The organism is Candidatus Zixiibacteriota bacterium, assembly GCA_040756055.1.
Lineage (GTDB): Bacteria > Zixibacteria > MSB-5A5 > GN15 > FEB-12.
The window spans coordinates 230686-288356 of sequence record JBFLZR010000004.1 but is presented as its reverse complement, the minus strand read 5'-3'; the positions used below and the strand labels follow the sequence as shown (position 1 = coordinate 288356).

General features: G+C 53.1%; 58 protein-coding genes and 1 pseudogene (1 of these 59 running past the window's edge). 51 read left to right on the top strand and 8 right to left on the bottom strand.

The genetic code is table 11. The annotated features are described in order from the left end of the window. A protein-coding gene (locus AB1483_09530; protein MEW6412698.1) for a C25 family cysteine peptidase crosses the window boundary here: on the bottom strand, window positions 1–986 show its 5' end (the start). Its footprint begins 1042 nt before the window's first position; 986 of the gene's 2028 nt are visible here — the first part of the coding sequence; its start codon is at window positions 984–986; its stop codon lies off the left edge, out of view. Between the two features lie 432 nt (window positions 987–1418). Here AB1483_09530 and AB1483_09525 point away from each other — a divergent pair, with 432 nt between their 5' ends. From AB1483_09525 to AB1483_09485, 9 genes are all read left to right on the top strand, one after another. Next, window positions 1419–2219: a hypothetical protein gene (locus tag AB1483_09525; GenBank protein MEW6412697.1), complete on the top strand. Its 801-nt coding sequence runs from the start codon at window positions 1419–1421 to the stop codon at window positions 2217–2219. Window positions 2220–2337: 118 nt separating this feature from the next. Next, window positions 2338–3504 (top strand): PDZ domain-containing protein, encoded by a 1167-nt coding sequence (locus AB1483_09520; GenBank protein ID MEW6412696.1) that lies wholly within the window; start codon window positions 2338–2340, stop codon window positions 3502–3504. A 112-nt stretch (window positions 3505–3616) separates the two neighbouring features. Continuing rightward, the gene (hprK, locus tag AB1483_09515) at window positions 3617–4588 is read left to right on the top strand and encodes an HPr(Ser) kinase/phosphatase (protein ID MEW6412695.1); all 972 of its coding nucleotides are present in this window, start codon (window positions 3617–3619) and stop codon (window positions 4586–4588) included. A 144-nt stretch (window positions 4589–4732) separates the two neighbouring features. Further along, window positions 4733–6472: a peptidylprolyl isomerase gene (locus AB1483_09510; protein MEW6412694.1), complete on the top strand. Its 1740-nt coding sequence runs from the start codon at window positions 4733–4735 to the stop codon at window positions 6470–6472. Window positions 6473–6482: 10 nt separating this feature from the next. Beyond that, window positions 6483–7781 carry a peptidylprolyl isomerase gene (locus AB1483_09505; GenBank protein ID MEW6412693.1) on the top strand — a complete coding sequence of 433 codons (1299 nt, stop codon included), beginning with the start codon at window positions 6483–6485 and terminating at the stop codon, window positions 7779–7781. A 5-nt stretch (window positions 7782–7786) separates the two neighbouring features. After that, on the top strand, window positions 7787–8035 hold the full coding sequence (locus AB1483_09500) for a S4 domain-containing protein (protein ID MEW6412692.1): 249 nt from the start codon (window positions 7787–7789) through the stop codon (window positions 8033–8035). A 136-nt stretch (window positions 8036–8171) separates the two neighbouring features. Then, complete coding sequence (locus tag AB1483_09495; protein ID MEW6412691.1) at window positions 8172–9662, top strand: magnesium chelatase; 1491 nt, start codon at window positions 8172–8174, stop codon at window positions 9660–9662. Next, window positions 9659–10753, top strand: coding sequence for a VWA domain-containing protein (locus tag AB1483_09490; GenBank protein MEW6412690.1), 1095 nt, complete (start codon window positions 9659–9661; stop codon window positions 10751–10753). Before AB1483_09495 ends, AB1483_09490 begins: the two co-directional genes overlap by 4 nt. Window positions 10754–10866: 113 nt before the next feature. Further along, window positions 10867–11076 (top strand): hypothetical protein, encoded by a 210-nt coding sequence (locus AB1483_09485; protein MEW6412689.1) that lies wholly within the window; start codon window positions 10867–10869, stop codon window positions 11074–11076. 10 nt (window positions 11077–11086) lie between these two features. On the opposite strand, the gene AB1483_09480 is transcribed toward AB1483_09485, so the two are convergent. The 3 genes from AB1483_09480 to AB1483_09470 are packed head-to-tail and all read right to left on the bottom strand — an operon-like array spanning window position 11087 to window position 12968. Then, on the bottom strand, window positions 11087–11539 hold the full coding sequence (locus AB1483_09480; GenBank protein ID MEW6412688.1) for an arsenate reductase ArsC: 453 nt from the start codon (window positions 11537–11539) through the stop codon (window positions 11087–11089). Further along, a complete protein-coding gene (arsB, locus tag AB1483_09475; GenBank protein MEW6412687.1) occupies window positions 11536–12615 on the bottom strand; it encodes an ACR3 family arsenite efflux transporter in 1080 nt (359 codons plus the stop codon). The genes AB1483_09480 and arsB overlap by 4 nt, the downstream gene beginning before the upstream one ends. Beyond that, entirely contained in the window at window positions 12612–12968 is a 357-nt protein-coding gene (locus AB1483_09470) for a metalloregulator ArsR/SmtB family transcription factor (GenBank protein MEW6412686.1), read from the bottom strand. Before AB1483_09470 ends, arsB begins: the two co-directional genes overlap by 4 nt. A 257-nt stretch (window positions 12969–13225) precedes the next feature. Here AB1483_09470 and AB1483_09465 point away from each other — a divergent pair, with 257 nt between their 5' ends. After that, window positions 13226–13804 carry a cation transporter gene (locus AB1483_09465; protein ID MEW6412685.1) on the top strand — a complete coding sequence of 193 codons (579 nt, stop codon included), beginning with the start codon at window positions 13226–13228 and terminating at the stop codon, window positions 13802–13804. 134 nt (window positions 13805–13938) lie between these two features. Further along, window positions 13939–14901, top strand: coding sequence for a hypothetical protein (locus AB1483_09460; protein MEW6412684.1), 963 nt, complete (start codon window positions 13939–13941; stop codon window positions 14899–14901). 27 nt (window positions 14902–14928) lie between these two features. On the opposite strand, the gene AB1483_09455 is transcribed toward AB1483_09460, so the two are convergent. Beyond that, the gene (locus AB1483_09455) at window positions 14929–15555 is read right to left on the bottom strand and encodes a DUF3365 domain-containing protein (GenBank protein MEW6412683.1); all 627 of its coding nucleotides are present in this window, start codon (window positions 15553–15555) and stop codon (window positions 14929–14931) included. 93 nt (window positions 15556–15648) lie between these two features. Beyond that, on the bottom strand, window positions 15649–18258 hold the full coding sequence (locus AB1483_09450; protein MEW6412682.1) for a patatin-like phospholipase family protein: 2610 nt from the start codon (window positions 18256–18258) through the stop codon (window positions 15649–15651). Between the two features lie 64 nt (window positions 18259–18322). Here AB1483_09450 and AB1483_09445 point away from each other — a divergent pair, with 64 nt between their 5' ends. The 7 genes from AB1483_09445 (at window position 18323) to AB1483_09415 (ending at window position 27373) form a co-directional block, all read left to right on the top strand. Further along, a complete protein-coding gene (locus tag AB1483_09445) occupies window positions 18323–19120 on the top strand; it encodes an RNA methyltransferase (protein ID MEW6412681.1) in 798 nt (265 codons plus the stop codon). Further along, window positions 19117–20175 (top strand): hypothetical protein, encoded by a 1059-nt coding sequence (locus AB1483_09440; protein ID MEW6412680.1) that lies wholly within the window; start codon window positions 19117–19119, stop codon window positions 20173–20175. Before AB1483_09445 ends, AB1483_09440 begins: the two co-directional genes overlap by 4 nt. Window positions 20176–20178: 3 nt before the next feature. Beyond that, entirely contained in the window at window positions 20179–22602 is a 2424-nt protein-coding gene (gene sppA, locus AB1483_09435; protein ID MEW6412679.1) for a signal peptide peptidase SppA, read from the top strand. A gap of 108 nt (window positions 22603–22710) precedes the next feature. Then, window positions 22711–24150, top strand: a complete 1440-nt coding sequence (locus tag AB1483_09430) for an aldehyde dehydrogenase family protein (protein MEW6412678.1) — start codon at window positions 22711–22713, stop codon at window positions 24148–24150. 156 nt (window positions 24151–24306) lie between these two features. Continuing rightward, window positions 24307–24510 (top strand): DUF2892 domain-containing protein, encoded by a 204-nt coding sequence (locus AB1483_09425; protein MEW6412677.1) that lies wholly within the window; start codon window positions 24307–24309, stop codon window positions 24508–24510. A gap of 390 nt (window positions 24511–24900) precedes the next feature. Further along, entirely contained in the window at window positions 24901–26850 is a 1950-nt protein-coding gene (locus AB1483_09420) for an FG-GAP-like repeat-containing protein (protein ID MEW6412676.1), read from the top strand. 133 nt (window positions 26851–26983) lie between these two features. Continuing rightward, on the top strand, window positions 26984–27373 hold the full coding sequence (locus tag AB1483_09415) for a RidA family protein (GenBank protein ID MEW6412675.1): 390 nt from the start codon (window positions 26984–26986) through the stop codon (window positions 27371–27373). A gap of 9 nt (window positions 27374–27382) precedes the next feature. On the opposite strand, the gene AB1483_09410 is transcribed toward AB1483_09415, so the two are convergent. Both AB1483_09410 and AB1483_09405 read right to left on the bottom strand, forming a co-directional pair. Further along, window positions 27383–27850: a DUF433 domain-containing protein gene (locus AB1483_09410; protein MEW6412674.1), complete on the bottom strand. Its 468-nt coding sequence runs from the start codon at window positions 27848–27850 to the stop codon at window positions 27383–27385. A gap of 14 nt (window positions 27851–27864) precedes the next feature. Continuing rightward, on the bottom strand, window positions 27865–28248 hold the full coding sequence (locus tag AB1483_09405; protein MEW6412673.1) for a DUF433 domain-containing protein: 384 nt from the start codon (window positions 28246–28248) through the stop codon (window positions 27865–27867). Window positions 28249–28385: 137 nt separating this feature from the next. Between AB1483_09405 and AB1483_09400 the strand changes: the two genes are divergently transcribed. The 33 genes and pseudogenes from AB1483_09400 (at window position 28386) to AB1483_09240 (ending at window position 57628) form a co-directional block, all read left to right on the top strand. Beyond that, complete coding sequence (locus AB1483_09400) at window positions 28386–29234, top strand: deoxyribonuclease IV (protein MEW6412672.1); 849 nt, start codon at window positions 28386–28388, stop codon at window positions 29232–29234. A gap of 296 nt (window positions 29235–29530) precedes the next feature. Further along, the gene (locus AB1483_09395; protein MEW6412671.1) at window positions 29531–30607 is read left to right on the top strand and encodes a methyltransferase domain-containing protein; all 1077 of its coding nucleotides are present in this window, start codon (window positions 29531–29533) and stop codon (window positions 30605–30607) included. Then, window positions 30604–31449 (top strand): GNAT family N-acetyltransferase, encoded by an 846-nt coding sequence (locus AB1483_09390; GenBank protein ID MEW6412670.1) that lies wholly within the window; start codon window positions 30604–30606, stop codon window positions 31447–31449. The genes AB1483_09395 and AB1483_09390 overlap by 4 nt, the downstream gene beginning before the upstream one ends. Window positions 31450–31538: 89 nt before the next feature. Next, complete coding sequence (gene mtaB / locus AB1483_09385; protein ID MEW6412669.1) at window positions 31539–32837, top strand: tRNA (N(6)-L-threonylcarbamoyladenosine(37)-C(2))-methylthiotransferase MtaB; 1299 nt, start codon at window positions 31539–31541, stop codon at window positions 32835–32837. Between the two features lie 241 nt (window positions 32838–33078). Continuing rightward, window positions 33079–33843, top strand: a complete 765-nt coding sequence (locus AB1483_09380; protein ID MEW6412668.1) for a hypothetical protein — start codon at window positions 33079–33081, stop codon at window positions 33841–33843. Further along, complete coding sequence (locus AB1483_09375; protein ID MEW6412667.1) at window positions 33844–35334, top strand: flagellar hook-length control protein FliK; 1491 nt, start codon at window positions 33844–33846, stop codon at window positions 35332–35334. Between the two features lie 12 nt (window positions 35335–35346). Next, on the top strand, window positions 35347–36054 hold the full coding sequence (locus AB1483_09370) for a flagellar hook capping FlgD N-terminal domain-containing protein (protein MEW6412666.1): 708 nt from the start codon (window positions 35347–35349) through the stop codon (window positions 36052–36054). A gap of 25 nt (window positions 36055–36079) precedes the next feature. Beyond that, window positions 36080–36484, top strand: a complete 405-nt coding sequence (locus AB1483_09365; protein ID MEW6412665.1) for a TIGR02530 family flagellar biosynthesis protein — start codon at window positions 36080–36082, stop codon at window positions 36482–36484. Between the two features lie 103 nt (window positions 36485–36587). Next, window positions 36588–38522 (top strand): flagellar hook-basal body complex protein, encoded by a 1935-nt coding sequence (locus AB1483_09360; protein MEW6412664.1) that lies wholly within the window; start codon window positions 36588–36590, stop codon window positions 38520–38522. Between the two features lie 7 nt (window positions 38523–38529). Further along, window positions 38530–38754, top strand: a complete 225-nt coding sequence (locus AB1483_09355) for a flagellar FlbD family protein (GenBank protein MEW6412663.1) — start codon at window positions 38530–38532, stop codon at window positions 38752–38754. Window positions 38755–38756: 2 nt separating this feature from the next. After that, window positions 38757–39317 (top strand): flagellar basal body-associated FliL family protein, encoded by a 561-nt coding sequence (locus tag AB1483_09350; protein MEW6412662.1) that lies wholly within the window; start codon window positions 38757–38759, stop codon window positions 39315–39317. A gap of 13 nt (window positions 39318–39330) precedes the next feature. After that, a complete protein-coding gene (fliM, locus tag AB1483_09345) occupies window positions 39331–40329 on the top strand; it encodes a flagellar motor switch protein FliM (protein MEW6412661.1) in 999 nt (332 codons plus the stop codon). 291 nt (window positions 40330–40620) lie between these two features. Further along, a pseudogene (gene fliN / locus AB1483_09340) lies at window positions 40621–40884 on the top strand (flagellar motor switch protein FliN). After that, on the top strand, window positions 40877–41461 hold the full coding sequence (locus AB1483_09335; protein MEW6412660.1) for a flagellar biosynthetic protein FliO: 585 nt from the start codon (window positions 40877–40879) through the stop codon (window positions 41459–41461). Before fliN ends, AB1483_09335 begins: the two are co-directional and overlap by 8 nt. An 87-nt stretch (window positions 41462–41548) precedes the next feature. Next, window positions 41549–42301 carry a flagellar type III secretion system pore protein FliP gene (fliP, locus tag AB1483_09330; GenBank protein MEW6412659.1) on the top strand — a complete coding sequence of 251 codons (753 nt, stop codon included), beginning with the start codon at window positions 41549–41551 and terminating at the stop codon, window positions 42299–42301. A 14-nt stretch (window positions 42302–42315) separates the two neighbouring features. Continuing rightward, window positions 42316–42585 (top strand): flagellar biosynthesis protein FliQ, encoded by a 270-nt coding sequence (gene fliQ / locus AB1483_09325; GenBank protein MEW6412658.1) that lies wholly within the window; start codon window positions 42316–42318, stop codon window positions 42583–42585. 212 nt (window positions 42586–42797) lie between these two features. Further along, on the top strand, window positions 42798–43589 hold the full coding sequence (fliR, locus tag AB1483_09320; protein MEW6412657.1) for a flagellar biosynthetic protein FliR: 792 nt from the start codon (window positions 42798–42800) through the stop codon (window positions 43587–43589). 6 nt (window positions 43590–43595) lie between these two features. After that, window positions 43596–44666, top strand: coding sequence for a flagellar biosynthesis protein FlhB (flhB, locus tag AB1483_09315; GenBank protein MEW6412656.1), 1071 nt, complete (start codon window positions 43596–43598; stop codon window positions 44664–44666). A gap of 1 nt (window position 44667) precedes the next feature. Continuing rightward, on the top strand, window positions 44668–46755 hold the full coding sequence (gene flhA, locus AB1483_09310) for a flagellar biosynthesis protein FlhA (GenBank protein ID MEW6412655.1): 2088 nt from the start codon (window positions 44668–44670) through the stop codon (window positions 46753–46755). After that, window positions 46745–47881, top strand: coding sequence for a hypothetical protein (locus AB1483_09305; protein ID MEW6412654.1), 1137 nt, complete (start codon window positions 46745–46747; stop codon window positions 47879–47881). Before flhA ends, AB1483_09305 begins: the two co-directional genes overlap by 11 nt. Continuing rightward, a complete protein-coding gene (locus AB1483_09300) occupies window positions 47874–48752 on the top strand; it encodes an AAA family ATPase (protein MEW6412653.1) in 879 nt (292 codons plus the stop codon). The genes AB1483_09305 and AB1483_09300 overlap by 8 nt, the downstream gene beginning before the upstream one ends. A 7-nt stretch (window positions 48753–48759) precedes the next feature. Further along, window positions 48760–49632 (top strand): FliA/WhiG family RNA polymerase sigma factor, encoded by an 873-nt coding sequence (locus AB1483_09295; protein MEW6412652.1) that lies wholly within the window; start codon window positions 48760–48762, stop codon window positions 49630–49632. A gap of 33 nt (window positions 49633–49665) precedes the next feature. Next, window positions 49666–49980: a hypothetical protein gene (locus AB1483_09290; protein ID MEW6412651.1), complete on the top strand. Its 315-nt coding sequence runs from the start codon at window positions 49666–49668 to the stop codon at window positions 49978–49980. 17 nt (window positions 49981–49997) lie between these two features. Next, window positions 49998–50417, top strand: a complete 420-nt coding sequence (locus AB1483_09285; protein ID MEW6412650.1) for a hypothetical protein — start codon at window positions 49998–50000, stop codon at window positions 50415–50417. 18 nt (window positions 50418–50435) lie between these two features. After that, the gene (locus tag AB1483_09280) at window positions 50436–51620 is read left to right on the top strand and encodes a DUF2225 domain-containing protein (GenBank protein ID MEW6412649.1); all 1185 of its coding nucleotides are present in this window, start codon (window positions 50436–50438) and stop codon (window positions 51618–51620) included. Between the two features lie 15 nt (window positions 51621–51635). Next, window positions 51636–52373, top strand: coding sequence for a flagellar brake domain-containing protein (locus AB1483_09275; GenBank protein MEW6412648.1), 738 nt, complete (start codon window positions 51636–51638; stop codon window positions 52371–52373). After that, a complete protein-coding gene (locus AB1483_09270; protein MEW6412647.1) occupies window positions 52370–53128 on the top strand; it encodes a hypothetical protein in 759 nt (252 codons plus the stop codon). Before AB1483_09275 ends, AB1483_09270 begins: the two co-directional genes overlap by 4 nt. Window positions 53129–53145: 17 nt before the next feature. After that, window positions 53146–53658: a PilZ domain-containing protein gene (locus AB1483_09265; GenBank protein MEW6412646.1), complete on the top strand. Its 513-nt coding sequence runs from the start codon at window positions 53146–53148 to the stop codon at window positions 53656–53658. 11 nt (window positions 53659–53669) lie between these two features. Then, a complete protein-coding gene (locus AB1483_09260) occupies window positions 53670–54275 on the top strand; it encodes a hypothetical protein (GenBank protein MEW6412645.1) in 606 nt (201 codons plus the stop codon). Window positions 54276–54286: 11 nt separating this feature from the next. Continuing rightward, on the top strand, window positions 54287–55156 hold the full coding sequence (locus AB1483_09255) for a GAF domain-containing protein (protein ID MEW6412644.1): 870 nt from the start codon (window positions 54287–54289) through the stop codon (window positions 55154–55156). Then, complete coding sequence (locus tag AB1483_09250) at window positions 55149–56915, top strand: histidine kinase dimerization/phospho-acceptor domain-containing protein (GenBank protein MEW6412643.1); 1767 nt, start codon at window positions 55149–55151, stop codon at window positions 56913–56915. The genes AB1483_09255 and AB1483_09250 overlap by 8 nt, the downstream gene beginning before the upstream one ends. Before the next feature lies 1 nt (window position 56916). Then, window positions 56917–57291, top strand: a complete 375-nt coding sequence (locus AB1483_09245; protein ID MEW6412642.1) for a response regulator — start codon at window positions 56917–56919, stop codon at window positions 57289–57291. After that, entirely contained in the window at window positions 57272–57628 is a 357-nt protein-coding gene (locus tag AB1483_09240; GenBank protein ID MEW6412641.1) for a hypothetical protein, read from the top strand. The genes AB1483_09245 and AB1483_09240 overlap by 20 nt, the downstream gene beginning before the upstream one ends. The last annotated feature ends 43 nt before the right edge of the window (window positions 57629–57671 follow it).

The window sequence follows — 57671 nt, the reverse complement described above, 5'->3', positions numbered from 1 at the left end:
TCGGCTTCCACGATGTGGCTGGGTACATCGGCATGGTCACCAACCAGCAGAACATAGCGGATTCCGTTGGTGGCGTATTCGTTGGCGATGTAGGCCTTGATCAAAGCATCGTTGGCGCCAATGGATGAAATCGGGACCATCGTCGTGGCCAGACCGTTAGAGTTTTTCCAATTTACGAAAGGTGCCATGTTGTCCATGAAGGCATCGTTGGCAATGATCAGGTAGTCGTAAACCCCATCGGTTTCAGGCTCGGTCGTGTAGGCATCGTTAACCTCAAGGTTCATCTGGCCGTAATTCAGAACCGTTGAGCCATACATTCTATCGTAATTTGTCGCGATTGGTCTGCGAAGGGGGGCCTTGACGTTTTTATCGCTGATACCGGTATAATCCAGTCTGACCGTAATTTCCGACCGAACGTTGAGCTCTCCCGTTGCCGGATTGAAGGCCAGAGGATTGACCTTGAGGCTGACAACCCTCAGGTCGCGCCAGATACCGGGATCGCCGACGCTTGCCATCGCGCCCGGATAAAACGCGTTCTGCCGGTAAAATGCTTCATCAATATCAAACCGCACTCTTTTCTCGCCTTCCAGAAGTGGCGTCTGAAAAGGATGAACTTTGTAGCCGGGAAGCGTTGTCTCTTTGTAATCGACAATGCTGACCGAAACATTGGCGTTGCCGGGAATGCCCACGAGTTCGGATATTACAGGAAGTTCCGGTTTACTGATGTCAACCGTGGTGGCGTATCCGGGGAATTGCAGCTTCTGGTAAGTAACGCCGTTTTCAGTAATGTCCTCCGAAAAGAAACCGCTTATAGTAAACTTGATGACGGTTTCGTTTTGGTTTGACTGAAGGACTTCGGCGGAAGGGGTTTCTATGAGTGAATTGCCCTCAAGCGAAATCCAGTTCGCTTCACCATAAACAGTTACCACAGAGCCGAATACCAAGAGTGTCAGCAGTTGCGCCACTGACATTAAGGTGCGGTTCATACATCCTCCAATGCTTACTAAAGGTGGTTTGTTCGAAATTGCGCACCGACACAACCGCCGGTACGGCCTTCTCCTGGGTGTTCGTGAGGGTCGTAATCAACAATATATGCACAGCGATATTCCGTCTGAAATGATATGAATATCTGCGAGGGACGACTTTAATATAACAGAATTGCTCGCCGTGTCAACCGTCAAAAGGCTGTTGCCCGAGGCTGCATGTTTATTAGCCCTGTAAAATCTGTGCCCTTGACCGGTCCGTGCCGGTAACGTCCGGCCGCGATTGCAAATGCGGACTTGCTCCCCTGAGTGCTTTTTTGGCAACAAGCTAATTTGTTGCTTTTCTTGCGCTGGCAAAAGTATTACATTACCGACCACGTTGTAAGGGATTGGCACGGTACAAGGATGTTCAGTCAAATCGCAAAAATATCGTTAATGGTTACAAGCCTGGCGCTGTCACTATGCCTGATGACCGCAAATCCGGCGATGGCCCAGATTGACTCAACTACCGTTCACTATTACGTCGGCAAAGCCGTCAGAGCGCACCCCGACGGAGCCGTCGGCGCGGCATCGTTTCACGGGTCGCTGCAGTACCAGTTCGTGACCAAACCACCGAATGTCCCTGTCGTGGATATTCAGAAATTCAACGCTTCGCTGGGTTGGGTGGCTCACCCCAGCGTCAACTTCATGGGAAGCTTTCGCGGTATATCCGAAGACAGCTCCCGCTATGGGCTCGCTTTTGGCCTGAGGCTCTATACTGTCAATCCGGAACGCAAGGACAAGGCGCACAATCCCGATGGCCCTGTGGGCGGGCCGGTTCTCACCGCGTCGGGTGGAATCAGATATTCCGATCTGGCGGTTGAGGATGCGAAGACGGTCGGCGACTTTACCCTCCTGGTGCCGGTGTCGCGAAGACTGTCCATTCTGGCCGGAATGCGTCTGTTCGAGGCGATTGAACAGGCCGATGTTCAACAGGCCTACGGCGGTTTCAATTTTTACCTGTCTCCGTATAACGCCGATTCGGCTTATACCAATCCCGATGGACAGGTGGGTAATGCTGCTTTCCATCTCAGCGGCGGGGGCTCCGAGAACGGCGTTTTCGGCGACCTGACCATGTTTTTCCCAATCAGCAACAAACTCACCTGGCATATCACTCTGCGCGGTGAGCGGGTAGAATTGCCTTATCGCCGTGTCGTCGCGATCGGCGGCGGATTTTCCTTGTATCCTTCCAATTAACACGTCCACAACAGCTTAGCCTATGTGGCCACATCCCTTGCGGGGATGGAAACTATCCTCATAAAACTTCCGTATACAAAGAAAAACATCTCATCATATCAGCAGTACGGAGGAAGCGATGCACAGCGTTTTGAAAATCTCATTGGTCACGATAGTAACCCTGGCGGTACTGGTTTCTATCGGTTTGAGCAGATCATCAAAATCCGGCAAGTACCCCTGGATCGGAATCTATGGCCAGTCGGTTACGGAAGATTTGGCCGACGCTTTTGATCTCGACATCGAATATGGCGCGGTAGTGAACGAGATAGTCGATGATTCCCCGGCTGAGGCCGCCGGTCTGGAGGAAGGTGACATCATTATCGCTTTCGGCGGCTCGAGAGTCGAAGACTACGATGACCTGCTTGATATGCTCGAAGAGCGCAAGCCGGATGAAAAGGTCAAATTGAAAATCAATCGTGACGGCAAAGAGATGGAGCTGGAAGTTACACTCGAGGGTCGGCCGCGCGATTACCACTCCAGTTGGCGCTGGTACGATGATGACGACCACATTGTTTACGTGCCCAGGGTGCCGTCGGTGCCGAGAGTGCCCGCTGTTCCCGGGGTGCCCGATGTCCCCAGAGTGCTGGCGATTCCCGAAATCGACAAGCTCGTTCTCGCGAACAGTTATTTCGACCGGTCCTATATAGGGGTACAGGTCACGATGCTCACCACACAACTCGGCGAATTCTTTGGGGTCGAGAAGGGCCGCGGTATGCTGGTAACATCGGTTGAAGATGATTCCCCGGCCGCCAAGGCGGGAATCAAGGCCGGTGATGTCATCACCAAAGCTGACAACCAGCGCATCTTTGAGAGGGATGACCTTCATGAAGTTATCAATGACTTCGAAAAAGGCGAGAAAATCAACATTGTCATAGTCCGTGACAAGAAAGAACAGTCGGTCGAAGTCGAGATAGCGGAGCGCAAAGGTTCGCGGCACGGAAAAAGTTACCACTTCAGCGGTCCCGATATTGATATCGATCTGCCCGATATGGATGGTTTGCATTACGGAGTCTATTCCGACGACGGCGAAGTTTACTTCGAGTCCGAGGATTTTGCGGAGGACTACCGCGAGGCGATGGAAGATTATCGGGAGGCAATGGAGGAATTGAGGGAAGAATTGGAGGCGCTCCGGCTTGACCAGGGCGAAGAAGTTCGCGAGGCGCAGCGGGAGGCCAGAGAAGAGTTACGTGACGAAATTAGGGAAATGCAAAAAGAGCTAAGGGATATGAGCCGAAAGCTCGACTGAATCACCCCTCCTTGAGGAAATCCTCAAACAGCACAAAAAGCCCCGTCTTCGGGGCTTTTTTGTTTTTTCTTTCTTGCCCGCTTTGTTGTGTCTCTCTTATATTTAGCTCGCCATGATCAATATGACGGTCGAAAAACTGTTCCAGAGCCGCGCCCAGGAACTGGAGTTGACTCTTCTCAACGGCAACGAAGCCGGGCTGAAAAAGAAGATTCACAATGCCGAGTTGAACCGCCCGGGACTGGCTCTAACGGGTTTTTTCGAGCGCTTCGCCAGTAAACGCGTCCAAATCCTCGGCGAGACCGAAATGGCCTATATCAGCCGGCTCTCGACCGAACGACTTAAAGAGATTTCGTACAAACTGTTTGAGTTCGATATCCCCATGCTGATAATCTCGAAGGGCATAACGCCGCCGTTCGAGGTTATCGAGGCCGCCGACCGACACAATACGGGGGTATTCTCAAGCCGCCTCAGCACAGCCGAACTCACCAACCGGCTGTCGGCCTACCTCGACCACGTCTTCGCGCCTTCGATCAATGTCCACGGAACCCTGATGGATGTCTATGGTGTCGGCTTGCTCTATACCGGTAAATCAGGTATCGGTAAATCCGAGGTCGCGCTGGATCTTGTCGAACGCGGCCACCGGTTGGTTGCCGACGATGTCGTGAAAATTACCCGCACGACGCCCGATGTTATCATCGGAACCGGATCGGAGCTTCTCGGACATCACATGGAGATTCGCGGGGTAGGTATAATTGACATTGAAGAACTCTTCGGAATCCGCTCGATTCGTCTTCAGAAAAGAATCGAGGTGGAAGTAAATTTGACTCTGTGGTCGGAGGCCGAAGATTATGAGCGGCTTGGAATTGAAGACCACAAAACCAATCTGCTCGGCGTGGGTATCCCCGTTGTCAGGGTGCCTATATCGCCGGGGAAAAATATCACGGTGATTTCGGAAGTCATTGCCATGAACCATATGTTGAAGGTTTACGGTGAGAATTCCGCGGTCGAATTCACAAAGAAGCTGTCACAGACCCTGAGCCGTCAATCGGTAACAAAAGACTATCTCGAATCCGACTACGAGTAGCAGCCTTTTTCCCACAATCAAAAAGAGCTTGGAGAATTGACCGGACCGGGTTATACTATACGACTTTATGTCCGGTAATGATTTAAGGAACAATTCCCTGTAACTGAAGTAAAATGTTGTGAGATATTTGGAGGTCTATTTGTAATGAACAGCAGAACTTTGAGTTTAATTCTGGTGGTGTTTTCGCTGATGGTACTGGTTTTCAGCGGTTGCGGTAAATCCGGAGACACACCCGTTGCCACCGTTGGCGATTACGATATTACCATGGACGAATTCAGTGACTACTTCACCCGCGCCAATATGTCGTTTGCCAACGCTCAGGAAGAGTACAACAAAAAGCGTGAAATCCTGGATTCCATGATAGTCACCCGGCTTCTGATTCAGGGTGCCTATGAGAAGAATGTTGATAAGGTTGAGGAGCTCGCCCGGGCGGTAGCTGCCAACAAAGACAAGTTCCTTATTTCAACCCTTTATAAACTGCGTATCGCCGACAAAGCCGAGCCCACCGAGGCCGAAATCAAGGATTTTTACAATCACCTCGAATATAAAGTAAGAGCCGCGCATATCGTGGTCAGTGAGCTGGATACGGCCCAGGCGCTTTTCGAGAGAGTGAAGAGCGGCGAAAATTTCGAACAGCTCGCTTTCGAATACTCCATCGATCCCGACGCCAAGCGTAACAAAGGTGACCTCGGTTATTTTCTCTGGGGCGCCACCGTCGATGAGTTCCAGGACGCCGCTTTTGCGATGCAGCCCGGCGAAATTTCACCCCCGATTAAATCGCAGTTCGGCTATCACGTGATCAAATTGATCGACAAGATTCCCAATGATTCCCGTGGCGAATACGGCGCTATGAAAGATGCCATCAAAAACCAGATTATGCGTCGCAAAGCAATGGATCTCACCCGGGAGTATTTCGAGGTTCTTAAAGGAAAATACCCTATCACGGTCGATACTTCAACGTGCGATTATGTTCTTCACAAGAGAGAGCAGGTATATCCCCCGCAGCTTCTGCCCACCCTGCCGCGCAACGATTTCGACCTGGAGCAGCTCGACCGCAATGAGAAGGAGCTGGTGGTAGCCAGCTGGAGTGGTGGTCAGGTATCGCTTATGCAGTATCTCACCCAGATCAAAAACATCCCGGCTAACTTCAGGCCGGATTTCGATAACTACGACTCGATTGGAGCCGTCGCCTTTGAACTGCTCAAGCCCGATATGCTCAAAGAAGAGGCGCTTGCCGAGGGTATGGACAAAAACGATGAGTACCTGGAGAATATGCGCATGTTCAAAGAGTTCAACATGGCCGACATCATGAAAAATGACTCCATTCAGGCGCCGCCCCCGCCGGATGAAGATGCTCTGCGGGCCTATTACGACGAGCATATCGACGAGTTTACGACTCCGGCCAAAGTCCATGTCTATGAAATTATGCTGAGCGATGAGATGAGAGCTACCCGGTTGCTCAAAGAAATCAAATCGCTCGACATGTTCAAGCAAGCCGCGGCGGAACTGACCGAACGTCCCGGTCGTCGCAGCCGGCAAGGTGATATGGGCTTTATCGAAGCCAAGTGGTATCCCGAGTTGTTCGAAGCCGCGATGAAGACTTCCAAAGGCCGTATGGGCGGCCCGGTTATGGTGGGCGGTAAATACTCGATCTACTGGGTCGTTGATAAAGTCGAACCCGAGGTCAGGGATTTCCTCGAGGTAAAACGCCTCATCAATGACCGCCTGACAAAACAGGCAAAGGGCGAAGCTATACAGGCGTGGGTAGACGAACGCTTGAAGAACACTAATGTGGAGGTCGACGAGGACGCTATCTGGGCCACGATCGAAATGGACAAATATCCCGAGCCGGTGGCTGGAGCTGATAGTACCGCGGGGAACTAAGACGGAGCTTATGAGACTTCTGAAACTCGTATTGATCCTGACAGCGGTTGCGGTGTTCGCGAGCCCCGCGACCGCTCAGCGGGAAGTGATCGACAGGATCGTCGCGGTGGTCGGCGACCAGGTCATACTCGCTTCGGAACTGGCCGGGCAGATGCAGTTGCTCGTGCTTCAGTCCGGCACACGGCCGAAAAATCAACAGGAAATCGAACAGCTCCAAAAAGACGTTCTCGACCAGATGGTCTCCGACAGACTTTTTCTGCTCGCAGCCAGGGAAGACACGAGCATCTCCGTGCGCGAGGAAGAGATCGATGACGCCCTTGAGGAGCAGGTCACCCGCATCTCTCAGAATTTCGACAGCTACGATGAATTCATGGCGGCGCTTGCCTCCGAGGGCCTCAGTCTCCGTGATCTGAAAAGGAGATACCGCACTGACGTCGAGAATCAGATGCTCAAGCAGCGCTTCATCCAGTCAAAGCTCGCCACCGTTTCGGTGTCCCGACAGGAAGTCAAGGAATTTTACGATACGTTCAAAGACTCGATACCGAGTCAGCCCGAAGGTGTCAAACTGGCTCACATACTGTTGACCGTTCGGCCTTCACAGAAGGTGGAGGATTCGATACGTCAATATGTGACCGACCTGAGGCAGCGAATACTCGATGGCGCCGATTTCGCCACGATCTCCTCGCAATACTCGACCGGCGGAGCCGGGGTCAACGGAGGCGATCTGGGTTATCTGTCGCCAGAGGACGTTGTCCCGGAATTCGCCCGGGCCGCCTTCAATCTGAACATCGGAGATATCTCCGGCGTCATCAGAACCCAGTTCGGTTACCACGTCATAAAGTGCGAGGGAAAAGAAGGTGAGCGTTCCCGGCTGAGACACGTTCTGGTCGAAGTTCCGGCGACGCTCGAAGATTCCTCCATGACCTACCAGCTGGCCGACTCTCTGCTTCAGGTGGCCCGCGAAGGGGATGATTTCGCCCAACTGGCCAAAGCGTTTTCCGCTGATAACGATACGCGGGCCCAGGGCGGCGAACTTGGCTGGTTTGCCGTCGCGGATATGCCCCAGGAGTTTGCCGATGCGGTGCAGGGTTGGGACACCCCCGGTGAATACCGCGGTCCCGTTACGTCGCGCTACGGAATCCACATTCTCAAGCTCCTCGATTACCAGCCGGAAAAAGAGTACACCTTCGATGAAGACTACGACCGCATAAAAGAATTGGCGCGTCAGGATAAAACGGGCAAGATGGTTGACAAATGGATCGAGCAATTGAAAGACAAAACATATATAAGCTACCGTCTTGAAGACTGATCGCCATGCGCATAGATGACTATCTGTCCACTGTCGGGCTGATTAAGCGTCGAACCGTCGCCAAAGAACTTGCCCACAACGGTATGATCACCGTCAATGGTCGCGTCGTTAAGCCCGCCTATCAGGTCAAACCTAAAGACATTATCCAGTTGAAGGGCAAAAACGCCCTGGCTGTCGAAGTACTCGAGCTGCCTTCGGGCTCGATCGCGAAAACCGACCGCGAAAATTATTACAAAGAGCTAAAAGTAGAATAGCCTGCTGCACTTTCTGTAGCTGTGCGCCTGTCGCATTCTATTTTGCCGCTTGGACTTTAGTCGGTCGAGAAATCCCCCAGAACTAATCCTGTTTCCTTTTGTTATAGCCTATAAAACACTATGAGGATATCAGGCCATGACTAAGACCAATAGCGATGCCAGGGCCGCAACCCTGGGCGCCCTTAAGAAATCGGGATGGAAAAGCAAGACGGTCAAGGAGGAGTTGCGGCAGAACCTGCTGAACAAAATCAGATCTTCCGAAGCGGTCTTTCCCGGAATCATCGGTTACGACCGCACGGTCATTCCACAGATAGAGAACGCCATTCTTTCAAGGCACAATTTCATTCTGCTCGGTCTTCGCGGACAGGCCAAAAGCCGCCTTATCCGCCAGCTCTACCGGTTGCTCGATGACTACATTCCGGTCATTCCGGGCACCCAGCTAAACGAAGATCCTCTCAACCCTATTTCGCCCATGGGTAAGCGAATGGTTGCCGAAATGGGCGACGACATGCCGATTGAATGGCTGCAGCCCCACGAGCGATTCCACGAGAAATTGGCCACGCCCGATGTTTCTATAGCCGATTTGATCGGTGATATCGACCCGATCAAAGCCGCCCGTGAAAAACTCGATATCTCCAATGAAGAGGTCATTCACTGGGGGATTATTCCACGCACCAACCGGGGCATCTTCGCCATAAACGAATTGCCCGATCTTCAGCCGCGCATACAGGTGGGTTTGTTGAATATCCTCGAAGAAAACGACATCCAGGTGCGGGGCTTCCCGCTGCGAGTACCGCTCGACATGATGCTTGTGTTTACGGCCAATCCCGAAGACTACACCAACCGCGGCAACATTATCACTCCGCTTAAGGACAGAATCGACTCCCAGGTTGTCACGCACTACCCGCGCACTTTGTCCGATGCACGGGCTATTACCTCGGGCGAGGTTTCCCACGACAATGCCGCCGCCTACATCCCGGAGTTTCTTCGCAATATTCTCGAAGAAGTGGCTTTCGAGGCGCGCACGAGCGAGTATGTGGACCAGTCATCAGGCGTGTCGGCGCGCGTGTCTATCTCGGCGCTGGAAAATTTCCTCTCCAATGTCGAGCGCCGCGCCGCCAGAAACGGCGAGAAAGACAACTACCCGCGCATGTGCGACCTGTACTCCGTTATCCCGTCGGTGAGCGGCAAGATAGAGCTTGTTTACGAAGGTGAGCAGGAAGGGGCTGTCGTGGTCGCGCACAACCTGATTTCCCAGGCGATAAACAAGGAGTTTCTCAAGCACTTTCCACGTCCCAACAAAGAACGTCAGAAACCCGATGAACCGATGCGCGATAACCCGTACGAGGCCGTCATTGACTACTTCTCCGGCGGAACCAGACTTGAGATATCCGATGACATGGACGAAAACGCCTATCAGGGTCAACTCAAGAAGATTCCCGGCCTTAAAGAAATAGTCTCGCGCTACTTTGGTACCAAAGACGAGCGTGAGACCATCCTGCGCATGGAATTCGTCCTCGAAGGACTGCACCACAATAACCTGATATCGCGCGAAATGGAGGACACCACTTTCCGATATGGCGATATATTCTCCGATATGCTAAGAGGCATGGGGGGCGCCCGTTGAAATTCACCTATACTGAATTCGATGATGAGCTCTACCGGACTTTGAAGAGCCTCGCCAGCCTGATGGCTATCTTCAACTACCTGCTCGTTCGTTTTAACGGCGATGTCGAAGAGACTCTCAAGATGATGGAGCGCCTTCAGCAGCAGGGGTATATCGATCCCGACCTGGACCTGGAAGAATTCAAACGCCAGTTGAAGCAATCACGGATAGTCAAACAAACCGCGCAAGGTCTGAAACTCGGCGCCAGGGGAGAGAAGCAATTGAGGCAGGATGCGTTCGAGCAGATATTCCAGCGCATGAAGGCGGCCGGCAAGGGACAGCACGCGTTGCCTTACGAAGGCGGGTCGTCCGAAGAAACGTTGCCGGAGAAGCGAAACTTCAACTTCGGCGACAGCTACCGGTCCATCGATTACAACAGCTCCCTGTTCAATTCCATCAAAAGAAGCGGCGACTTCGGTTTGAACATATCCGAAAAAGACCTCGAGGTTTATGAGTCGGAGCGATCAACCTCGTGCGCCACGGTGCTTATGATTGATGTTTCCCATTCGATGATACTCTACGGCGAAGACCGCATTACGCCCGCAAAGCAGGTGGCGATGGCGTTTACCGAGCTGATTCTGACCAAATATCCCAAGGATGATCTTTCGATCGTATTGTTCGGCGATACGGCCGAGCAGGTACAAATCAAGGATCTTCCTTACATAGGCGTAGGTCCCTATCACACCAACACGCAGGCGGGTCTTCGCATGGCCAGGCAGATTCTTCTCTCCCGCAAACATGTCAATAAGCAAATCTTCATGATTACCGATGGTAAACCATCGATGATTACCCGCAAGAACGGACAATTGTATCGCAACCCGATGGGATTGGATCCGATAATCGTCAACCGCACCCTGGATGAAGCGGTCATTTGCCGCAAAAAGAAAATACCTATCACGACCTTCATGGTGACCGACGATCCATATCTTCAGAAATTCGTGCAACGCCTGACTGAACTTAACCGGGGGAGAGCCTACTTCTCATCGGTAGACAATCTTGGAAGCTACGTTATCTGGGATTTTGTTGCCAATCGAAAGAGAAAGACCGGCTGAACTCAATCGCGACGGCCAATACCAAAAAAGTGATTGCCAAAAAGCGTTGAACTTCTTACGCTGGCTGAAAAGCAATTGTGAGAACCTGAATTTTCATCGCGGGTGTAAGATCTATGAGCAAAGAAATAAGAATTCCCACTCTTCCCAAATTGAACTGGAAACAGGCGACCTGTGAGGTTTGCGGCGAGACTTTCGATTATCCATCCAAGCGCCGTCCTGCGACCTGTAAAAAGGGTGAGTGTAAATACAAATACGAATATAAGATAGATCCTCAGTCCTGGGCCGCCCACCAGCCGGGGCTTTTCGACAACGCCAAAAAGTAGGCCTCACCGTTTAACTGATGGCGTCAGGGGCGAGTCTATCCAAACCAGATAGCCATCGTCGGACTGTACCTTCTATTTCATCGCGGATACGACGGAATTCAGTCAAAATATCAGCCTCGCTGCCGGTTACCTTGGCAGGATCATCAAACGGCCAGTGTAGACGCTTCGCTTTGCCGGGAAAAACGGGACAGTTGGCGGCGGCGTTATCGCAAACCGTAATCACGTAATCGAACTTATCTTTGGCATATTTGTCCAGGTGGTCCGATGAATGTCCGGAAATGTCGATACCTGCTTCGGCCATCACTCTTACCGCCATTGGATTGAGACCGTGTGGCTCTAATCCGGCCGAACGGACGGCATAGGCTGATTCATTATCTCCCGCTTTGAGAAAATAATGCCGAAAGAAACCTTCCGCCATCTGAGAACGGCAGGAATTCCCCGTGCAAAGGACGAGTATTTTCATTTTGATCTGCTTTCTCTTACAGGGAACCACGACTGCGTGCGCAGGCAGAACCTCACCAGCATGAGCATCACCGGGACCTCAATCAACACCCCAACTACCGTGGCCACGGCTGCGCCTGAGTTAAGGCCGAAGAGCACCACCGCTGTGGCGATGGCAACTTCAAAATGATTCGAGGCGCCAATGATAGCCGCGGGAGCGGCATCTTCGTACTTGAGCTTGATCAATCTCGAAGCGGCATATCCAATCGCGAATATAAATATGGTCTGGATGAACAACGGCACGGCTATGAGACCGATATCGAGCGGCTGTTTTATGATCACCTCGCCTTTAAGGATGAATAACACTACCAGCGTCACCAGCAGCGCCGTAATCGCTATCGGCGTAAGTTTGTGCAAAAAGACGCTGTTAAAATAGTCAATCCCTTTTCTTCCGATGATACTCTTTCGCGTATAGTAGCCGCTGACCAACGGAAGCCCGACATAGACTAAAACCGAAAGAAAGATCGTCTGCCAGGGGATAGGCATCTTGTTTACCGATAGTAACAGCCCGCCGAGGGGAGCATAAAGCACCAGCATCGTAAGCGAGTTAACCGCTACCATTACCAGCGTCAGAGCATCGTTTCCCCTTGAGAGATAGCTCCACATAAGGACCATCGCCGTGCACGGCGCTATGCCGAGCAAGATGGCGCCGGAGATGTATGACCGATATATCTCGACTTCGCCACCCTTGATAACCTCCGTGCCTTCGATCAAGTCCCTGAACAGAAAACCCAAAAACAGATAGGCTATGACATACATCGTAAACGGCTTGATCAACCAGTTGATGACCAGTGTGAGAACAACCGGTTTGGGAGTCTTGGCCGCAGCCTTAACCCTGGAGAAATCAATCTTCACCATGATCGGGTACATCATGAAGAAAAGGCAGATCGCGATGGGAATCGAAACCTGCGCATAGGAAAACCTGTCAAGAAATACCGCCAATGAAGGCCAGGCGAAACCTATAAGCGTTCCCGCTATAATCGCCAGCAGGACCCAGACGGTAAGGTACCTTTCAAAAAACGATAGTCCCGTGTTCACCCGCAACGATCCTCCTTCAAGTGTCGTTGAGCCAGCCGTTTGCTATCGCCGGCGAAGGGTTCTTTATTTTTCAGTGTGCCGAAATAGTCCGCAAGCGCCGTCATCAGGGGTCGGCCGGTAAATGACAATTGGTAATAAATCCACTTCCCGCGCCGCGAATCCCGCACCACGCCGGATGTTTTAAGCCGTGACATGTGTCGTGAAACCGTAGATTGAGGCAGCGACAAAACATTCTGAATGTCACAGACACAAAGTTCCCCCTCCGTCAGAAGGGCGACGATTCTCAGTCTAATCGGTTCAGAAAGCGCCTTGAAAATCTCATGGTCGATATTCGATGGCAAGTTAAAATTCATATATCCGGATATACAGATATATAACTCTCTTTGTCAAGCAGAGATTCGTACTCTTTCGGAGGACCGGTTGTGAGGTATTTTTTTACGCACAGGGAACTCCGCGCTTCCAGGATTTGTTTTAGAACCTAACAAGCTGACTTAAAACCATTTATGAGAAATTTCCCGGGACTGCAACAAAATCCACCATTGTGCGTAAAACAGAAAAGTGTATATTCCGGGCATATTAGAAAAAACTCGGGATCCTTAAGGAGTAACACGTGAGAAAACCAGCAAAGACGATTATACTCGTAATCGCTGTCCTGTTTGCCTTTTCGGCCGCCGCTTTCGCTTGCGACGAAAAATGTAAAACTGACCAGACAGCCAAAACCACCGAAGCTTCCGCCAAGATGGTTTCATCCAAGACCGCCAAGAGCGGAGGCTGTCCGTTGGCCGGAAGTCCGCTCTGTGGGGGGGCTGATAAGGCCGCCGCTCAGACGGCTACCGCTGATGGCATGGTGACCCGCACTATTTCCATCAAAGGCATGACCTGTACCGGTTGCGAAAACAGTATTTCCGCCGCTTTGGTCAAGGTCCCCGGTGTTGTTGAGGTGGTCAGCATCAGCTATCAGAAGGGCGAGGCCGTTGTCAAGGTAGATCCTGCCAAAATCAAGGAGAGCGAGATAACCACTGCTGTTGCCAGTGAAGGCTACGAAGCTAAAATTATTCCCGCCGTGGCAACATCGACCGGCGTCAATTCAACCTGTGGTTTGAGTGTTAAGAACGCTATGGACAACGCTGCTTGCGACAGCGCCACTCACACCACGACCGAAGAAAAGAAACCCGAAGAAACCAAATAACCGTTTTGTCGATATAACCTCACCTAAAAGCGGGAGCTTTGGCTCCCGCTTTTTTTGTATAATGAATGAGGCCCGGTTGGACGAGTAGCAGTTTTGACTTTGTTTTGAACAGGATTTGCTTAACTTATACTGCAATGCGGCAAATAGTAACGTACATCGCGCTTATAACTCTGCTCTTATCGGCTGAGGTTTTTCCGGCCAAGTATGCCGGGGAGGCGTTCTCGCTCGGGGTCGGAGGTCGCGGCTTGGCTCTCGGGGGTGCCGTCGTGGCTGGACCGTTTGACGGCTCCGCACCATACTGGAACCCGGCGGGTATGAACAGGCTGGACGGCAAATTTATCACGGCCATGCACGCCGAAACATTCGGGTCACTGCTCAACCACGACTTCGTATCCTACGTAGTCGCCCGCGACAAAGATGCATCGCTCATTCGCTCGTTCGGATTTTATTTCTATTATCTCGGCGGGGGAGGCATCAAAATCACCGCCCTCAACGAATTCGATCGCCCGTATGTGGTACGCGAAGAATCCCACGGCGACTATCTCTTTGCGGCATCAATGTCGGGCAAGCTGTCAGGCCGCATCGACTTCGGACTGACCGCCAAAATTATTTATCGTGACATCGGAACGGAAACGGGCAAAGGTCTCACTATGGACGCGGGGTTGCTTTACGATTTAAAGCAATGGCTGGATGTTGGTCTGATGGTTACGGACATCACCACCGGTTTTATCAGATACTCGGGGGAGACATTCGATGACGGCGCCAATACGGAATCGATCTATCCCACGGTCAAGCCCGGTCTGATGTTAAGTCACACCTACCGGACTATAACCGGACGTTTCATGATGAGCGGCGACATCAAATTTGAGGACATCAAATATGCGGCTCAATACTGGAGCGGGCCGGTCTCGATGGATACTCACTTCGGCTGGGAAGTCGCCTACAAAAAGATGCTGTTTGGCCGGGCCGGATTCGATATCGGCAACCTTACGCTTGGGGGGGGAGTCGATGTCAAAAACATCACGGTCGACTTCGCCTTTCTCAAACACGACGCCCTCGATGAAACTTATCGTGTCAGCGCCGGATACCGCTTCTAAATACCTTTCCAGAGCCGTTTAAGACTTTTACAATGTGTCAGCCGCAAGCTGCTCGGCAAACTCTTTACCTTCCGGCCAAAGCACTTCGACCACGAACATTCCCCGCAGTTGATCAGCATCATAGCCGGTAGCTTTGTCATCAGGATATTTTTCCTGCAGCGCGGCTTTTACTCCCGGCTCTAACTGATCGATCGGTCCATGGCATTTCAGGCAGAGTGGCGCGGTCATAATGGGTTTGTAATAGCGGAAGATTTTCGGCTGCTGTTCGGACCACTCGTATGAATAAGCTGCCGTCTGACCGGTAGTATCGGCGAAGCGAGCCAGAATAGCCATCTGGTGGTCATCGGCAAAATTCTCCGGGTTGCGGTTTTTGTCGCTGACGCGGACAATCGACCAGTACTGGCCGGAGTTGGCCTTGGCGATCTCGGGCGCCTTCAACTGGCACACTGAAATGGCGTTCTCCGCACCGCCATCAGACATAGCCGCCATCAGTTCACTCTTCAGCTCCTTGCCGAATTTGGCTATCAGACGGTTCGAGGCATCGACCAGCAGATCATTATCGCTTGTGGTGGCAGAGGACGTATCGGTGTCGGCCTTCTTGCCGCAGGAGAAAAGCAAAAAGCTGCTCATCAGAAGAACCAACGCAGTTCGCATAAACCCTCCTTTGTACAGACAAATCTGTTACGTGTATTGGAATAATCTAACCATTAATACCGAACCGGTCAACCATTGCTCCGTGATCAGCCGTCAGAACGCGAAACCAATGTTGACATAGAAGCGGTCGAAGTCGCTGTCGGCGATACCATAACCGAATTCGAATGGCCCCAGCGGAGAATCAAAGGCAAGACAGACGCCGACGCCGTTGCGGAGATTGCGGAGTTTAATCTCATCGGAACTCACATATACCTCTCCCAGATCGTGACGGCCGGTCAAATACAGTCGCAGCGGCAGCTTCACCCTGATCTCGTTGGAAAAGATAAACATCTTGTCCCCGGCGAGTTGGTGTGTCCTGAAGCCGGCGAAAGAATGCATACCCCCCAGAAAGAACTGTTCCGATGGCGGCAAACCCGACCGCGACACCCCGAGCTGGAAACTCGGGTGATAATTGAGGAACTTTCCTAAGGGCAAAAAAATCTCGAGCGAAGAGTAAAACCGGGTGAACTCTTCCTCACCGCCAAGGTATTTACCCGCCAACTGAAGCTGAAACAGGTATCTGTTGCCGGTGCTCGGAAACGGCAGCCGGTCAAAATTCTCTACCATCGATTCAAAAGTCACTACTCTCAGGTCAAACACTCTGCCGGTGCCGGTATTGCTGTTTTCGTACTCGACTCGCTCCATAGTCAGACCGGCCGAAACCGTACCAAGCCGGGCGATCTGCTGTCCAACGGTAAGTTCGAAGCCTGTCTTTCGCTCCTCACGGGTCCCCACCTGCTCATCGCCAACATAAACCCGACGGTCGATATAGCGGTGAAACAGGTTGAGCCTCGATGTTAGGTACGTGCTCACTATACGGTCAGCCTTGAAAGTCCCGAGATACTCCTGCCGTCTCGGGGAATAACGGGCGTGAAGAAGATATTGCAGGCCGATGCCCCCGATATTGTCGTCGAGAAACTCCGCGAACTCCTCCGATTCATACTCGTCATCCCAGTGCCAGCCGAGTCGAAGCTGACTGTTTTTCCTCTCATCCACGCCGATTTTTACAACGGCGCCTTCGGGTGACGGCAGTACTCCGACCGTCACTCGATCGAACAGGTCAGTTCCGTAAATATTGGTAATACCGGTGCTGGCGCGCGAGGTCGAGTAAGGTTCTCCGATTTTGAGGGTAAAGTATGACCTTATGTACCAATCGCGGGTGCGCTTGTTGTGCTCAACATCGATTCTCCGTATGACGGCTTCGTCGATAGTAATACCTATGCGGCGATTGTCCTTGTCAATTGCGACACTTCGAATATTGGCCAGGTCATATCCCTCGTCGTGATATAGCGCGAGAATTCTCTCCAGACCCTGCCTCACACTGCGCGGGGTGATTACTGAATCGGGAGCCAGCAGTTCGCGAATCAGCCTCTGCTCATCGAAAATGCTATTGCCGGCAAAACTTATTTCCGTCTCGGGAATGGTGAGGTTCTCATAGGCCATTATCACAAGGGCCGCGCCGACACTACCGTTCGTCGGCTGCTGAACTGGTTCGATATCCGCCTGAAGGCGAAAGAGATTGAATTCCGACACCATCCGCCTGAGTTGTTTGGTCAATTCGCCGCGGGTGATAACGCGCCCCAGAAGACTCTCCCGGATGGCTTCACTTACGCCCTGCGGCAGGTCAACCACTTCGACAACTTCTATATCGTAAGTTATCGTCTCGCGGCCTCGCTCGATTATGGCGATGATACTGTCGGCTTGCTCGAGTCCGCAGCGGTACCCGAGAGCGATGATGCTGTCTTTGTATTCAAAATCACTGGAAGCGAAATCATCGATAGGCGGTTCGATCACATAATCGGCTTTTGCAAGCTCGGCTTTTAACTGATCGGCGGTCATAATCGATGTCACCTGGTTGGCGATATCAACGGGCGTAACGAGCTCCTCTTTGGGCAGCAGCTTGCTGGCGGTGTTTATGGCAATCACCAGCCCCGCCGGATTACTCATGCCGCGAACAAGCTCAACGGGAATCGGTGTGACCATGCCGCCATCCATGAGCACCTGGTTCTCTTTCTCCAGTCCCGTAAACGCCAGAGGAAAAGCCATGGTGGCGCGAAGGGCGTCGGCTATCGACCCGGTGTCAAGGACCACCTCCCGACCAGACACAATATCGGTGCTTATGGTCTTGAAGGGTATGGGAAGACGGGAGAAATTGGCGCCAGACTGATAATTGGCGCGTGTGGTAAGGTTCGTCATCAACTCCGTCAGCTTTTGACCGGCCGTAAGAGCCTGGGGAATCACCGGACGGAGACCGTCGAATCGTACCGACAGCAGATGTCGGTCGTGTTCCTGTCGCCGCGTTACGAGCATGGACCTGCGCGCGGGCGCGTTCGAAAACAACTCATTGAAGTTTATCTGTGTGGCTATCGAATCCAGTTGGTCGGGGGTGTAGCCCGCCGCATACAAGCCGCCGATTATGCCGCCCATCGACGTTCCGGTGATGGCCCTCACGGCAATGCCTTTTTCCTCAAACGCCTTCAATATGCCGATGACGCTGAAGCCGCGGGCTCCTCCGCCGGACAGAGCCAGTGATACAGGATAATCACTGTCGCCGCGGTAAGGACCCAGATCGTCAATCCCTCCAACGACAATGGCGTCGTCGACAGCCGCCAGACACGTAGTCGCCAGAAGAATAATGAGTAAAAATGCGCTCTTAGTTTTCACTTGCCAACCAGTCACCACAATCGGTTCATTGTGCAAAGTTGCAATTATTTGTGGGTGATGACAAGTGTCAATTACAAAGAGTCAGCTTAAGAGCATCAAAGCCCTGTCCACCAGTAAAGGTCGAAAGCAGACCGGTCTTTTTGTCGCCGAGGGAGTACGGCTGATCGAGGAGGCCGTTCGCCACCGGATCAAGCCGGTCCAGCTTTACTTTGCGCCCTCGCTGTTGTCGGAGAGGGGCAAGGCCCTGGTCGAAGAGTTTGGCCGCAAGAAGATTACGATGTTTGAAACAAGCGCTCGCGAGCTGAATTCAATGTCCGCGACACAGACACCCCAGGGGATTATCGCTGCTTTTTCCATCCCGGATTGCCGTCTCGCACAACTTTACCGCCCCAACTATCGTAAAATACTATGGTGCGAAAATATATCCGACCCGGGTAATCTCGGCACACTGGCTCGTTCGGCGCTTGCTTTCGGTTTTGACCCGGTAATCCTGACCGGAAATTCAGCGGACCCCTGGTCGCCAAAGGTGGTGCGGGCTTCAGCGGGCGCCATTTTCGGACTTCACCTGACCAGGGAAACCACCGATGAAGCGCTCGCCTTTGCCGACCGCAACAAGTTCGCAATTGTAGCTACCGGAGTAAAAGGCAAAAAACTGGATTATTCCTTGAAAAAGCAGTTTGAAAAGGCCAAATTGATTCTGGCAGTTGGCAGCGAGGCCGACGGTTTATCCGAGGAAGTCAAGCGGAAAGCCGGCCTTTTCGTCAGAATAGACCACTCGGGCGAGGTTGAATCGCTGAACGCCGCCGTTGCCGGCTCGATTCTTATGAATATGTTGTACGAAGGCACCGGAGCAGGACAATGAAAAACTTCAGGCAAGTATTAACATCTCTGGCTATACTTCTGGTATGTATCTCTTCCGCGACGGCCCAGGAGATTTTCGAACAGGAATCCAACCTGTTCTCGACAAGGGAGCTTAAGACCCGGGTGCCGGCGCCATCCGGCGCGAAAATCCTCATCAAGTCCGCGTTAACTTTGCGCGGCGAACTTCGCATCAGCACTTCAACCGACCCAAATGTAAGTGTCGTCTACACCAAGAAAGCCAGGACCAAAAGCAAATCCACCGCCATCGATTATATCGATCAGATCGCCATAAACCTCTCGAAAATGTCTGGAGGCGCTCGTCTGGAGTTAAGGGCTCCCAACCCGGCTCCGTGGGGTGAGACCGAAGTGGGCCTGATTGAGGCAGTCGTGATAGTTCCGGAATTCTGTCAGGTTGAGGTGGAAGCTGCGTATTTTGACATACAAGCCGACGGACCGTTCGAATCATTCAAGGTGCCGTCGTCGATGGGAAGGCTGAATGTCGCCTATGTCACGGAAGAACTTCAACTGATCACCGCCAACCGTCGCGTTAATGTCGAAAATATCAGCGGCAAGATAAAGGTCGCGACAACCAACTCCGAACTGATGGCGCGAAATATCCGCGGTACCAACGGTCAGGCCTCCTTCCGCAACGAAAACGGTGACATCAGCATCCTTGGCATAAGCGGAGAAATTAACGTCAAAAACAGCTATGGACGCATTGAGATCGATCAATTCGAGGCCACCGGCGACAACAGTTTCGTTAACGGTCAGTACGGTCCGGTCGAAATTTTCGTCTCGAAGATCGGTGACGCCCGGCTGAGCCTGACTAACCGCTACGAAGATATCGAACTGTCAGTTCCGTCGAACGTCTCCGCGTTTCTGGCCCTTGTTGTCGAAGAAGATGGCAAGATCGAGGTTTCCAACTTTTCTTTCAAAGCCGACCTGGTGCAGAAAAACCGCCTCAGCCTAGTCGCCGGAGATGGGAAAGCTTCCATTACGGGTTCGGTGAGAGGTAAAGGGAATCTCTATGTCAGAGGATATCAACCGGAGGATTAGCGATTGAGAAAAGCCACGTTAATATTTGTCCTGTTAATAACTGTCATATTCGTGGGAGCAGTGGCAACTTCAACCGTCCGCGGTGAGAGAATCGAAATACCGGGCGGTGTTTTTTATTACCAGCCCGCGGCATCGGTGTTCGGTTCCGAGGCCACCTGGGTAAACCCCGCGGCGCTCGCAAGGTACCGCGTCCTCGGCTTCCAATTCATGGCGGACTATTACGACGGCAACTACGCCAAAAGCTGGGGCTCGGTGCTAAGCCGCGAGGCGCTCTCTATCGGCTATCGAACACTGCACAACCCGGACGGCGATAATTACAAAGAGTACATACTCGCGGGCTCAGTACCTGTCGGACGACAGCTCTCCTTCGGCGCCTCCTACCGGTATTTTACCGACGGCCCCGGCATCTACGACAATCGCCACTTCTGGAATCTCGGTCTTCTCTATCAGCCGGATAAGCGTTTCAGCTGGGCCGCCGTATTCTCGAACCTCAATAGAGGCAAGATCGATGGCGTCAGGACCGAAACGGAGCAAAGATACTCGTTCGCATACCGGCCGCTCAAGGACGAAATAACGCTGGCTGTCGACATGTTTCTGTCGACCAAAACACGTCTGAGCAACGCGGATTTCGTGTATCAGGTCGAAGTTACACCGCTCAAAGGATTATATCTGAATGCGCTCATTGATGACGACCGAAATTTCGAAATAGGCGTACGGGCAAACCTGCTGCAGTACTTCGTGGGAAGCAGGCGTCAGTCGGATAGCGACGGTAACCATAAGGGTTCGACAGTCTTTTTCGGAGCGACCAGTTCACGGCAACCGTCGATTATCGAACCGAAGGCAAAACGGCTTTCGGTCAGTCTCGCGGGACGCCCCAGCGAAAATCCCCCCCGGCCGATAATCGGAAAGAAGCAGACATCATTTCTGACCACCCTGCTGAGCATTTATCGCGCCGCGGAGGATCCGTATGTAGGGGAGATGGTCCTCGCGCTCGACCGTCTCGCTCTCGGTTTCGGTCAGGCCCAGGAGCTACGCGAGGCTGTGAAATTTTTCCGCGGAAAAGGCAAGGCCGTCACCTGTCACATTTCTTACCCAAACAATATCGCCTATTACATCGGCAGCGCCTGTGACAGAATCCTCATTCCACCCGTCAGTCAATTGAACCTCGTCGGTCTGAGGGCCGAACTCACTTTCTACGGCGGGACACTGGAGAAGATTGGCGTAAGGGCCGACCTGCTTCGAATCGGCGACTACAAAAGCGGCGCCGAGCCCTACACGCAAACCGCGGCATCAGAAGAAAACCGGCAGCAGGTAAACAGACTCCTGGATGACCTTTTCGACCAGTTTGTCAGCGGGATCGCCGAAGGCCGCGCTATCACTATCGATTCGGTAAAGAAACTCATCGACAATGGGCCGTTTACCTCGGCCCAGGCCCTTGAATACGGGTTGGTTGACGGGCTCAGTTATCGTGATGAATTGAACAGCGGGGTTCTTACGAAAATGCCGGAGATTTCTCTTCGCAAATACGTCAGCGACACCGTGATCAATGATATCTGGGGCGTGAAACCGGCTATTGCTGTGGTGGTAGCTGAGGGGGATGTTGCTTTCGACGGCGAAGGTGTGATCCCGTTTGAGGCGGAGTCCGATGTCACCCCGCGCAAAATGGCCGGAGCCTTTACCCGCACCCGTAAAGACCAGACTATAAAAGGCATTATCTTTCGTATCAATTCACCGGGAGGATTCGCGCTGGCCGGTGAAGATGTCTATCGTGAAGTCGAGAGAGCCGCCGATGACAAGCCGATGGTGGTGTCAATGGCAAACGTGGCTGCATCCGGCGGGTATTATATCGCCATGCCGGCAAAATATCTGTTTGCCAATCCGGCAAGCATCACCGGTTCCATTGGGATCTACGGCGGCAAAGCCGACCTGAGCGGATTGTACGAAAAGATCGGTATGGGCAAAGAGCTTTTTGTGAGGGGCCGATTCGCCGGTATGCTCACCACCATGCGACCCTTCACCCCCGAAGAACGCGAAAAATATTTCTCCAGTATGAATGCGATGTATCAGCATTTCCTTGAGCTGGTCTCGGACAATCGCAACATGAGCGTAGATTCGGTAGACAATCTTTCCCGGGGACGGGTATGGACCGGGCGGGAAGCTCTCGGCAACGGTTTGGTGGACCGGGCCGGAGGCATCAAGCAGGCCATTGATTTTACCGCCGAAAGGGTCGGTCTGAAAGACTACCGCATCGAAATACTCCCGGATAAACGGCCCTTCATTATCCTGCCGGGCATCTCCGTGCTGGGCGATATCTCTCGACTTCTTGGCCTCGGCGGCGCCCGGGCGAGTGAGCCGGGTGAAGACCCGTCAATTCTGGCTACCGAAGGAATCCTGGCGCGCCTGCCGTTCGATATCGAAATCGAATAGCGATAACTCCGCAAAGGCATCCACACCAACAGACTTGAAACCTGCCGGGCATTGGCTTATAATATCTCCGGGAGGAAACCCGGTAACCCTGAACCGATGGAGCATATCATGGCCAAAAATTATAAAATGTATCTCGGCGGAGAGTGGGTTGACCGCAGAGAGAAACTGACAGTCATCAACCCCTACGATGGATCCATGGTCGGCAAAGTCGCCATGGCTTCAAAAGCCGATTTCACCAGAGCAATCGACCTGGCCCAGTCCAGTTTCAAGATCACCCGCGAACTGCCGTGTTACAAGCGGGAGGAAACCTGCCGCAAGATCGCGTTTGAAATCGAAAAAAACGCCGCGAAACTGGCCCGTATGATGTCGCTTGAGCTGGGCAAGGCTTTCAAAGACTCCATGCTCGAGGTCAACCGGGCTATTGGCGTTTTCAAAGTAGCTGCCGAAGAAGCCAAGCGCATCGGCGGCGAAATCATGGACCTCGACTGGACCCCGGGAGCCGAGCAGAGAGTCGGCCTTATCCGAAGATTCCCCATCGGTGTCGTGGGCGGCATTTCCCCATTCAACTTCCCGCTTAACCTTGTCGCACACAAGGTGGCTCCCGCTATTGCCTCAGGAAACAGTATTGTTCTTAAGCCCGCTTCGAAGACACCCATTCTGGCGCTTATGCTGGCGGAGATTATTGATAAAACGGACCACCCCAAAGGAGCGGTATCGATTCTACCGGCTTCATCAAAAGACACTTCGGTGTTGCTTGAGGATCCGCGTGTCAGGCTTATTACGTTCACGGGCTCGTCAGAGGTCGGATGGTGGATAAAGCGCAACTGCGGTAACAAACAGGTTGTCCTCGAACTCGGTGGCAATGCCGGTGTGGCGGTGGCCGATGATGCTGACCTCGACTGGGCCACCACACGCCTTGTTACCGGAGCTTTTGCGGTCGCTGGGCAGTCGTGCATCTCGGTCCAGCGCATATTCGTACAGGAAAAAATCTACGACCCGTTTCTCAAGATGTTTGCGAAGAAAGTTGGAAGCCTCAAAGTCGGTGATCCCCTTGACCCTTCAACGGACATCGGCACCATGGTCGATGAAAACGCGGTGACCAAAACCGCAAAACTCATTGATGATGCCGTCCGACAAGGCGCCAAAGTCCTCGTGGGTGGAAAAGCCAGCGGAATGACTCTTCAACCAACTGTGCTTGTGAATGTGAAAAGCAGCATGGAGGCGTGCGCCAAAGAAGCGTTCGCGCCGCTCGCGGTTGTCTCGAAATATAAGACCTTCAAGCAGGTCGTCGACGAAATCAATGATTCGGTCTATGGACTCCAGGCCGGGATTTTTACGAACCGTCTCGATGATGTCTATTACGCCTTCAAAAACGTTCAGTGCGGCGGCGTGGTCATAAATGATGTTCCCACCTATCGCGCTGACCATCAACCCTACGGCGGCACCAAAGCTTCGGGGCTTGGTCGTGAGGGTGTGCGGTATTCAATCGAAGATATGACCGAAATCAAGATTCTGTCGATGAATTTCAAGTCCGCCTCGCGCGGCTGACTGGAGTCCATGTCCGCCATAGAACCGCAACCAACAGACCGGCTATCGGAACCTGGGGGTTGTGGCTTCTGTTATATAAGGTAATCGTACAGTTGAACCCGGCCCTGCGGTCGCATCAGACGGGCTTTGAATGTCTGAACAAAAGGAGGCCAAGTTTTGCGCACTAACATGGGAAAAACTGACAGGACAATCAGAATCATTATCGGAATCGTTGTCCTTGCCTTAGGCTATTATTTCGGCACCTGGTGGGGTCTTGTGGGGCTCGTGCCTCTGCTCACCGCTTTTTCAGGATGGTGCCCCGCCTATACTCTTATAGGCGTATCCACCTGTTCCGCGAAGGAAAAGACCGCTTCTCAATAGCTGATACAGCAATATCAAATGACTGCCAAAACCTGCCGATCACTGGCATCGGCGGGTTTTGCTCGCATTGGCAAATGCCCGATCGCATTGCGCTTTGCTCGCGAATTCTCGGGTTATTTTCACAATTTTGAGCCAAAATAGCACAAAATCTGTGTTGTTTTGCCGTTAGACGGGGAGTTCGGGCAAAAAGTGCTTGCCAAGCCGGGGAAGGGCTGTTATTATTGATTTTTGTTTTGGCTCAAGAAATCCAGAACGTACAAAACTGGCAAGTTTCTTTGAACTGATTTTGAGGCTTAAACGTCGATTGTTTAGGCTCTTAAACTGGAGTTGAGGGAAATTTTACGCAGTAAATTCTGTTTGACGACATTCAATTATAGAGGAACCAAGCATATGCGTCGCAAAGATATCAGGCTGGCATTTTTGATGGCTCTTGTGGTCGGACTTTCAATGTTGGCAATCTCTTCGTGTGACAATCCGGGCGACCCGGTTGACAACGAAAATCCAACGATTGCGATTACGAATCCGGTTGATGCCAGCTTCGTGCCAAACACGGTAGATGTTCGAGCGGAGGCTACCGACAACGATGGCGTTAACAAGGTCGAGTTCTATGTTGACGGAGAGCTGTATTACACCGATGAGTATTCTCCATGGGCGTGCCTGTGGACAACCACGGTGGACGATAATGGTGAGCACACGATTTATGCCAGGGCTTTCGACGAAGCCAACAACAGCGCTACTTCTCAGACCGTAACTGTAACCTGCGAAAATTACCCTCCTGCGGCGGTGGAAGACCTGGCAGCCACCGAGCCCACTCCGACCGGCGACCTTACCTTGGCCTGGACCGCTCCCGGTGAAGATGGCAATACCGGCACTGCGACTCTCTATGATATAAGATACTACTGGGCTTCGATTACCGCCGACAACTGGGTGTCAGCAGCCCAAATGACCGGTGAACCCGAGCCTTCCGCGGCAGGGACCGTAGAGTCTTTTGATATTGTCGACCTGCACCGGAGTTCCACTTATTACTTTGCCCTTAAGACCTGCGACGCCTCCGGCAACTGGTCTGAAATTTCCAACTGTGTCAGCGTTACAACCCCCGATATGTTCGATGCCGCGGTGACGTTTGATGTTGAAAGCAACGCCAATTATATGATCGTGGCGGACTTGAACGACGACGACTATCTCGATCTGGTCGTAACACATATGCGTGACACCAACAATCTATCCATCCTCTATGGTAACGGCGACGGCACCTTCCAGGACCCGGTGATCCTTTACACACGCCGCGGGCCGTCATCCGTCTGTGCGGCTGATTTCAACAACGACGACAGAGTTGATTTGGTGACAACGAAGTATATACCGGATTATAAAGTCGGCACACTCAACTATTCCAAGGTGAATCGTTTGCTTCAGCAGGACGGCAATGTCTTCGAACTTGATAACCTGATGGAAATTGATACCGGCTTCTACTGGTGTACGGCTCTGGAGCAGCCCTTCTGGGAATATTGTCAGTACTTTCGCTGTATCAGGTGGGACACGACTACGCTTCAGCCCGATCACAACCCGTGGGGTTGCCCGGACTACGATATCGAGGTCATCGATACCACTATCAGTTTCTTCTACGCTAACGACAGTTCCTATGCCAGCTGCCCCATCGATGTTGACAATGATGGGGATATGGATTTAGCGGTTGCCAACGAAGGCGACGCCAGCTTCTCGTTGCTTTTGAATGACGGTTCTGGCTTTTTTGCCAACCCGGTAAGATATGGCGGTATGGCCAAGCCGCTCTATATCTGTAGCGCCGATCTCAATGGCGATGGTTACGATGATATCGTGACGAACAGCCGGACACAGAGCAGGATTCTTGTCTTCAGGAATCTGCAAAATGGAACCTTCGCCGAAGCGGTTACTTATGTGATCTCCACGGCGCCCATGTGGATCAGCATCGCTGATGTGGATGGTGATGCCGATCTCGACATCGTTTCCGCCTGCTATGGAGGCAACGCTGTTTCCATACTCAAAAATAACGGAAGCGGTGCCTTTGGAGTCAACTGGGCGTACAACACCAGCCGTGGACCATCAGCCGTAGCTGCCGTAGATTTGACCGGCAACGGCGCCATTGATCTGGCTGTCGCCAGTATGGATGAAGATGTCGTGGCAGTGCTGTTGAATGAAGATCCCTTCCCGTATTATTCGTTTAATACGGTTACGTTCCCGGTCGGCGACGGTCCGGGCGCTATTGGAGCGGGTGACTTTGACGGTGACGGCGACAACGACATCGCTGTGCTGAATGAACTCGATGCTACCATATCGATTCTGTTCAATAGAACGATAGAATAGCCGATACTCAAATAAAGTACACTTCCATACCTTTGCTTAAAGAAGTGTTTAGGCCCCCGGTTCTCTGCTGGAACCGGGGGGTTTATTTTGGCGTATTATCAAGTAGTTGCCGAAACTTTTTGGAGGTAATTACATGGATCGAAAAAACATTTCTTCCGGCTCACCTTATGAAAGCACGATTGGCTTCTCAAGAGCTGTTAGAATCGGAAATGCTCTGGCCGTGTCGGGCACGGCTCCGATAGCGCCCGATGGATCCACCGCCGCGAAAGGGGATGCCTATGGTCAGACAATGCGATGCCTGGAGATAATCGAAGATGCCGTCGAAAAAGCCGGCGCCAGGCTCACTGATATAATCCGGACCCGCATATATATCACCGATGTGTCAGCGCAACCGCAGATTAGCCGGGCACACCGCGAATATTTTAAAGATATTCGGCCGGCCGCGACCATGGTCGTCGTCAAGGGACTGGTGCGCGATGACTGGCTGGTCGAAATCGAAGCCGATTGCGTGATTGGCTCCTGATCGACAGTGTTATCGGCCCGCGTCTGGCGCTTTGTTCGGTGTCTGCACAATCGCCCTGCCGGACTGGTCAATCAGACCAAGACGTTCCAGACGGGCTTTGATTGACCCGTAGCTCCGCTGAAGCTGCCTGGAGATTTCCGAAATGTTCCGACCCCCCTTGTGAAGGCGGACAACCTCTTCCAGTTCGTGTTCGGTCCATTTCTCGAATGCTCTGGCATGGTCCTTTTTCATTTCATCGACAGAACGGAATTGCCCGCCCTTGACCGTGAACTTCATGGCGCCTTCCACTTTGATCTCTTTGTCAACGATTATGATCTTTTCTACCAGATCCTTGGCTACCCGGGCCGACAGCATAATGTCTCCCAGAGACAACTGCGGATACTTCTCGAGCACCTGTTTGTAAGAATGTCCGGCGGCGATAAGCTCCAGCACCTCCGTTATCGCCACCCCGGTTTCTCTGATCATGACCTGCGACATAATTCTTCCTCCCGTTAACTTTGTTTGTTATCCAACAATTCCTTGAGTCGTTTCTCTGCCTCGGCTGACGACCGTCGCAAAATGCGACCGATTTCGGCGACAGTCGCGCCGCTTCGATAAAGGTTGACCAGTTCAGCCTCTTCATCAATGGACCATCCCTCGCGTCCCGGCCGGCCACCTGCCGGTATCGACTCCGTCAATGGCTCACCGCAGGCGGCCCAGTACCGTATTATCAGATAGCGGGCAGTGGCGGCCGCGTAAGCGATATCCTCGGCGACCAGTCCGGGATACCTGCCCAATATGGTTTCATAGCGAAGCCCCAGCGCCATAAGATCGAGAATCTCAAGAATGCTTACGCCGGTATCCCGAATATTTAGCCTGTCTGCCTCGCCCGCCATAACTCAAACTAATACCGGCCTGTGACAGCGGCGGTCAGTATTATTTTGGTCTTTAAGGTTACTCTTGCCCGAAAGAGCAAAATAGACTATTTTGGGCAATGAGAATTTGGAGCTAAGTTATCAGGATTTGAGGTATTATGATTTTCGGAGCCCACGAATCGATTTCCGGCGGAATCTTCAACGCTGTCGAGCGAGGCCAAATAGCTACTTGCGACACCATTCAAATGTTCAACAAGTCCAACAACCAGTGGCGGGCCAAGAAACTCGACAAAAAAGAAATAGCTCAGTTTTTCGATACGATTGAATCAACCGGCGTCACAGTCTCGGTGTCCCACACCAGCTATCTCATAAATATCGCTTCCCCCGAGCCGGCGTTGAACGAAAAATCCTACGAGTCGCTTAAAGAAGAAATGGAGCGCTGCGATATTCTCAAAATTCCCAACCTCGTGATGCATCCCGGCTCACACGTGGGTTCCGGCGAAGAAGCAGGGATGAATATGGTGGCCGACCGGATCAATCGTTTGTTCGATGAACTCGGCGACAATGGCGTCACTTTGCTTCTGGAGGCAACCGCCGGGCAGGGGACCAACCTCGGTTACAGTTTCGAGCAACTCGCCTTCATGATCGCCAGAATCGAAAACGATGATAAAGTCGGCGTCTGCCTGGACACCTGTCATATCTTCGCGGCCGGCTATGCAATCGTCGAACCAAAAGATTACAAGGCCACGATGAAGAAATTCGATGATATCCTCGGCCTGGACAAACTGAGAATAATCCACATGAACGACAGCCTCAAAGAACTCGGCTCCAAACGCGACCGTCACGAACACATCGGCAAGGGTTTTATCGGCCTGAAAGGTTTCGCCAATTTCGTCAACGATAAAAGACTTGGCAAAATACCGATGATTATCGAGACCCCCAAAGGCGACGACCTGGCGGAAGATATCGAGAATCTGAAAATCCTTAGAGGGCTGGTCAAAAAGTAATCTTCAGCCGCCGCTTCGACCCCGAAGAGCCGCCAATATCGTCCGAACCGCAACCTTAAGCGTATTCCCCGCCCGATCCCGTGGCCCGGCCAACGCAGGCAAAAAAAATCAACCAAATCTCCATCGGCCCCGTATGCTATAATAGATTTTAATAATCCATGTTCCTGCCTCTTGGGCAGGACTGCTCGATCTGGCCGGGGTCTCCGGGCGCCTTATCCAAAGGGCAATCCACTCGTTTTGAAAGGGAATGAACGCGCGTATGAAATTCATACGGGCGTAACGCAGGAGGAGAAATCATGAATAATGGAAGTATCGATGCCGCCCGGGCCGAAGCCTTCGCCGGACGATTGATAGAGTTGTATAACGGCGGTGGGCTTGCTCTTATGATCTCCATTGGACACCGCACCGGGTTGTTCGATGTCATGGATGGCATGACGTCCGCCACCAGTTATGAGATCGCCCGCAGGGCCGGACTGAGTGAACGCTATGTAAGAGAATGGCTCGGAGCCATGACAGTAGGGAAGATCGTGGAATGCGATCCGAATGGCCCGAGATATTCGCTGCCCCGTGAACACTCCGCCTTCCTGACCCGCGATTCATCACCGAACAACATGGCAGTGTTCGCCCAGTATATTCCTCTGCTGGGACAGGTCGAAGACAAGATCGTGGCAAGGTTCCGCTCGGGAGAGGGTTTACCGTACTCGGAATACAATCGCTTTCATGAAGTAATGGCCGAAGACAGCGGCCAGACCGTGGTATCCGCGCTGTTAGACTCCATTCTTCCTCTGGTGCCACAACTGCCGGAGGCTCTGTCGCGCGGCATAGATGTTCTGGATATCGGCTGCGGAGCGGGGCGGGCACTTAATCTGATGGCTAAGCACTTTCCGAAAAGTCGATTCTACGGCTTTGATATCAGTGAAGAAGCCATAAAAGTCGGCTGGTACGAGTCAAGAAGGGCCGGGCTGTTCAATGTCTATTTTGAAACAAAAGACCTAACCGATTTTGAACCCAACGGTCAAAAATGGGACCTTATTACGGCCTTTGACGCTGTCCACGACCAGGCTCAACCGGAGAAAGTCCTTGCCGATATTGCCGGCGCTCTAAAACCCGGTGGAACCTTTCTCATGCAGGATATCGCCGGCTCCGCTCACCATTACCAAAATATTGACCATCCCGTCGGACCGCTTTTGTACGCCGTGTCGTGTATGCACTGTGTGCCGGTCTCCCTGGCGCAAGGGGGCGCGGGGCTTGGAGCCATGTGGGGCGAAGAAAAGGCGAGGGAATTGCTCAGCCGGGCCGGGTTTAAGAAAATCGAAACCAGAAAACTGGCACATGACTTTCAAAATAACTTCTATATCGGGATGCTTCAATGACGACAGGACATATTCACGTTACTACAGATTTGATCGCTCAGGTCGAACAGGCTGAAATCGAGGCATGGACGGACTTTTATTCCGCGGCCGGCGCCGGAGCCTCCAGAGCGCTCGGCATCGCCGTTTCGACTAATCCCTCGGAAACCATCACCCTCGCGTCACGGTTGGACATTCTCGCTTTCAACAGAGTGCTCGGTCTGGGACTGATCGTGCCGATTTCGCGAGAAACACTTGAAAGGATTACGCTGACTTACAAAAGGGCAGGTGTGCCGCGCTTCTTCGTCCAATTGAGCCCACCGGTTGTGACCGATGAAGTAAGTCGGTTGCTACGGGCAAACGGATTCAGCCACTATAATAACTGGGTCAAGTTGTGCCGTGATGTCGCGCCTGTGCCTCCCCTAGAAACATCTGTCGTAGTTGATGAAATTACGAAAAGTCAGGCCCGCGTTTTCTCGAGAATACTGGTCGACAGCTTCGACTGGCCACGGGCACTCTGCCCCTGGATCGAAAGCGCCATAGGACGGCCGCGATGGCGATTCTATCTGGCCTATCATAAAAAGCGGGCGATAGCCACGGCGGCTCTTTTCGTATCCGGCACAGTTGGCTGGATCGATTTCGCCAGCACGTTGCCCGACGCCCGCGGCAAGGGCGCTCAGGCTGCGCTGCTCCGCCGTCGCATCGAAGATGCCCGCCGGGATGGCTGCCGCACTATCATCGTCGAAACGGCCGAGCAGACACGCGACCGCGAAGCTCCGTCCTTTAGAAACATGATACGCTACGGTTTTCAAACCGCTTACGTCCGGCCGAACTATATCTGGCGCAACATCGAACAGCAAGATTAGAGAACGGCCCTTCGGTCCACGGCGGAAAGCTATAAGATTTTAACCAAAAATTCGACCTTGCCCCTTTCACAATTGGGTATATTGCCGGCATGCATTCTGGCAGATACAGAAAACTCGCTATTCAGACAGTGGGCTGTCGCCTCAATCAGTATGAGTCGGAGCGAATGGCGGCCCAGCTCGCCCCGTACGGTTTTCAGCGTGTCATGCCGTCTGAACAGGCTGACTTGTACATCATCAATACCTGCACTGTCACCCATCGGGCTGATTCCAGTTGCCGCAACATGATCAGAAAGGCGGTACGGCGAAATCCCGACGCAAAAGTGGTTGTGGTGGGATGCTATGTCGATGCCGACCCGGAATCGCTGACTTCGATTGACGGTGTTGACCTGATAATCGATAACGCCCACAAAGATGATATCGCAAACATACTCCCCAAAGAATTCCCTGAACTCTTCGCCAATTTCACTCCGGCCACATGCACACCCATCGTGAGTGACTTTTTCGAGCACAACCGGGCGTGGGTGAAAGTGTCCGATGGATGTAACCAGTCTTGTTCGTATTGTATCGTTACCAAAGTCCGTGGGCCGCTGAGAAACCGTCCGGTCAGCGAGGTGATCAGCGACATCGACAACCTCGTCGCTGCCGGCTATAAGGAAGTGGTTCTCACCGGCGTCCACCTCGGGCATTATCGTCACCGGACAACCGAGCCGCCGGCGAAAAATCTGGCCGCATTGTGTCGGGCTATTCTTGCGAACACAGGACTCTACCGCCTAAGGCTTTCCTCGATCGAGCCGCAGACTATTCGTGATGAGCTGCTTGAGATCTACGCCGACAAGAGAATCTGTCACCACATGCATGTTCCGCTTCAATCAGGATCGAATCGCATACTGAAGATGATGCGTCGCCCGTACACACGGGAGTACTATCTCAGGCGGATCGAGGCGGTTAAGAAAGCGGCGTCCGACACCGTTATCGGCGCTGATGTAATAGTCGGATTTCCGGGGGAGACCGATGAAGATTTCGAGATGACCCGTTTAGCGATAGAGTCCGGCGTAATAGACTATCTTCATGTCTTTTCCTACTCGGATCGTCCCGGGACTCTAGCCGCCGACCTGCCCGACAAGGTTCGCCCCGACGTTATAAAGAAGCGCCACGATATTCTGGCCGAGCTCTCAGCCGGGCTTCGCCACAAAGCTCACCAAAGACAAGTTGGCAAGGAACTTGAGGTTATAAGCGAGCACCTACGAAATGAACAGGGTGGCTTTTGGGGTGTCTCCGGCAACTATATCAAGGTGGCTCTGCCCGGCAACCGAATCTGGGGCAAGGATGTAGTCCGGGTCAAGGTTGACTCGGCCGACCACGACCATGTCGTGGCCCATGTCATATAGGCCTTGGGCCTCCTCATTAATAGTAGGTAGTTCCAGCCGCGCATCTTGGCCTAATAATTCCTTGAAATAGCGGAAAATTATTCCCTTTTCTAAAAAGCCGAAGTTTTTCTCTTCGACCCGGTCGGTCACGTAATTCGCTAATAGACAGTCGCTTACGTGGTGCGACTCAAGTCTGGCACGGGCGTTGCTTTACAGCCCGATGGAGAAATAGTAGCTATAAAACCGTTTTAGGAATTTTGCGATGGTTGAACAAGCTAAACAGAGCCAAGAACAAGCCGATCAGCAACAGACGCCGGACAAGACAGCCGGGTCATCGGGCGGCTTTATGAAGTATCTCCTTTATGGCGGTGTGGCCATTGTGGTCGCTGTAGTCGTCGCGATCGGGGTGGCTTTCGTGTTCAACGGCAAATCCGTCGAGCAGGCGGAGTCGGCCAACGAGAACTCCGCAATCGAAGCTCCCGCCAGACCGGGCCAAAACCACGAAACTACCGAGCCGACTGAAGCCAATATCCAGACAGAACCCTCTCCTGATGACCTGGGACTCAGTGAAGAAGATGCTTCGGCCGTAGATAAAATTATGGATAACCTGGCCTTTCTCGACTACGAGCCAAACGACAGCGAGCTTATGAAAGAGGAAGGGGAAATTTCGGTCGAGGATTCTATCGAGCAGATAAGCTGGATCGAAAAAGAAAAGCAGGTTCTGGCCGCGAGAGCGAAAGAACTCGACGTACGCCAGAAAGAACTCGAACGACTTGAACAACAGGTAAACAAGAAGCTTTTGAATGTCGAGCAGGTCGAATCGTCGCGGACAGCCTCGCTGGCAAAACTATATGACGGTATGGATGCCCGCTCAGTAGCGCAGCTTTTGGCCAATCTCGACGACAAGACGGTCGTTTCGATTTTACCGCGGATGAAAGTGAAGAACGCCTCAGCCGTGCTTCAACTCATGCCACCGCAGAGAGCGGCCAAACTTTCGAAACAGATGATTTCACTTGCGGATAACTAAATGAACCAGACGCCGGTAAACATATTTGAACTCTTGCTGGGCAGCATCGGTACCCAGCCTACGGGCCAGAACAGCGCCGGTTCGGAAGCTTCCGGACTGTTCGGCGATATCTTCGGCCAGTATCTCTCCCGGATAAACGAGCCGGGCGCGAAAGCGCTTCTGGCTTCGGGCGAAGAGAATTCATTACCGGCATTTGACGCGCTGTTCGGACTGGCGGGGAAAACCATCGGTGAAACTGCCGGCAGCGACAGCAAATCAGCGCATTTCGGTCAGGAGATCATGTCACAAGCCGAAGGCGCTTACGCGGACCATATGAAAGGTTTGATGGCTGAAGAGCTGGGTCAACTTCCCGAAGGCAACTATCGTATTCTCGATTCTAATGTCTCCGGCGGCAAGTTGACTCTGCATCTGGAAAATGAGAATCTTCCCGGACAGACCATCAAGCTGGTCCTTCCGACCGACAGCCTGGCAAATCTGACGAACACGGCGAGCCAGCGAGTCGCCCTCGACGGAATCACCGCTGATACCGCCAAGCTGGACAATATGCTCTCCCAGCTCAATCTCAAAGAGCTGAGAATCGAAAGCGCTGCCGCAGATCAGCAGGCCAAACAGCCGATGCAGATTTCTCTGCTGGCGGAGAGCTCATCCGGAGAGCTTCAGCTTCGCGCCAGCCTTGATAAAAGTCGTATCAGAGCCTACAGCAGCGGCTCCATAAATAGTACCACGGACGGAATTCTCGAATCATCCGATAGCAACAAGTCGCAGATACCGAAAATACTCGAGACAATGCAGGCCGTAAACGGCGTGCAGGGCAAGGGCTCGATAACGCTTCAGCCGCAGAATGACTATTATCTCGGCGCCATGATCGGTGGCAACGCCAAAGCGTCAACCCTTCTCGGCAGCAGAATCGCCGCGGCTCAGCCGGATCTCTTCACTTATGCCAAGGACAGCACAGACAAAGGTCATACTTCAAACGCCTATGAGTCTTTACAGACGGCGTTCGCGACGACGGACACCAGAACCGTTATCGATTCCAACGGCAATCGTGTTATCCGGTCCGATGTTCGCTTCATAATGCCGGCCGATATCAAAACATCGCTCAAGCCGAACGGACAGTCAGTGACACTGCGAATCGAGCCGGAAAATCTTGGACCGGCAAGGCTCAGCCTGTCGCTCAAAGACGATAAACTCACGGCACGAATCAGTGTCGAGTCCGCCCCGGCCAAAGCCGCCCTCGAAAGCAATCTTGACCGTCTGGTCACCCAGTTGACCAAGGCGGATATCAATGTAGATCAGATAGAGATTACGATCACCGGAGACAGCGCTCACAACGAATTCTTCCAGCGTCAGCCGCACTGGCATCACCGGGTCACCTACCGGTCATCGCAATCCGACGACATTAATCTCGGCCAGCCGGACATCGTCGCCCCCGACATATTAACGAAAGCGGCACAATACGCCGGACCGGCCGGAGTTAATCTGTTAGCATAGGAGAAGAATCGTATGGGAATTATATCTCCATTAGGCACTGACACTAACGGTAACGTGAAACAAACCGGAAGCCTGCAGATTCTCGGTGAGGATGATTTCCTGCAGCTCATGATAACCAAGCTCGAGAACCAGGACCCGCTCAATCCGATGAGCGATGAAGACTATATCGCGCAGCTGGCGCAGTTCTCGTCACTGGAACAGCTCAACTTCATCGCCGATGGGTTGGCCAGTGCCAACGAGTGGGACTACCTGCAAATGCAGTCCATTAATAATGTTATGGCGTCCAGCTTTATCGGCAAAGACGTTCGCGCGGTATACAGCGGCGTTTATGTCGACGCCGAAACCAACCCGACCATCACATACACTCTCGATTCGGCTGTCGATTCGGTGGAATTCGTCATCAAGGATTCCAGCGGTATGACGGTTGCCACCCTGACGCAGGACAGCGTCAGCAGAGGCGTTAACAGCATCACCTGGGATGGCACCGACAGTATGGGCAACCGGGTCGATGAAGGCTATTACTATGTTGAAGCGACTGCGACCACCGCGGCCGGCAACAAGGTGACACCCAGCCTGTCGTTGGAGGGAACTGTGGATGCCGTCATTTATCGCGATGGCTCGGCCTACTTGAGAGTGAATGGTACCGAGATAGCGCTGGGCGATGTGTCTACAATCGCCGAGAAAGGCGCCTACGCATCAGACAGCGATGACAGCGAGTGAAAAAAGGAAAAGGTCAGGTAAGAAAATGAGTTACGGACAGGCAATGCGAATCGGCAATTATCAAAGACCGGTTGATTTGATAGAAATCGCCAACCGGGGTAAGGCGGCGCCGCAAGAGGCCCGCCCGAGCGATGTATCCTTCAAAGATATGTTCTCACGCGAACTGGCCTCCAACCGCAAGCTCACGTTTTCCAGGCATGCCCAGGAACGCCTGTTTTCGCGTAATATCACCTTGTCGGAAGAGACGGTCAATGGCATCGCCGACGCGATCGACAAGGCCGAGCTGAAAGGCTCAAAAGAAACGCTGGTTCTCTCCGATGAAGCGGCCTTCGTCGTCTCCGTAAAAAACCGCACCGTCATAACCGCCTTCGATAGAGACAATCTGCGCGAAGGTGTCGTGACAGCTATCGATTCGGCAGTGATAATATGAGTTCGAGAATAGAAATGAAAAAAACGATAAACAATCAGATAACTGGAATTGGACTCCATGTTGATGGAGAGATTCCGGTCGAAAGCATGGAGGTAGTTTAACCATGATGGCATCATTGTTCTCCGGAGTATCCGGACTGAAGAATCATCAGGTTAGAATGAACGTGATTGGTAACAACATTGCCAACATTAACACTATTGGCTTTAAGGCCAGTCGCGTCAACTTTCAGGAAGCCCTGGTGCAGACCCTTCAAGGAGCGGGGAGACCGTCGGCAACGACAGGCGGTACCAACCCGGTGCAGTTGGGTCTGGGTATGCAGGTAGCATCAATCGACACTCTGTTCCAGCAGGGTGGTCTGGAGACCACCGGACAGATAACTGACCTGGCAATCCAGGGAACAGGTTTCTTTGTGCTTGGCGACGCCAACGACAACCGGTTTTACACCCGCGCCGGAGCCTTCGGCTTCGACGCCAACAGTAATCTGGTTGATCCGGCCACCGGCCTGTTCGTAATGGGACGTATGGCCGATTCGACCGGCGAGATTCCGTCGCTGGCCACCACCAGCCCGATTACCATTCCGTTCGGTCAGCAGGATCCGGCGCAGGCCACCGAGACAATCACACTGGCCAATAACCTGAACGCCTCGGCGACCGACTCGGTAGCGACGCTGATGCAGTCCGGAACTTCGAACGTCAACGGCGTTTCGGGAACCGCTGTTGATGGCGTGGGAGGTACCCACACTATTACCATCACCGGTAACCAGGCGCTGAACGATTCGTTTACCACCAACACCGGCGGCACGCTCGCTTTGACCGACACGCTGGGCACCGACCTTGGCGTTACGGATTTCTCGGGTTTCTCGATTACGATTGACGGCACCCGCACCGAGCCTATTATGGGACTCACCGCAATCTCCACTGTCAACGACCTCATCGACGCCATCAACCTGATTGCGGGAATCACCGCCGATTTCGATTCCGGTGAAATTACCATCACCCGCGATATTGCCGGTGACCCGGCCGAGTACAATTTCTCGTCTTCGGCGGCAGCAGCCGGCAATATAGTACAGGAAGTGTTCGGTGGCGCCTTTGTGTCCTCCGGCGGTGCCGCGACAACCTTCGTGGCCACTGACAGCTTCCTGCCTTCACAGGGTACTGGCGCCGCAGCCGGTCCCTTCGTAACGCAGCTTGATCTCGTCATTAACGACCAGACCGGGCTTGTCGAAGGTTTGGCGAACCTTGGCGGCGGCGGGGTGGAAATCACCACCTTCAGCGGCGGCCTGATGGCCACTGCCCCGGGGTCCGAACTCGTCATTCAGACAGACGATACGACTCATTCCATGTCCATCGCTATCTTCGACTCTCTTGGCGCCAAGCATACGCTGTCGCTCGAGTTCTTTAAGTCCGCAATTACCAACCGTTGGGAATGGACTGCCTCCACCACCGGCAACGAGACTATCAGCTCCGGTGCCACCGGCTATGTCCAGTTCAACTCCGACGGTTCGTTGAATACATTCACCTATAACGGTGGCGCCCAGGCAATCACCATGGATCCCGCCAACGGTGCCGCCGTACTCAGCATCGAAATCGATGCCGGTACGGTCAACTCTTTTGACGGTCTCACCGGATTCTCTACGGCCAGCCATACCGCCGCCATTATCGGTCAGGATGGTTACGGTTTGGGAATTCTGGAGAAGATCTCCATTGACCAGCAGGGCAATATCTCGGGATTCTTCTCCAATGGTGTGACCAGAATTCTGGCCCAGATAATTCTGGCCGACTTCTCAAACCAGGCCGGTCTGCACAAGGCCGGTAACTCGATGTATCAGGAATCAGCCAACTCCGGCGAAGCTGTTGAGGGTGTGGCGGGCGAAACTGTCGCCGCGACTCTCTCCTCGGGAGCGCTGGAAGCTTCTTCCGTTGATATCGCCCAGGAATTCACCAGCATGATTACCGCCCAGCGTGGTTTCCAGGCCAACGCCCGGATTATCACCACCTCCGATAACATGCTCGATGACCTGGTCAACATAAAGAGGTAATAAGTAAGTGATTAAGGTTACCCGACTAAACGATACCGACCTCGTAATAAACGCGGACCTGATAGAGTTCGTCGAGGCGATTCCGGATACCATTATTTCTCTAACGACCGGTAAGAAGATAATGGTCAAGGAATCTATCGAGGAGATCATAGAACGGGTAGCTGAGTTCAAGCGGAAATCAGGTATCCGGGTTAAAACCCCGGATACCGCCTCCGCCCCGGAAGGGAGTTAAAAATGCCAGATAATGATAAGACCATAGTTGAAGGCGGAAAAGGACAGGCGGAAGCGCCGCCCCCCGCAAAGAAAAAAGGCGGCTTGATGCTCTTTGGCGGTATTGGCCTGGGAGCTGTCATAGTCGGTGTGGCCCTCGCCCTGTTCGTGGTCAAACCGATGATGTCTGACTCGGGCGGCGACAGCGCTGCTGTGGAACAGAGCGAAAGCAGCCACGAGAAAGATGCCAAAAAGCCACACAAGAAAAGCGGCGAAGCCGGCGAGGCGCTCATACACGAGATCAACAATATCGTGATCAATCCGGCCGGTACCGGAGGATCGAGATTTTTGTCGGTTTCGTTCGGTTTCGATCTCGCTTCACCCGCGCTGGCGGCCCAGTTCGAACGTCGGGAACCGATTATTCGCGATGCTCTGATCACGATTCTCTCGTCCAAAACCGTCCAGCAGCTGACCGACCCGAAAGAAAAAGAAATCGTCCGCTACCAGATTAAAAAACGGCTGTGCCAGTTGATGGAAAGCGACGGCATAACCGGTGTGTACTATACCGATTTCGTGATGCAATAGAGGATACCCAAGCGTGGCAAAGATACTTTCTCAGGATGAGATAGACGCCCTATTAACGACTGTATCCTCCGGAGACTCCGCTCCGGAAGAAGACAGTTTCGATGATGACAAGGCGAAGTCGATTATAGCGTACGACTTCAAACACCCCAACCGGGTGTCCAAAGACCAGATCCGTACGCTCGAAAACATGCACGACAACTTCGCCGGTCACTACGGCTCAACCCTATCTACGATCATGCGAACGATCGTCGATGTTGACCTCGTTTCGGTGGACCAGATTACCTATTCCGAGTTCATTATGTCCCTGGTGACGCCGTCGTGCACCTACACTTTCTCGGCCGAACCGCTCGATGCCGTCTGTCTGGTCGATTTCAACCCGACCCTGACATTTTCGTTTATCGACCGCATGTTCGGTGGCAACGGAAAGATTCTGGAGACCGAAAGAGAGCTCACCGGTATCGAGCGCTCGGTCATGACCCGCCTGGCCCACAAACTGTATCGCGACCTGGAGCGCGCCTGGGAAAACATTGTCAAAATCCACGCGGAAAATAAAAGCTTCGAAACCAACCCGCAATTCATCCAGATCGTGGCTCCCGGTGAAACGGTGGTGGTCGTTTCGTTCCAGGTTAAACTTTTTCAGTCCACGGGACTTCTCACGGTCTGCTATCCGTTCATGTCGCTGGAACCGATTATCACCAAGCTGTCGGCCCAGAACTGGATTGACGCTACCAAGAAGAAGAATCTCGAAAGCGACCGCCACGTTAACCTGTACAATATCAAGCGCGTCGATGCCGAACTGACCGCCCAACTTCTGACGACCAATATCAGGATGCGCGAATTCCTCGAACTGAAAGTTAACGACGTCATACCGTCGGAAACAAAAATATCTGAAGACATATCGGTTTATGTTAACCGCCGCAGGAAATACCTCGGACGGCCCGGCCTTTCGGGGAAAAAACGCGCGGTGCAAATAGTGGACTATACCGAAGAAGAAAAACTGGAGGTAGGATAAATTATGGCTGATGAAAAAGATTTGCGGACTCCGTCGGAGCCGGAAGCGGTAGAGAACGAGCAGCGCGTGCCTGTCGATGAAGCGGCGGCCGCGGCCGCTGAGGCGCCGGGCGTCGGGGCCGATAAGAGTCCCGCCGAAGCCGATGCCGAAGCGGAAATGATGGCCATGCTCGAGGATCTTCCCGAAGACGAGCAGAAGGCGAATGTCGACGATATCGATTTCGGCTCAACTTCCGTCTCAAGAGCCGAGTTCCAGCAATTGTCGGAACCGGCCGGGAGAACGGAAGGACGCAATATCGATTTGTTGATGGACGTCAATCTCCCCATCGCCATCGAACTCGGTCGAACCCGGATGTCTATCGCCGATATACTGGCGCTCGGTCCCGGTTCGGTCGTCGAACTTAACAAGCTGGCCGGTGAACCGGTCGACCTTCTGGTCAACCAGAAAGTAGTGGCAAGGGGAGAAGTCGTTGTTATCGACGAAAACTTTGGCGTCAGAATCACCCAGCTCATGACGCCGGAAGAAAGGTTGAAATCACTTGGAGAAGATGCATAAGGTCAACAGACGTTCACGTCTGGCCGTGCTTGTGATCGTCATCATCGCGCTGATTGGCGTGCTGGCCATCAACACCGACCCGGCCAGGGCGGTAAAATCCAGCGCCCCGCAGACGACAGACGAAGCGCAGGTCACCGGCAATGGCGCCGGGGAAACCTCCTTCTATTCATCAGCCATGCCTTCGCTGTTGAAACTGTTCAGCGCCCTCGTAGTCGTTGTCGCGGCCATCTATGTCGGCATCTTCCTGCTGAAGCGCCTGATGGGCAAGAAATACTCCGGTAACCGACAGTCCAACCTGCTGGAGGTTATCGAAACAACATATATAGCGCCGAAGAAAAGCGTCTCGCTGTTGCGAGTCGCCGACAAATCGGTTCTGATCGGTACCTCCGAAAACCAGATAACGGTGCTTACCGAACTGGATAGCGAAGAGACCAGGAGGGTCCTCGCCGCGGCGGCTACCGAAGTCGAGAGCGAAAACTTCGGCCATTTGCTCAAACACGCCACCAGCAAAATAAGGGAATTCGGTTTCAGAAGAGCGGGGAAGACCGCCCTGGAAACTCAGGAAACAACCGTTTAAAAAACGGTTCCGCCCTCAGGCGGAATCAACCGGATGTATATCCCCCCAGTGACATTGGAAGTTGCGGGGTAACCAGAGATATAGGACATGAAAAACATCGTTAAGAAAGTCACGCTCGCGGCGGGAATGCTCCTTCTGCTCTCGGCAGAAGCGTATTCTCAAACGATCCCCAAGATCTCGGTCGAAGTTGGCGAGGCCGCCGACTCCGGCGAACTCAGCACTACGCTCCAGATCGTTATCCTCATGACGGTACTCGCGCTGGCGCCGTCGATTCTCATCATGGTGACATCATTCATCCGCTTCACCGTGGTATTGTCATTTCTGCGTCAGGCTATGGGTATTCAACAAATGCCGCCCAACCAGCTTCTGGTCGCGCTGGCGCTGATCCTGACTTTCTTTGTGATGTCGCCGGTGGTCAACCAGGCCTATAACGAAGGCATCAAGCCTTACCTGGATCAACAGATAACCAAGGAAGAGGCGTGGGATAAAGCGGTGGCACCATTCAAAACGTTCATGCTGTCACAGACGCGTGAGAAAGACCTCGCCCTCTTCGTCGATATAGCTAAAATCGAAACCCCGGAAAAACCGGAAGACCTGCCCATCCACGTGCTCGTGCCCGGATTTGTGATCTCCGAACTCCGTACGGCATTTCAAATAGCCTTCGTGCTGTTTGTCCCGTTTTTGGTAATTGACATGGTCGTGGCATCGGTTCTGATGTCTATGGGTATGATGATGCTTCCGCCGATTATCGTCTCGCTGCCATTCAAGATTCTATTGTTCGTGCTTGTCGATGGATGGTACCTGCTGACGAAATCGCTGGTCGAGTCGTTTCACATGTAAAGAGGTATGATAAAATGACACCCCAAATGGTTGTTGCGATAGGACGCGAAGCGCTGACACTGACAGTTATGATCTCCGGACCACTTCTGTTGTTCGCGCTGATCGTAGGTCTGGCCATTTCCATCTTTCAGGCCATCACCCAGATCCAGGAAATGACACTCACTTTCGTACCCAAGATCCTCGCGGTCGCTCTGGCTCTGCTGATTTTTCTGCCATGGATGATCAATATGGCTACCGATTTCACCCGTCATATGTTCGAGCTTATTCCAACGCTGGCCGGATGACAAAATTCGCCCAAAATAGACCGCTTGAACTTTTTTCCAACATCGCTGGTAATATTTTCCGCAATAATCTCCCGGCAATAACGACACATAATAATAGCAAAAGCTAACCCCCTACAATTCAACAGCTTAAAGCGCCGCATTAAACTGTTTCAGTCTGGCACAGGTTTTGTGATAGCAATAAGCGATTAACCCGTATTGTAAGGATTTTAGCCTTGTTCGACTTCATAAATTTCGGTGCTGATAAGCTAATCGTCCTGCTTCTCATCATTCTCAGAACATCGGGTCTGCTCATCATGGCGCCGGTATTGGGTGACAAAGGCATCCCCATGCTTATCCGCGTGGGATTGGTTTTGCTTTTGTCGATGGTGCTGTTGCCGACCCTGCCGAACATCGATTCCTTCGAACAGGTTACTTCACTGTGGCAACTGGCCGGCCTGGCCTTCAACGAACTTCTGATCGGATTCGTTATCGGCCTGTTTTATCGCCTGATCTTCATCGGCGTTCTCACGGCCGGTTCGATAATTGGCTACCAGATCGGTTTCATGTTCGCCACCGTTTTCGACAACAACATGTCGAACCAGGTTTCGATTATCGGCCGGTTTCTGTATGTGCTGGCCATTCTGTTTTTCCTGAGCATTAACGGACATCACGTAATCATAAATGCGTTTGTAGACAGCTACCAGGTGATCCCGCCCGGCGGCGTGAGCGACTACGGCTCTACCGGCGAACTGATCATCAGGTACTCGGCCTACATCTTCGTGATAGCCCTCAAAGTAGCCTCCCCGGTTATGATCACGCTCTTTCTCACCGACGTGGCGCTGGGCACTATCGCCAAGACCATGCCGACGATGAACGTCTTCTTCGTCGGTTTCCCCATCAAAATCGGGGTCGGACTTACGGTCATGGCGATGTCGCTGCCGTTGTTTGCCTATGTAATCGAGAAGGCGGTCGGCTACTTCGATAACGAATTGAGGATGTTGCTCTACTCTCTGGGAGGAGCATAAGCGCAAATGGCTGAACAGGGTTTTCAAGAAAGAACCGAAAAGCCGACCGGCAGGCGGCGAACCAAGGCACGCGAGGAAGGTAAAGTTGCCAAGTCGATGGAACTCAACTCCGCCGCAATTCTCGTGCTTGGCTTTCTGTCGCTGTGGATGATGGGTCCGTATCTCGCCGAGCAGACGATGCAGCTCATGAGATACACCATGGCCAACGCTCCGCAGATCGCCGTGGCCGATCCCACCTTCGTAAAGATATTCGGCGACAACCTGCTCAAGTTCTTCGTGATCCTCGGCCCCGTATTCGCCCTGGTGGTGATGGTGGCTTTTGGTGTCAACGTGGCGCAGGTGGGTTTTAAGATCACACCCAAGGCAATGGAACTCAAGTTCGACAAACTCAACCTCGTCAACGGCCTCAAACGCCTGTTCTCGTTGCGCTCGCTCGTCCAGCTCGTGCGCGACTCCATCAAGCTGTTCATCATCGGATTCGTCGCGTACAAAGTCATTCAGAGTGAATTCGATTCGTTCTTTCTGCTGCCGGATATGTCGGTGGTGCAACTGGCGACCATGATGGGTAAACTGGCCCTGAGCATGGTCATCAAGATTGGCGGCGTCATACTGGCTATCGCCGTGCTGGACTACTTGTACCAGCGCTATGAATTTGAAAAATCAATCAGAATGTCCAAACAGGACCTTCGCGATGAATACAAGGACACCGAAGGTTCCCCGCAAATTAAATCCAGGGTGCGGCAGCTGCAGCGTCAGATGGCGCGTAGCCGCATGATGGCCGCCGTCCCGACCGCCAGCGTGGTTGTTACCAACCCGACCCACATCGCCGTCGCCCTGAAGTACGATCCGTCCGAAATGAACGCTCCGCAGGTGATCGCCAAAGGCGAACGCCTCATTGCCCAGCGCATCAAGGAAATCGCGATCGAGCACGGCATCCCGGTGGTCGAAGACAAACCGCTCGCCAGAGCCCTGTTCAAGATGTGCGATGTCGGTCAGCTGATTCCGGCCAACCTCTACAAGGCCGTGGCTGAACTGCTCGCTTATGTCTACCGCATGAAGGAAAAGGTGATAAAGTAAGATGGCGCAGAACCCGCTACAATCAACCCTCATGGAACGCATCGTATCGCGCGCCGACATTGTTCTCGCGCTCGGCGTGATAGGTATTATCGGTATTCTCGTAATCCCGATTCCGACCGCCCTGCTCGATTTCGCGCTGGCTTTCAATATCACCTTCTCGCTGGTGGTACTGCTCACCACGCTGTACGTGACACGTCCGCTCGATCTTTCGGTATTCCCCGGGATGCTGCTGATCGTCACCCTCATGCGCCTGGCTCTCAACGTGGCATCGACCCGTCTGATTCTCGGACAGGCCTATGCCGGTGAGGTCATCAATTCGTTCGGTAATTTCGTCGTCCAGGGCAACTACGTCGTCGGATTTATCGTCTTCGTGATCCTTGTCATCATCCAGTTCGTGGTCATCACCAAGGGCGCGGGCCGTATCTCCGAAGTAGCCGCTCGATTCACCCTCGACGCCATGCCCGGCAAACAGATGGCTATCGATGCCGACCTGAATGCCGGTATCATCAGCGAACAGCAGGCCAAAGAGCGTCGCTCCGATATCGCCCGTGAGGCCGATTTCTATGGCGCTATGGACGGCGCTTCCAAATTCGTGCGCGGCGACGCTATCGCCGGCATTCTCATTACCCTGATTAATATCATCGGCGGCTTCGTTATCGGTATCGCCCTTAACGGAATGAGCCTCACCGATGCTCTCAAGACATACAGTCTGTTGTCAATCGGTGACGGTCTGGTCACGCAGATTCCCGCCCTTCTGGTTTCAACCGCGTCGGGTATCATCGTAACTCGCTCCGCGGCCTCGTCCGACATGGGCACCGACCTCACCAGGCAGCTTACCAACAAACCGCGCGCCATTTTGGTGACATCGAGTGTGCTCATTCTGTTCGGTTTGCTTCCCGGCATGCCCACTCTCACTTTCCTCACTCTCGGCCTGGTCGTGGGTGGCCTGGGATACGCTACCCGTGAGGCGGCACGCCGCAAACAGGTGGCCGACGATGAGCAGTCGAAGAAGGCGACGGCCCAGACACAGAAACCGAAAGAACGGACCGAAGACCTGCTGAAAGTCGACACCCTCGGACTGGAAATCGGTTACGGTTTGATTCCAATGGTTGACGCCCGTCAGGGCGGCGACCTGCTCGGCCGGGTGGCCTCTATCCGCAAACAACTCGCCGGAGAACTCGGTATCGTGGTGCCGCCGGTAAGAATACGCGACAACGTCCAGCTTAAGCCGAACGAGTATCAGGTAAAGCTCAAAGGAATTCGGATTGCCGGCTTCGAGTTGATGGTTGACCACTTGCTGGCCATCAATCCGGGTTTCGTTGAGGACAGAGTCGATGGCTTCGAAACCAAAGACCCCGCCTTCGGCCTTCAGGCCACCTGGATCATTCCAAACCTCAAAGAGGTTGCCCAGGCCAAGGGATATACCGTCGTCGAACCAGCCGCCGTTCTGGCCACGCATCTGACTGAACTTGTCCGCAATTCCGCCTATGAGATTGTGACGCGTCAGGATGTTCAGCATCTGGTTGACACTCTCAAGGAAGACTTCCCGGCGCTGGTCGATTCCGTCATCCCGGAAACGGTTTCGCTTGGAACCCTGCAGAAAGTACTCGTGTCGCTGCTTCGGGAGAAAGTACCGATTCGCGACCTGGCCACGATTCTCGAAACCCTCTCGGATTACGTCCACGCCACGAAGGACACGGATGTTCTCGCGGAGTACGTGCGCATGTCGCTCAAGCGGCAGATCACCGAGATTTATCGCGACAAGACCGGCAAGATAAACGTGTTCACCATCGACCCGGCTATCGAGCAGAGACTGTCCGACGCGGTGCAAAACACCAAACAGGGACTGATGCTCGTGCTCGACCCGGCTTTGACCGACAAGCTTCTCAAACTAATCGGAAAACAGACTGACCTGATGCAGGCCGGCGGCTATGTGCCGCTGTGTATCTGTTCACCGAACATCAGACTCGCCCTGCGGCGACTCGTTGAAGCGGTCTTCCCGCATCTGGCAGTGGTCTCATACAACGAAATATTACCCGACGTTGAGCTGGTCTCAACAGGCATGGTGAGGATAGAAAATGATCATTAAAACCTTCACAGATGAATCGTCGGCGGCCGCCCTCAAGCGCATCCGTAAGGAAATGGGCGGCGACGCCGTCGTGCTCAAAACCCGACAGGTAGCGGGCCGGGACAAGAAAACGATGTTCGAAGTCACCGCCTGCTTGGAAAAAGCCTCGGTCGCACGCACCTCGGAAATTCTGACCGATACTGATACCGCGGCAGGTAATTCTCCGGTCTCGCAGCCCGAGCCGAAACCACAGCCGGTCAGGGAAATCGAACCCTCGACCCGGACCGATACGGACTACCTGAGAGAGAAGATTGTTGCCATCGACCGTAAGCTTAACCAGCTGCTCAGCCTGGGAATTCAACCCGATGGCATCAGCCGGCTGGAAATGTTCCAGAAAATTCACCGTTGCCTCAAGGAAGCGGATCTTCCCGACGACTACCTCGAAGCATTCATCTCGTCGGTTACGGAGAATTACGATGGTATCTCCGACATAACCGCGGTGACCCGCCAGAAACTGGCCGGTGAACTCGAAGGCATGATTGCCCGCGATGTGACGCTCGATCACGGCGACACCGCCGTCTTCATCGGTCCCGCCGGGAGCGGCAAGTCGTCGGTCATGGGCAAGCTGGCTGCCTCGCTGGTGGCCAAACAGCGCCGTAGCGTAAGGCTGCTGACACTCGACAATTTCAAGATGGGCGCCTTCGATGAAATCTGCAGCTACGCTGAGATTCTCGGTATCGAAGTCATTGACCCCCTTAAACTCGATACGGAAAAAGCGTCGGACAAAGATGCCGTGACGCTCATCGATGCTCCGGCTATGCCGTTCAACGCTGAAAAACTCAAAGCGCTGCGTTCCCGGATCGAACAGATCAACCCCACCCACACCTTTGCCGTGTTCTCATTTTTGACGCGTTCACGCGACGTGTTCGAGATAAGCAAGCGCCTTAAAGAACTGCGTCCCACCCACCTGGTTGTGACAATGCAGGATCTGGCCAGTTGCTACGGAACCGCGATAACCGCCGTCAAATCAACCGGTCTGAAGATGGCTTTCATCTCCGATGCCCCCGGCGGCATGGATGACCTCAAATCACCCGACCCGGATTATCTCGCCGGGATGCTTTTAGGCTCCGAGGTGAACTGTGAATAGATTCGAAAACCGTAAAACGATTCCGCGACGCATCAGCAGCGGTCCGGCCAAAATCGTTTCCCTCCTGTCCGGCAAGGGCGGAGTGGGGAAAACGGTACTGGTGGTTAACCTGGCTGAACGCATGGCCGCCCTTGGCGCCAGAGTGCTCGTCGTTGATGCCGATATCAACTGCGGCAACACCCATATCATCGCCAATACCGGCTGCGACTACGGCTTCAAAGAGTTTATCCGCGGCGACCTTTCCATTCGCGAGGCCGTCGTAACCACCAAATATGGCTTTGACCTGATGGCTGCCGGCGCCGGCGAGCCGGTGTTCGTCGATGGCGATATCAAGGCTATCGCGACCACGATACTCAACCTGCGTCGCAACGCCACCGAATACGACATAATCATAATGGACCATGGCTCAGGAATCTCGAAAGCGGATACCGTCATGGCCCACGGCAGCGATATTAACATCGTCACCTTCGTGCCCGAGCTGACATCCATCTCGGATTGCTACGGGCTGTATAAACATCTTCATCGCACCGACAGTGCCATCGAGGTGCGCCTCATGGCCAATCGGGTTACTTCCGAGCAGGAAGCGCACTTCGTTTACGGTAAGCTCTGCGCGATAAGTGAACGTTTTGTGGGGCAGGCCCCCGAGTTCATCGGCTATATAAGCGAAAGCAGGCTCTTCCGTGAAAGCATTGCCACTCAAACCACGCTCAGCGGTCTTAATCAGCAGTCCGCTGCCATCCAAGAACTTACGCTGATCGCCGTTAATATTTTTCGCGGTTTTGGCTGGCCGATTTCAGCGGCTGTCGCCAGAACATTATCCACTGAAAAGACGATAAATGAAACCACGGCTCCGGCCGATATAAGGGAATAGCTGTCAAATGGTTACCGTAATTAAAAACCAAACGAAGAGAGCTGACGAAAACGCAAAGCCCGAGATTTTAGAAAACACCTTTTCCCAAACCAGGAAAAGAAGAATTAAACAATGGGACGTCAGCGATCGGGATTGGTCCCGATACCATCGACTTGGCACGGACGAAATTCGCAAGGACCTGCTCGCTAAGTATATCCCGCTCGTCCGAAACGTGGCAACGCGTATGGCTATGGGTTTTCCGAGATCGGTCGAATTGTCCGACCTGATCTCCACCGGCGTGATTGGTTTGATTGAAGCTTTTTCGAATTTCGATCCGAATCGTGGCGTCAAGTTCGAAACATATGCCGTCCCGCGCATAAGGGGCGCTATCCTCGACGAGCTCAGGGCTCTCGACTGGGTACCGCGCTCGACCCGCGCCAAATCGCGCGAGATCGAAAGAGCCTACTGCGTGCTCGAAAACGATTTGGGACGGCCGCCGGAAAAAACGGAACTGGCCAAACAAATGAATATCTCGCTCGAAGAGCTGCACAACACCCTTGAGGACGTTTCCGGCACCGGTATCCTGTCGCTCGATGAGGTGATATATCGCGAAGACGACAACCGGCAAGTGCCGCGTATTGAGACAGTTATAGACCGGGAGACACTCAGTGTCCTCGGTGAAATAGAAAAGAAAGAATTGAAGTCGTTTCTCGGCGTGGCCATCGACCGGCTCTCCAGGCAGGAGAAACTGGTCATAGCCCTTTATTACTACGAGGAACTGACGTTGAAGGAGATTGGCGAGGTAATGTCAATCTCGGAATCGCGCGTTTCGCAGATTCATACCCGCGCGGTCGTCAAACTCCGAACGATGGTCAGGGAGAAATTCGCGCTGACCGCTTGAGCCGGACCGGCGCGACCTTGAGGAGCCAAAGCGATGACGGAATCACTCGAACGTATCGATATCGGTCCGGAGCATCAGCCCTCAGACCGGGTTAACCCGGCCGATCCGTCCAACCCGGAAAAGAAGGACAATGGCTTCTCCAACGCTCTGAAAGAAAAAATGAAGGAAAAGCTCAAAAGGAAAAAACGCGCTAAACGAGACGAAGTGATTCTCAAAAGCGAAACGAATGCCAACGAGCAAACACCTGCCGAACCGGATCAGCACGCTCAGGGCGAAAGCAAGCCCGAAACTCAATCCGAACCGGTCCAGGAAAAAACAGAAACTGAACATATAGATTTAACTGCATAAACAAGGGGTTTGTGAAAATGGAAATTTCACAGGAATTCATGATTGATATGGCCTTGAACATAGGAGGCTACCTGCTGGCCGGAGCTGTTTCGGTACTCATTTACTCACTCTTCGCGGGACGCAAGAAAAGCGCTCCCGTTGCCGAGCCTGTGCAGACAGCCGAGGTAACCCCGCCGGCCGATGAAGTCATATCGACTCCGACCGAAAAACGCCGCGTGGAGTTTATCAGGCTCGCTCATGAAAATGCTACAGCCGCTGATATCGAGACCAGGGCTGTCAGGGCCGAACAACCCCACGGCGGCGACAGGCGCGACAGGGCTGAAATCATAAGGATCGCGCGAAGCATGCTGAAAGCCGGAGCCACCAGCGAAAGAATAAAACGGGTACTTCCCATCTCAGAAGCGGAGCTTTCCCTGCTGAGCATGAGCGGAAGGTAACTGATAACGGAGATAAACATGTCAAACGAAAGCCCATTCTTTTTGTCAAAGGTAGAATGCCCTATCTGCAAAACGATCAACGAATACGAAACGGTCAAGGTGGGCGCATTCTACGAAAACGGGCGTGACACGGATTTCTGCCCCAAGGAAATCCAGTGGCGATACCCGCGGTATCAGGCGTACAACCCGCTGGTATTCTTCACCGCTACCTGTAGTAATTGCTTTTATACGAGAGAATTTTCCAACAGCTTTAAAGACTGGAAAAACGATAACAACTTCAGAGCCTACCGTCTGAAAACCGTCAAGGAAAAACATCTTGACCAACTGGCCACGGCCGACTCAATCATTCGCACCATGGGTGAGGCGCTCAATGTCACCGGGCACCCCAACGAGACGGCGATTCTCAAGCTGCACCTGGCTATCTTCGATGAAGAGCTGGCCGAACGTTCGAGCAACCTCGATCTCGGTCGATTCTACCTGAGAATTGCCTGGGTTTACCGCGATCTCGAGAGAGGCGAAAACCCCGGTGTGCAGTTTCTCAAGGGATTGATGCTTGAAATCGACACCCAGTTCCACCAGATGAAAGAGGCCATCAGCAATAGTCGCGCGCGACTTGAATCATTCTCCCGTCATCTGCTGTCACACTTCGAGAGCGGCGAACTAACGGCCGACGTTAAGTCGCGGATGTTTCCCTACCGTGAAAAATTCCAGCCGGGAATAAACGATCTCGAAAATCTCATCGTCGACTCGGAAAAGAAGATCGAGGAATACTCCACCCTTCTTAACGAGTACAAGGCGGCTGCCCTCGGCGACGCCGGCGGCGACGCCGGCGTGGCTTTCGGCCGGTATCACTCTTTCACCGAATTCCTTCTCACCCTGAAAAGCCGGTGGGGTGGCATTGTCACCAACGAAAAGGAAGCCATGGAGAAAGCCATTCATTACTACGTCGAGGCTTTCGCCGGCGGCCGGGATATCTCCCCGGGCAACCAGCAGATCCAGGCCTCTTACCTGATTGCGGAGCTCTCCCGTCGAATCGGCGATTATGACCAGGCCCGTCAGTATTTCAACAGCACTATCAAGCACGGGCAGGAATTCATCTACCAGAACCGCAAGGATCCGTCACGAACGGCCCTCGCACGCAAAATACTCGAGCTCGCCATCGAGCAGGGAAAAGCAAACATGGAGGCCCTCAAGTCAGCCTAGGGGAGAATGGAGTATATGCAACTAACACTGCCTCAAATACCGGAACCGCTGCGACTCTGGGAGAAAATCGAGATTGTAGTCGGCGAGGGCGACAGCAAAGGCGTCTACCTGACCAGAATCGAAGACTTCACCGATGATGCCATAATCGTCTGCAATCCGGAATTCCAGCAGGGACGTACCCTGCTGCGAAACAACTGCGAAGTGGTGGTACTGGTCATCAAGGAAGATGCCGTGTATCAGTTCTACTCCCAGATAAACAAGATTGAAAGGGAAGGTCAGCAGGCGCACGCTCTCAGTCTGCCCGGCGAAATACGGAGAATCCAGAGGCGTCAGTTCGTACGCATCGAAATGTTCGGCAATATTCGTTATGCCAATCTCGGTTCGCGCGACTTCAACCGCAAGCTGGTCTGGCGCCAGTCGGCCTGTGAAAATATCAGCGGCGGCGGTATGCTGGTATGTTGTGACGACAATCTCGAGCCGCCCGATATTCTCCTTGTCAAAGCCGACGTGTTTTCCAAACTGCATCTGCCGCAGCCGATTGCCGCCATCTGTCGCCGCAGCCTGCGAAAGGACAATCGCCTGTATGCCGGAATCGAATTTATTCGGGCCGACAGTCTGACCCATTATCTTTACGGCAGCGAACTGGCCAATCTCCCGTCAAGCGTCGTCGAATTCGACCACGCCGCTCAGAACCGGCTGGTAACATTCGTTTTTCAGCAGCAGATAGAACTAAGAAAAAAGGGGCTGATATGAGTATGTCCGATAGCGATCATGGTCTGCCAATGGAAAGCACCTCCATCGACATCAACGATGTGGATCTGTCCTCGCTGGTCGGACATGAGGTCGTTCTTTATACCGAACAGTATGAAGGCAAAGCGCTCGCGGCCAAGGTTATACTCGTTTCCAACGGAGCCATTACGGTCGATCGAAGCGGCGCCAACGGTATGATCGACAGCCTGATAAATAACCAGAAAACGATTGTACAGTTTGTCTACCGCGGTCAACGAATTTCGGTCGATGCCAGACTCAAAAGAACCGGCGGCGGAAAGTGCACTCTGCATCTGGGAGAGAAACTGGTGCCGCTGTCGCGACGCCGGTACACCCGCTATGACATGAACCGCGCGGTAAAGTGCGCCGTACTCCCGTCGCGCGATTTCGACCCCCAGCGCATCGGCAAACTCAGATGGATAGAAACCGATTCCATCAACTTCTCCAGCGGCGGCATTCAGCTGTGCCTGCCGAAGCAATTGAACGAAACCACCTACCTGCTGCTGAGTATCGATCTGCGTGATGTCGGATTTCCGGCTCTTATCATTGGACAGGTCCGCTACGCACACGCCATCGACCGGTTCCGCTACCGCGTCGGCATAGAGTTTATTGTCAGCGAAGCAAAAGAAAGACACTTCGATATGGCAGCTATAAAGAAATTTCCTCCGGTCGTGTTCGAGTACAGCGACGCCCGGAGAAAAGAATTGAACAAAGAATTGGCAGTTCGACTGCAACAGTAATAAACAGGAGCAATTATATGAAGAGCGATGACAGAGTCAAGTTCGTCTCCGAGATCGACATCGGGGACCAAAAAGTTGAAGTCAGAAAACCCTTCAAGATGGAATACGAAAACAAGCGCCGGTTTATCCGCCTGGAAATTACCGGTCCTGTTGACATGAAGTCCGTCAAAGACTGTCTGTCGAATTTCACCCCGGAAGATGAATACCACCTCCAGGGCAATATCCTCAATATCTCCGCCGGGGGCGTTTTGGTCGATCTGGACCAGCCTCTCAACAACGCCGATATCGTACTGATGCGACTCACCCTTCAGGGAAGCCTGAAGCTTGATAACATCCTCGGCGTCGTCAAGCGGATCGAAAAGGATGATGAAGGATACCTGGCCGGTATCGAATTCATCGCCAGGGAAAATCTCAAAGACCTGCTCTCCCAGGCCGAGCTTGACCTCCTCAGCGAGAATATCAGCGGTTTCGAAGACAGGGTACACGAGGTTCTCAGCCGTTATCTGTACACCGATTCGGCTGCCCAATAAGGAGCATAGTTTTGAGAAAACGATATGGGATATCGTTGATGGTGATCCTGCTGGCCGGCGGGCTGCTATCAGCCCCGACCGATCGTGACATTCTCGTCAATGTCATCGCGCCACGGTTCGCCTACAGCGACTCGCAGGTTGGCCAGGTCCTTAAGCGCCACCTCTCGCGCAAGGCCGATGTACGCGTCTGCCTTGTTGACGGCGACAGTGATATTGAACCGGCTTTCCCCCACGATTATCTGAATGTCGACAGCCTCGTCGAGTGGGGACGAGAAACAGGCGGCCGATACCTGGTAACCGTGGAAATTATCAGCGAACGACTCGAAACGCGCAAAGGCTTCCACATCCCGCTGGTGGTCCACAAGTATGAAAGTGTCGGCATCATCGAGGGGGAGATTCGCCTGATTGACCTCACGCGAGGCAAACTGGTGATGGCGGAACCTTTCAGAATCGAGCGAAAAGGTCCGCGGATTTTCCAGGCAACCATGGATGATGACAAAAACGACCCTGACCTTCATCTGACAGCGCCTGACAAAGTACGCTTCTTTGCGGAACTTGAAGACAACCTGTGTGAACTCCTGAGCGACCGGGTGCTGGCTGTGGCCGGAGGTCGATAAGCGGCAACGATATGAAGCCAAAACGTTCGTCAAAAGCAGCACGCACCACGACAAGCGAACTCGCGCTGGTGGCCGAAATCGCGTCCGCATGCCGCAAGGCTGCGCCGGATGCCGAAACTTTCAGCTTCATCCTGGGCAGACTGAAAAAACTTGTGGCTTTCGACGCCGCGACCGTCTTCCTGTTCGATCGCGACTCAAAGCAGCTCAAGGAAACGGCCAGCCTGGGCCATCGAGTCGTCGCCCTGGACTTTTTCAATATTGACGGCGGACAGGGACTGACCGGCTGGACTGCGCACAGCGGGAAACCCACCGTGCTTTCCGACCGGACCGGACGAAGAGATTTCAACCCCGATACCGATCTCGCCTCGTTTCTTTCGGTGCCGCTGACGGTTTCCGATGAAGTCATCGGCGTCATAAACCTGGGAAGCAACACCCCCGGGGCTTTCGGCGCCGAGCAGGCTGACGTTATGATGACGGTGGCCAATCATATCGGACTCTCACTCGAAAAACTCGCCTACCAGAAAAAATTCGAGGATCTGACCAGGCGAACAGCGAAAATTATAGTGTGCCCCGATGGCGCGGAGACCATCACTTTGCCCAGACAACAAATTCTGGACCTCTCCAAAACCATCGCGGTTATCAACCACGACATAAACAATTCACTCTCCGTATTGCTCGGCAATCTCCAGTGCATGTTGATGGAAGCAACCACCTTCGAACAGAAGACTCTTTCCAGGATCAAACGCATGGAAAACGCCACCAACAAACTCAGAGCGATCAACGAGAAAATCCTTGAGCTTTATAATGACATTCGCTCTACGGCCGAGGATGCCGGGCAGGACGAGCCCCGTGACAAAGAGATGGCGGTAAGAAATGTATGATGCCGTAGCACAGACCGGACCGGCCGCCGCCAATGCCTCCCTCTGGCAGGCGTTGGATTGCGTCGATGTCGGCCTGTTTCTTTTGAACCGCGACGGGTTCCTGATACGCTACAACAGGGCGGCCGCGAGAATCTTCGCGCTCAGCGCCGACAACTGGGGGCAACAACACATATCGGCTATCGATACTATCCTGGCAACCGGCCTGGCCGGCATGGTCCCCGGTATTCTCGATAACTCGCGGTCATTCTGTCAGAAAAATATCGCATGCACCAATCCCAACGGTCTTTATCTGGTGCTCGACATATGCTGCAAGGCGGTTCCGCCGCAGTCCGGAGAGCCGGAAATGATCCTCGGCGTCGTAAGAGAATCCGACTCGAGCCAGACGCTTGGTCCTGATTCCGTTGACGATTTCGAAGATCTCAATATTCTCTCCACCGTGGCGTCGTCACTGTCGTCATCGTGTGAACTCGAACAAATACTCGAGGTTATCCTCACGGGAGCCACCGCGTCGCAGGGACTCGGGTTCAATCGTGCTTTTCTTTTTCTGTACGATTCAGAGTCGCTCTGCCTTAAGGGTCATCTCGCTGTGGGACCCACCTCGGCCGAGGAGGCTGGTAATATCTGGCGCGATCTCGAATCGCGGGGACTCTCGCTGGACCAACTCCTCCAGCCGGAAACGAGAGACTCGCTGCGCAAAGTGGATTCGACCAACAAGCTCATCGAAAATATGACCTTTGACCTGACAAAGGAATCGATGATCGCCACCGCCTGCCGGCAGGGAGCCTGGATTAATCTCGCGGCCGGCGACGAGATCGACCCTCTCACGGCATCGTTTCTGGATCGACTCGGAAGTCGCAACATGGCTCTCGTCCCCATGGTCAGCAAAGGACATCTGACCGGCTTGCTGGCCGCCGACTGCGCCATTACCGGAAAACCCATATCCGATGGAGCGGTCCAGCTACTTCAAATCCTGGCAAACCAGGCTGCCGTCGCCATGGAGCGTTCCCGACTGTATGAAGAACAGATCGCCCGCGCCTCCCAGCTCGAACAACTGAATATCCTTCTGGGTGAATCCCAGGACCACATTATCAAGATGGAGAAGCTGTCGATCATCGGAGAACTGACGGCTGCCATCGCCCACGAACTTCGCAACCCTCTGGCTGTCGTCGGCGGTTTTGCCAATCTTATGCTCAAGTCCGACACCAGCGAAGAGCAGAAACAGTATCTGCAGATTATCGCCAGCGAGACAGCCCGCAGCGAGGCTATCCTCAACCAGGTTCTGGATTTTCACAAGGCCAGCATGTGCGACCAGAGCGAATTCAGCTTCTCCGAACTGGTCGATAAAAACCTCAAATTGCTCAAAGGCCGGCTGCGCAAACTCGACGTGAATATTACTCTTTCGCTAGCTCCCCAGCCGATGAAAATTTTCGGCAACTATGACCAGCTTTCGCATGCGTTCTACCAGTTCTTCAGGCTCGTGGCCGAAGATCTCATCCCACCCGGCAGCGCCGAGGTCAGAACCGAACGCAAGAATAATACGGCACTGATGTTGATAAAGTTAAATGTCGAGGGACGTGACCGCGAAAAGACGGTCAAAGCCCTCAAACAAGTATTCAGCGAAAACAAGGCGTCGCTGCGCCTTATGATTCTGGTGGCCGGCGAAACCATAAGGTACCACGGCGGCTCGTTTGGAATCAATTGCGAGGGAAGCAGCGCCCCGACCGTATTCGTTGAACTCCCCCTAGCACAGGAGAAATAGTATGCCAGGCAATATTCTCATAGTGGATGACGATGACAGCCTGAGACTGCTCTACAAGGCCGAATTGACAAGGGATGGCTATACTGTAGAGACTGCGAGCAACGCCGAGGAGGCTTTACAGCAGGTCTCGCGACAAAATTACGCCCTGGCAATTGTCGATATCGAAATGCCGGGTATGTCCGGGTTGGAACTGTTGGGGAAACTGCGTCAAGCAGCGCCCGACACCTGCCTGGTCGTCAATTCGGCCTACAGCACCTACAAGGCCGACTTCAACTCCTGGCTGGCCGACCGGTATGTCGTCAAATCGTCGGATCTTGAGCCGCTGAAACAGAATATTCGAGAATTGATGGTGACAGGTGAACAAGGAACAAGATAGAAACACCGAATTGGAACTGCTCGCGCAGGTCGATGAACTCAACGAGACCGTTAAAACGCTCGCCTTGAATCTGGCCATATATCTGGCCAAAGCCAAGGCGCATTCCGACGATCTCAACCGCATGGAACCCGAGTTCATCAGACTAATAAACGGCTCGGTAAAAGTCGTGCAGGAACTGGCTACGGTCATCGCGGCGGCTCGCAATAAAGTCACGATGGCGTTCGATGTCCCCTCCGTTTCGGGAGTCGATCACATCGAACGTAAACTCGAGTCTATCCTGCGGCAATGTCATGAAATCATGTCGACCCTGGCGAAAGAAACGGATATAAAAATATAAACAAAGATGACACTCGATTCATCGTACGAAAGTCGCTGCGCGG

Bases quoted from the DNA above. Each gene is read 5' to 3' on its own strand.
- AB1483_09525 (MEW6412697.1), top strand. From the start codon at position 1,419: ATGGTTACAAGCCTGGCGCTGTCACTATGCCTGATGACCGCAAATCCG.
- AB1483_09520 (MEW6412696.1), top strand. From the start codon at position 2,338: ATGCACAGCGTTTTGAAAATCTCATTGGTCACGATAGTAACCCTGGCG.
- hprK (MEW6412695.1), top strand. From the start codon at position 3,617: ATGATCAATATGACGGTCGAAAAACTGTTCCAGAGCCGCGCCCAGGAA.
- AB1483_09510 (MEW6412694.1), top strand. From the start codon at position 4,733: ATGAACAGCAGAACTTTGAGTTTAATTCTGGTGGTGTTTTCGCTGATG.
- AB1483_09505 (MEW6412693.1), top strand. From the start codon at position 6,483: ATGAGACTTCTGAAACTCGTATTGATCCTGACAGCGGTTGCGGTGTTC.
- AB1483_09500 (MEW6412692.1), top strand. From the start codon at position 7,787: ATGCGCATAGATGACTATCTGTCCACTGTCGGGCTGATTAAGCGTCGA.
- AB1483_09495 (MEW6412691.1), top strand. From the start codon at position 8,172: ATGACTAAGACCAATAGCGATGCCAGGGCCGCAACCCTGGGCGCCCTT.
- AB1483_09485 (MEW6412689.1), top strand. From the start codon at position 10,867: ATGAGCAAAGAAATAAGAATTCCCACTCTTCCCAAATTGAACTGGAAA.
- AB1483_09480 (MEW6412688.1), bottom strand. From the start codon at position 11,539: ATGAAAATACTCGTCCTTTGCACGGGGAATTCCTGCCGTTCTCAGATG.
- AB1483_09470 (MEW6412686.1), bottom strand. From the start codon at position 12,968: ATGAATTTTAACTTGCCATCGAATATCGACCATGAGATTTTCAAGGCG.
- AB1483_09460 (MEW6412684.1), top strand. From the start codon at position 13,939: ATGCGGCAAATAGTAACGTACATCGCGCTTATAACTCTGCTCTTATCG.
- AB1483_09455 (MEW6412683.1), bottom strand. From the start codon at position 15,555: ATGCGAACTGCGTTGGTTCTTCTGATGAGCAGCTTTTTGCTTTTCTCC.
- AB1483_09440 (MEW6412680.1), top strand. From the start codon at position 19,117: ATGAAAAACTTCAGGCAAGTATTAACATCTCTGGCTATACTTCTGGTA.
- AB1483_09430 (MEW6412678.1), top strand. From the start codon at position 22,711: ATGGCCAAAAATTATAAAATGTATCTCGGCGGAGAGTGGGTTGACCGC.
- AB1483_09420 (MEW6412676.1), top strand. From the start codon at position 24,901: ATGCGTCGCAAAGATATCAGGCTGGCATTTTTGATGGCTCTTGTGGTC.
- AB1483_09415 (MEW6412675.1), top strand. From the start codon at position 26,984: ATGGATCGAAAAAACATTTCTTCCGGCTCACCTTATGAAAGCACGATT.
- AB1483_09410 (MEW6412674.1), bottom strand. From the start codon at position 27,850: ATGTCGCAGGTCATGATCAGAGAAACCGGGGTGGCGATAACGGAGGTG.
- AB1483_09405 (MEW6412673.1), bottom strand. From the start codon at position 28,248: ATGGCGGGCGAGGCAGACAGGCTAAATATTCGGGATACCGGCGTAAGC.
- AB1483_09400 (MEW6412672.1), top strand. From the start codon at position 28,386: ATGATTTTCGGAGCCCACGAATCGATTTCCGGCGGAATCTTCAACGCT.
- AB1483_09395 (MEW6412671.1), top strand. From the start codon at position 29,531: ATGAATAATGGAAGTATCGATGCCGCCCGGGCCGAAGCCTTCGCCGGA.
- AB1483_09390 (MEW6412670.1), top strand. From the start codon at position 30,604: ATGACGACAGGACATATTCACGTTACTACAGATTTGATCGCTCAGGTC.
- mtaB (MEW6412669.1), top strand. From the start codon at position 31,539: ATGCATTCTGGCAGATACAGAAAACTCGCTATTCAGACAGTGGGCTGT.
- AB1483_09380 (MEW6412668.1), top strand. From the start codon at position 33,079: ATGGTTGAACAAGCTAAACAGAGCCAAGAACAAGCCGATCAGCAACAG.
- AB1483_09375 (MEW6412667.1), top strand. From the start codon at position 33,844: ATGAACCAGACGCCGGTAAACATATTTGAACTCTTGCTGGGCAGCATC.
- AB1483_09370 (MEW6412666.1), top strand. From the start codon at position 35,347: ATGGGAATTATATCTCCATTAGGCACTGACACTAACGGTAACGTGAAA.
- AB1483_09365 (MEW6412665.1), top strand. From the start codon at position 36,080: ATGAGTTACGGACAGGCAATGCGAATCGGCAATTATCAAAGACCGGTT.
- AB1483_09360 (MEW6412664.1), top strand. From the start codon at position 36,588: ATGATGGCATCATTGTTCTCCGGAGTATCCGGACTGAAGAATCATCAG.
- AB1483_09350 (MEW6412662.1), top strand. From the start codon at position 38,757: ATGCCAGATAATGATAAGACCATAGTTGAAGGCGGAAAAGGACAGGCG.
- AB1483_09335 (MEW6412660.1), top strand. From the start codon at position 40,877: ATGCATAAGGTCAACAGACGTTCACGTCTGGCCGTGCTTGTGATCGTC.
- fliP (MEW6412659.1), top strand. From the start codon at position 41,549: ATGAAAAACATCGTTAAGAAAGTCACGCTCGCGGCGGGAATGCTCCTT.
- fliQ (MEW6412658.1), top strand. From the start codon at position 42,316: ATGACACCCCAAATGGTTGTTGCGATAGGACGCGAAGCGCTGACACTG.
- flhB (MEW6412656.1), top strand. From the start codon at position 43,596: ATGGCTGAACAGGGTTTTCAAGAAAGAACCGAAAAGCCGACCGGCAGG.
- flhA (MEW6412655.1), top strand. From the start codon at position 44,668: ATGGCGCAGAACCCGCTACAATCAACCCTCATGGAACGCATCGTATCG.
- AB1483_09305 (MEW6412654.1), top strand. From the start codon at position 46,745: ATGATCATTAAAACCTTCACAGATGAATCGTCGGCGGCCGCCCTCAAG.
- AB1483_09295 (MEW6412652.1), top strand. From the start codon at position 48,760: ATGGTTACCGTAATTAAAAACCAAACGAAGAGAGCTGACGAAAACGCA.
- AB1483_09290 (MEW6412651.1), top strand. From the start codon at position 49,666: ATGACGGAATCACTCGAACGTATCGATATCGGTCCGGAGCATCAGCCC.
- AB1483_09285 (MEW6412650.1), top strand. From the start codon at position 49,998: ATGGAAATTTCACAGGAATTCATGATTGATATGGCCTTGAACATAGGA.
- AB1483_09280 (MEW6412649.1), top strand. From the start codon at position 50,436: ATGTCAAACGAAAGCCCATTCTTTTTGTCAAAGGTAGAATGCCCTATC.
- AB1483_09275 (MEW6412648.1), top strand. From the start codon at position 51,636: ATGCAACTAACACTGCCTCAAATACCGGAACCGCTGCGACTCTGGGAG.
- AB1483_09270 (MEW6412647.1), top strand. From the start codon at position 52,370: ATGAGTATGTCCGATAGCGATCATGGTCTGCCAATGGAAAGCACCTCC.
- AB1483_09265 (MEW6412646.1), top strand. From the start codon at position 53,146: ATGAAGAGCGATGACAGAGTCAAGTTCGTCTCCGAGATCGACATCGGG.
- AB1483_09255 (MEW6412644.1), top strand. From the start codon at position 54,287: ATGAAGCCAAAACGTTCGTCAAAAGCAGCACGCACCACGACAAGCGAA.
- AB1483_09250 (MEW6412643.1), top strand. From the start codon at position 55,149: ATGTATGATGCCGTAGCACAGACCGGACCGGCCGCCGCCAATGCCTCC.
- AB1483_09245 (MEW6412642.1), top strand. From the start codon at position 56,917: ATGCCAGGCAATATTCTCATAGTGGATGACGATGACAGCCTGAGACTG.